The sequence below is a fragment of the Pseudoclavibacter sp. Z016 genome, assembly GCF_002931215.1.
Lineage (GTDB): Bacteria > Actinomycetota > Actinomycetes > Actinomycetales > Microbacteriaceae > Pseudoclavibacter.
Genome location: NZ_PSTU01000024.1, coordinates 1 through 51,896 on the forward strand (window position 1 = coordinate 1; position 51,896 = coordinate 51,896).

The following is a 51,896-nucleotide window of genomic DNA, read 5'->3' on the forward strand; positions in this document are numbered from 1 at the left end:
AACCCACGCGGACCCGACCGACCCCCGCGGCCCCCGCGAGCAGTCTCCGGGTGGGTTCCACGCTTCGGGATGGCTTGCACCCCATCCCGAAGCGTCAAAGCCATCCCGAACACGGCAGGAGAGCGCACGCAGCGCGAGCCCGCCCGCCGGAACCCACGCGGACCCGACCGACCCCCGCGGCCCCCGCGAGCAGTCTCCGGGTGGGTTCCACGCTTCGGGATGGCTTGCACCCCATCCCGAAGCGTCAAACCCATCCCGAACACGGTAGGAGAGCGGACGAGACGCTCGCCCGCCGACAACTACCGAACCGCAACCGGCTCCGAAACCGCCGACGGAGCCGCCGCTGGCTTGAGCCGCTCCCGGCGCCGCTTGAGCGCGATCGACAGGGTGGTGAGCGCGAGGGCGGCGACGAGCCAGACGGTGAGCATCCCGTATGCCTCGCCGATGCCGATCGACCCGCCGGCCACGAGTGAGCGGAACGCCGTGACGGCGTAGTTCAGCGGCAGCCAGGAGTGGATCAGCTGGAAGAACGCGGGCGCCGTCTCGACCGGGTAGGTGCCGCCGGCCGAAGAGAGCTGGAGCACGATCATGACGAGCGCGAGGAATCGACCGGGAGGGCCGAGCAGCGCGTTGAAGGCCTGGTTGACGGCGACGAACGTGACGCTCGTGAGCAGCGCGAGCGCGACGAGCCCGAGCATGTTCGCCGGCTCGAGGCCGAGACCGAACCGCACGATCGTGAGCATGAGGAGGCTCTGGGCCGCGCCGAGCATCGCACCGGGTGCGAAGCTGCGCAGCGCCACGACGATCGCCGGCTGGCGGCCGAGCACGAGCCGCTCCCGCAGCGGCGGGAACATCAGGTAGAAGGCGAGCGCGCCGACCCAGAGGCCGAGCGTCATGAAGTACGGCGCGAGACCGTAGCCGTATGCCGGCACCTCGTTGAGGCGGGTCTTCGTGATCTCCACGGGCGTCGACGTGACCCCGGCGAGGTGGTCGGCCTGCGCATCCGTGTAGCTGGGGATGTCGGAGACCCCGTCGTCGAGGCCGTCGGCGAGGGTCTTGCTGCCGTCCGCGAGCTGCGTGATGCCGTCGTTCAGCTCGGTGCCGCCCGACTCCGCGTCGGCCGTCCCGTCGGCGAGCGTCGTCGCGCCCTGCTCGAGCTGCGTCGCGCCGGAGGCAAGCTGCGGCGTCGACTGCGCGAGGGTGGATGCACCAGCCGAGAGCGTCTGCGTTCCCGTCGAAAGCGTGGATGCGCCATCGGCGAGGGACTGCGTGCCCGTCGCCAAAGTGGCTGCGCCGTCGGCGAGGGACTGCGTGCCCGTCGCGAGGGTCGACGCGCCGGTTGAGAGCTGCGAAGCGCCAGCCGCGAGTTCTGCGGACTTCGTCGAAGCCGTCGAGATAGCCGCGACGAGCTCGTCGGCCTTGCCGCTGAGCGGCGCGACGGATTCGGAGAGCTGGGTTGCACCGGCCGCGAGGTCTGCCGACTTCGACTGGAGGAAGCTGAGCCCCGTACCGGCCGCCGCGTCGCCGACCAGGCCCGTCATGCCGGCGCTGAGCCCCGCGGCTTGCGTGTCGGCGGCTTGTGCGGATTCGGAGAGCTGCGTGATCTGCTCCTTGCGCTGCTCGTCCGAGAGCGTGTCCCAGCTCGAGAGCAGCGAGTCGACGTCACCCGAGAGCTCGCTGGTGCTCGACGCCAGCTGCGACGCCCCGCCGTTGAGTGTCTCGGCTCCGGTCAAGGCGGTGTCCACTCCGCCAGCAAGAGCTGTCGCCCCTGTGTCGAGCGCCGTGGCACCGGATGTGAGGGCGGTGACGTTCCCTGGCAGGTCGGTGGCGGCCGTGGACAGCTCTGCGAGTCCATCGCTGAGGAGCTGCGCGCCGGAGCTCGCCGTGCCCAGCCCCGTGCTGAGCTCCTGCGCGCCGCCGTTCGCGCTGGCCGCGCCCGCGCTGAGCTGCTGCGCGCCCGTGTTCGCGTCCGCGGCGCCGGAGCTGAGCTGCTGGGCACCCGAGCTGGCGGTGACGAGGCCGGTGTTGAGCTGCTGCACCCCCGCATCCACCTGGGTCGCCCCATCGGCGAGGGTCGCGCTGCCGTCGGCAAGTGCGATGCCGCCTTCCCGTAGCTGCCCGAGGCCGACCACCAGCTCACCGGACCCCGAGCGCGCCTGCTCGGCGCCGTCGTTGAGCTCGGTCGCCCCGTCGGCAGCCTCCGAGACGCTCTCGTGGATGTCGGTGAAGCCCACGTAGACGTTGCGGAGGTACTCGTCGGAGACCTCGGCGGCGAGCTCGTCTGCGACCGTGGTGCCGACCGTCGACGCGATGTTGCCGACGATGATGTTCGCGCCGTCGTTGGTGGTGATGGAGAGGCGGGCGATCGCCGCATCGAGCGGGTCGTCGCCGCCCGCCGAGACAGCTGCCGCCGAGAAGCCCGCCGGAATGTCGAGCACGGCGAGCACCTGGCCGGACTCGAGCGCGCTCTGCGCCTCGTCCGCCGACATCTCGTGCCAGCTGAAGTTGTTCGACTCGGTGCTGTCGACGAGCTTCTCGGTGAGCGTCGCGCCGAGGTCGACGGGCTCGGCGGGCTCGCCGTCGGTCGTCGTTGCGGGCGTCGCAGCCTGGTCGCTGTTCACGATCGCCGCGTTGATGTGGTCGAGGCGGTGCGTCGGGTCCTCGTTCGACCAGATCAGCGAGCCCGCGTAGATGAGGGGGATGAGCATGATGCCGACGATGACGACGAGCGTCCGCCGGTGCGTGCGCACGAAGTCGGGGAGGGAAAAGGAACGCATGGGCGTGGGGAGTCCTATGAGCGAGCGTGCTCGACGCGGAGGGCGTCAAGCTCGGCGACAGTCGCGCCGGAGGATGCGAGAAGCAGGGAGGAGAGGCGTTCGACGAGCTCGTCGATGGATGCGCGTGCATCCGCTGCCGTGCCGGCTGCCGTGGCCGCCTCGGCCGGGGTCGCGACCTCAGCGGCGGCGAAGAGCCACCTCGTGACGTGCCACATCGCGCCGGCCGCGAGGAACTCGGCGCGATCCTGCGGGGTGTCGGGACCGCGGCGGCGGCGGATGACGGGGCCGAGCGGCGACGAGTCGAGCAGGCGCGTCGCGAGGTAGGCGATGATGTCGCCCGTGAGGAGACCGAAGCTGCTCTCGAGCGCCGCCCGGTAGAAGGGCGCGTCGGCGGCGAGCTCGCCGAGCAGGGCGCGCAGCGTGCCCCGCACGAAGGTCGGCCACGAGGGGTCGTCGCCGACGCTCGGGATGCGGTCGAAAGCCGACTGCAGACGCCGCAGCGCGGCCTCGCGGATGAGGGCGGCGGTGTCGTCGAAGTGCTTGTAGAAGGTGGGGCGGCTCACTCCTGCGCGACCGACGATGTCGGTGATGCTGAGCTGCGCCGCATCCGTCCCCTCATCCAGCAGTTCGACGACGGCTGCGACGAGCGCCGCCCGCGAACGGACGAACCTCGCATCTTCCTGGCTCACGGCACTCCTCGATCAGATCTAATTTACAAATGTAAATTAGCACGATCGAGTGAGAACGCAAGGGCCAGACCGGAGATGGCCAGGGTAAGGCCAGGCCAGGCCAGAGCGGACCGGGGTCGAACCAGGGACGGACGCCAGATGCCCGCAAGCCCTGACCAACATCAGTGCAGAAACCTGCAGATTCGGGCGCGGGGCCGCGAAACGAAGCCGAATTGCACTGAAGTTGGTCAGGCGTCGCGGCGAGCGGCCCCCGGCGCACCGCCAGCGCGCGGGCCGCCGCGCTACCGCAGCACGCGCCGCGTGAAGTCGTTCGCGAAGACGCCGCTGGGGTCGTAGCGTTCGACGAGCTTCCGGAAGTCGGCGAAGCGCGGGTACAGTTCCGAGGCCCTCACGCGCTCGTCGAACACCTTGCCCCAGTGGGGGCGCCCTCCGAGCGGCGCGAAGATCTCGTCGAGCAGGGGCAGCAGCTCGGCGACCTCCGGGTCCTGCTTCCACGTGAAGTGCAGGCCGACGACGTCGTTGCCGTGCATGGGGCTCAGCCACAGCGAGTCGCGCGCGACCGTCCGCACCTCGTTGACCAGCAGGTGGGGGCGGATGCGGTCGGCGATGCCCGCAAGCGCGAGCAGCGCATCCTGCGCCCGAAGCCGTGGGATGAGGTACTCGCTCTGCAGCTCGGCGCCGTTGGAGGGCTGGAACTCGAGCTTGAAGTGCGGCAGGCGCTCGTACCAGGGGCCGGCGACGCCGAACTGCTCGCTGCAGGCCACGGCGGAGACGCCGCGGATGGGGTGCATCGCCTCGGTGGCGGGTGTTGCGCCGAAGAAGTCGCCAGGTGCCACCTCGCTCGCGAGCTGTTTCACCCACACCTGGTCGATGAGCTCGGGCTCCGCCCACGTCGTGAAGGCGCTCACGCTGTACCCGGCACCCGTGATCTCGTCGAAGTTCTCGAGCAGCGCCGCGAACGGCAGGTTCTCGAAGACGCGCTGCCGCACCTCGAAGTGGGGCACGACGTCGAGGCGGATGCGCGTGACGACGCCGAGAGCGCCAAGCGACACGACGGCCCCGTCGAACCCCTCGTCTCCCCGCTCGAGCACGACGACATCCCCATCGCCGGCGACGAACTCGATGGCGGCGACGGCTGCCGCGAGGCTCCGGTTGGTGTTGCCGGAGCCGTGCGTTCCCGTGGCGACCGCACCCGCGATGGAGATGTGCGGGAGGGAGGCGAGGTTCGCGAGCGCCAGGCCGTGTTCGGCGAGGTCGATCGCGAGCTCGCCGTAGCGGGTGCCCGCTCCGATGGACACCCACCGCCGGTCCTCGTCGATGCGGAGCGGGCTGCGCAGGCCGCGCGTCGAGACCTGCACGCCGCCCGTGTCCGCTATGCGGTTGAACGAGTGCCCACTGCCGAGCGCGCGCACCGAGTGCCCGCCGGCCACCGCAGCCCGCACCACCTCGCTGACCTCGGCCGTGCTCGTGGGGGTGGCGATCTGCTCCGCCTCGAAGGTGATGTTCCCGGCCCAGTTGGAGGTCACTGCGGTCCTGCTTTCTGCGACGTTGCGAAGTGGATGCACCCGGCGGAGCCAGGCCAGAGAGTCAGGCCCGAAGCTCCACCGCCGACCACCATACGGGGGCAAGGCGGGTTGATCAGTCGCTGGCCGACTTCCGCGACCAAACCCGCACGTCCGACTCGGGCAGCACGCTGGCCCGCCTGACCAACATGAGTGCGATTTCGCGCCGAACCGCCGCAGGACACCGGCAACGCGCTGTCTTCGCACTGATGTTGGCCAGCCGAGCGCGAGCTCGCGGACCCGCCCCCTGGCGGTGAAGCCGCGCACCACCTAGGCTCGCCTGCCATGCGGATCGTCGTGTCGGGAACCCACGCAAGCGGCAAGAGCACGCTCATCGGCGACTTCGTGGCCGCGCATCCGGAGTACCGCGTCCTCCCCGACCCCTTCGAGGAGCTCCTCGACGACCGCTTCGACGACCTCGACGCGGCCCTCTTCAGCCGCCAGCTCGACATCGCCGCCCACCGGCTTGCCGAGCTGCCGGAAGGCTCGGACGTCATCGCGGAGCGCGGCCCTCTCGACTTCCTCGCCTACCTGCACGCGCTCGAGGCGCTCGGCAGGCCCGGGCGCTCGCGCGCAGCGATCCGGCGCGGTGCAGCGCTCACCCGGCACGCGGCCGAGCGGGTGGATCTCCTGGTGCTGCTCCCCCTCGCCTACCGCGACCAGATCTCGGTGAGCGATGACGAGGACCTCGAACTCCGGGATGCCATGAACGACGCGCTCCTGGACCTCGCCGCCGAGCCGGAGCTCAGCGGCCCACGCGTCGTGGAGCTCACGGGCGACCGAGCCGAGCGCCTCGCGGGGCTCGAGGCGGCCGGCCTGGAGCGCTGACCAGCCTCCGTGACAAGACCCCCAGCTCCGGGGCTTCAAGGCCGGGAGGTGGGGGTCTCGTCACGGAAGTCGGTCAGGCGGCGTCGGTGGCCGCAAACCGGCCGTCGCCCTAGTACTGCTTGCCGGGGATCCAGCTCGTGCCGGCGAGCGGCACGTTCGCCATCGCGGCCGACTCGACGGTCAGCGCGACGAGGTCCTCCGGCTCGAGGTTGCGGATGTGCGACTTGCCGCACGCGCGGGCGATGGTCTGCGCCTCCATGGTGAGCACGCGCAGGTAGTTCGCGAGGCGACGCCCTCCCTCGACGGGGTTGAGGCGGGAGGCGAGCTCCGGGTCCTGCGTCGAGATGCCGGCCGGGTCGCGCCCGTCCTGGAAGTCGTCGTAGAAGCCGGCGGCCGAGCCGATGTCGGCGTACTCCTGCTGGTAGCGGGGGTCGTTGTCGCCGAGCGCGATGAGCGCGGCCGTGCCGATCGCGACGGCGTCGGCGCCGAGCGCCATGGCCTTCGCGACGTCGGCTCCCGTGCGGATGCCGCCGGACACGATGAGCTGCACCTTGCGGTGCATGCCGAGCTCCTGGAGCGCCGCGACGGCCTGCGGGATCGCGGCGAGCGTCGGGATGCCGACGTTCTCGATGAACACCTGCTGCGTCGCAGCCGTGCCTCCCTGCATGCCGTCGAGCACCACCACGTCGGCACCGGCCTTCACGGCGAGCGCCGTGTCGTAGTAGGGGCGGGATGCCCCGATCTTCACGTAGATCGGCTTCTCCCAGCCGGTGATCTCGCGAAGCTCGGCGATCTTGATGGTCAGGTCGTCCGGGCCCGTCCAGTCGGGGTGGCGGCTCGCGGATCGCTGGTCGATGCCGATCGGCAGGGTCCGCATCCCGGCGACGCGCTCGGTGATCTTCTGCCCGAGCAGCATGCCGCCGCCGCCAGGCTTCGCGCCCTGGCCGAGGACGATCTCGATCGCATCCGCCTTGCGCAGATCGTCGGGGTTCATGCCGTACCGGGAGGGCAGGTACTGGTAGACGAGGTGCTTCGACTGTCCACGCTCCTCCGGCGTCATGCCGCCGTCGCCCGTCGTCGTCGAGGTGCCGACCTCGGAGGCGCCGCGCCCGAGGGCCTCCTTGGCGTTCGCGGAGAGAGCGCCGAAGCTCATCCCGGCGATCGTGACCGGAATGTCGAGGTGCAGGGGCTTCGAGGCGAAGCGATCGCCGAGCACGACGTCGGTGCCGCAGCGCTCGCGGTACCCCTCGAGCGGGTAGCGCGACATGGATGCGCCGAGGAACAGCAGGTCGTCGAAGTGCGGCAGCTGCCGCTTCGCGCCCCACCCGCGGATGTCGTAGATGCCCGTGCGGGCGGCGCGCTGGATGTCGGAGATCGTCGCGCGGTCGAACGTCGCGGACTCGCGGAGGCCGAGCTCGGCGAGGCGAGCGGGTGACTGCGGTGCGCCGACGGTGGACGTGGGCTGGTCGATGAGAGTCATGATTGGCGCTTCCTGCTCGGCCTAGTAGGCGTTGTCGACGTTGAAGTGGTAGAGCTTGCGGGCCGAGCCGTAGCGCTTGAACGCGGCCGGGTCGTCGTCGCGGCCGGCTGCGATGAGCAGCTCGGCGAGCTCGGCGAGGTGCTCCTCGCGCATGGGCTTCTCGATGCAGTCGGCGCCGAGCGATTCGACGGCACCCTGCACGTAGATGCGGGTCTCGTAGATGGAGTCGCCGAGCGCCTCCCCGGCGTCGCCGCACACGACGAGGCGTCCGGCCTGCGCCATGAACGCCGACATGTGCCCGATGCTGCCACCCACGACGATGTCGACGCCCTTCATGGAGATGCCGCAGCGGGCTCCGGCGTTGCCGTCGATGACGACGAGGCCGCCGTGGCCGGTCGCGGCGGCGGACTGGGAGGCGTCGCCCGTGACGTGCACGCTGCCGCTCATGATGTTCTCGGCGAGCCCGACTCCGGCGTTGCCGTTGATGGTGACGGCGCCCCGCTGGTGCATTCCGGCGGCGTAGTAGCCGACGTGCCCGTCGATCGTGACGTCGATGGCCGAGCTGATGCCGACGGCCACGTTGTGCTTGCCGGCGGGGTGCTGGATGCTCCACCTGGTTCCGTCTTCCGCCGCCTGGACGGCTGCGTTCACGACTCGCACATCCTGGCCGGCGAGGTCGATCGTGGTGGGGCTGGCCGCAGCCGTGGCGGACGACGAGGGGGCCGCCGCGGGAGCAGCGGCGCGAGGAGCTGCGGGGGCGGGTGCGGGGGCTGCCGCGTACTGGGTGCTGTCTAGAGTGACCACGTGTAGACCTTTCCGGGGACTGGTTCGAAGATGTCGGCGGACTCGATGCCGGGGAGCTGCGCGAGGGCGCGGTACTCGGAGGCCATGGCCACGTAGTCGTCGGTGACGGCCACGATGGCGGGCTTGCAGGCGATGGGGTCGCGCACGATGGCCATGCTGTCGGCGGTCGTGACGACAAGCGTGTAGAAGCCGTCGAAGACGTCGCCGAGGTTGATGAGCGCCTCCTCGAGGGTGTCGCCCTGCTCGAGGCGGGAGGCGATGTAGCGCGCACCGACCTCGGTGTCGTTCTCGGAGTCGAACTGCACGCCCGTGCGCTTCAGCTCGCGACGGATGGAGGCGTGGTTCGAGAAGGACCCGTTGTGCACGAGGCAGAGGTCGTCGGCGACGGCGAAGGGGTGCGTGCCGCCCGCGGTCACGGCCGATTCGGTGGCCATGCGGGTGTGCGAGACGCCCTGGCTCCCCGACATGGACTCGAGGCCGTGGTTGGAGGCGACGTCCATGGGATTGCCGACGCTCTTCATGACGGCGAGGTGGCCGCCGCGGCCGATGATCGTGGCGGTGGGGAGGGCCGCGCTGACCGCATCCGCGAGGATGCTCGTCGACAGCTCGCCGCTCACGAGCGTCGTGTCGCCCACGACGGACACCTTCGGCGCCGCCCCGGCTGGGAGGGTGCGCTCGAGTTCGGCGGTGAGCTCCTCCACGGTGAGCAGCTGCGTGCCGCCGAGGAGGCTGAGCGTCGACGCGGCGCTACCCGTGAGGTCGGGGTTGTCGTACACGGCGAGGCCCGCGGAGTCGGGTCCGCGGTCGACCATCTCGCAGAGCATGGTCTGGAGCAGGTCGCCCATCTGCGGCCTGAGCTGGGGGTTGCGCAACTGCAGCGCGGCGATTCCACACACGGGCGTGGTCCTTTCGGGGTGGTCTTGTCTGGTCTCTGGATGCGGGTGGGTCAGAAGGCGGTGAGGTAGGTGTCGAGCTCCCAGTCGCTGACCTGCGCGTGCCAGGTGAGGAACTCGGTCTCCTTCGCGTCGGCGAAGTAGCGGCCGGTGGCCTCGTCGCCGCTGAGGCTGGCGAGGATCACGGGATCGCGGCGCAGCGCCTCGACGGCGTGGAGGAGCGTCGCGGGCAGCACGGCCGCGCCTTCGGGCGCCTGGCCTGGGCCGGAGGGGTTGCCTGGGTCGATGCTGTTGTCGATGCCATCGAGGCCGGCCATGATCGAGGTCGCGACCGCCAGGTAGGGGTTCGCTGCACCGTCCCCCGAGCGGAGCTCGACGCGCTTGTTGTCCGGGACCCGCACCATGTGCGTGCGGTCGTTGCCACCGTACGACGCCTTTCGCGGCGACCAGGTCGCGCCCGAGCTGGACGTGGCCGTGCCGATCCGCTTGTACGAGTTCACCGAGGGAGCGAGGAACGCCTGCAGGGCGGGCGCGTGCTCGAGGAGCCCCGCCACGAAGCCGTACGCGACGGGCGAGAGGCCGAGGCCCCGCGCATCCGGTGCCGACTCGCTCGCGGCGTCATCGGTGGATGCGGCGGATGCGGCGGCGCCGCTCGCGCTCGGGCCCGCCGGGAAGAGCGGCTCGTCCTGCTCGCTCCATAGCGACAGGTGGAGGTGCAGGCCCGTGCCCGTGCGGTTCGTGAAGGGCTTCGGCATGAACGTCGCCGTCATGCCGCGCTCTTCGGCGAGCACGTTGAGGATGTAGCGGAGCGTGATGACGCGGTCGGCGGTCGTGAGCGCGTCGGCGTAGTCGAAGTTCTGCTCGAATTGGCCGGCGCCGTCTTCGTGGTCGTTGGCGTAGTTGCCCCAGCCGAGCGAGTTGATGGCGGTCGAGACGGAGGCGAGGTGGTCGTACATGCGAGTCACGCCGCGGGCGTCGTAGCAGGGGCGAGGGCCGTTGTCGCGCTTGTCGGCGGGGGCGAGGGTGCCGTCTTCGGCGCGGTCGACGAGGAAGTACTCCACCTCGGCGCCGACCTTGGCGGTCATGCCGCGCGTTGCGAGCTCGGCGATGGCGCGCTTCAGGATGTTGCGGGGCGCGTACGGCCACGGCTCCCCGTTGACGTGCGGGTCGCAGTGCACGAGCGCGAGGCCCTCGCGGACGAACGGCAGAGGGGTGAACGAGTCGAGGTCGGGGATCGCGATGAGGTCGGGGTCGTGCTGCTCCTGGCCGATGAGGCCGGCGGCGAAGCCCGCGAAGCCGAGGGCGCCCGCCTCGAGCTCGTCGGCGGCCGAGGTCGGCACGAGCTTCGCGCACGGCTTGCCGTTGAGGTCGACGAACGTGGCGAGGATGAACTGCACGCCGTGCGCCTGGGCGAGGTCGCGGAGCGTGATGCGGTCGCCTGCCGCGAGCTCTCCTTCGACCAGCTTGGGGGCTAGTTGTGTCATGGTCGTCTCCCGCATGGTGTTGATGTTACCTGACATGAAACCTTGTTCGCCAATAGTAGACAGACGGATGTTTCCACAGCGTTCGCCCCTGTAAACACTGGGTTACGGGAAGCGGGGTGAGGGTGAGGGCGCATCCGCATCCGCAGACCTCGCGCATCCGCAGACCTCGCGCATGCGCACCCCTGCGCACCGCCAGACGTGCGCAACCCCCAAGTCTCGCGAAGCCCCACCCGCAGACCCCGCACTTGCGCACCCCCGCACACCCAAAGACGTACACAACCCCCAGGTCTCGCAAAGCCGCGTCCGCAGACCCCGCGCATGCGCAGACCCCGCACTTGCGCACCCCCGCACACCAAAAGGCGTGCACAACCCCCAGGTCTCGCCAAGCCCCACCCGCAGACCCCGCACTTGCGCAGACCCCGCACTTGCGCACCCCAGCACACCCAAAGACGTACACAACCCCCAGGTCTCGCAAAGCCCCACCCGCAGACCTCGCGCATCCGCACCCCTCCGCACCAACAGACGTGCACAACCCCCAGGTCTCGCAAAGCCCCATCCGCAGACCCCGCGCATGCTCAGACCTCGCACTTGCGCACCCCTGCGCCCGGAAAGGCGTGCACAACCCCCAGGTGTAGCGAAGCCGCATCCGCAGCCCCCACGCATCCGCAGACCTCGCACTTGCGCACCCCAGCTGGCACCTCCTGGTGCCCTAGCCCCAGGTCTGGCGAAGCCGCATCCGCAGACCTCGCGCCTGCGCACCCCTGCGCCCGGAAAGGCGTGCACAACCCCCAGGTGTAGCGAAACCGCATCCGCAGCCCCCACGCATCCGCAGACCTCGCGCCTGCGCACCTCAGCTGGCGCCTTCCGGTGCCCTAGCCCCAGGTCTGCAGCCGACAGGCCAGGCCACAGGGCGCGGGGCAGGGCAGGGCGCAGCGCAGGCCAGGGCGCAGGGCAGGGCAGGGCGCGAAGCAGGGGGCACTGCCAGGGCCTCCCTGGTGTCGGTGGTGCGACATACGCTCCTGGCATGGAGTACACGAACCTCGGCCGCACCGGCCTCCGCGTCAGCCGCCTCGCACTCGGCTGCATGAGCTTCGGCGACCCGACACGCGGCCTGCACAGCTGGACCCTCGACGACGACGCGGCAGCACCGCTGCTCCGCCAGGCGGTCGAGCTCGGCATCACCTTCTGGGACACGGCGAACGTGTACCAGCAGGGCACGAGCGAGGAGATCATCGGGCGCGCGATGCGTCGCTTCAGCCGCCGGGAGGAGATCGTGCTCGCGACGAAGCTCTCCGGCAAGATGCACGACGGCCCCGGCGGCTCCGGCCTGTCCCGCACGGCGATCCTCGAACAGGCGAACGCGTCCCTCGAGCGACTCGGCACCGACCACATCGACGTGCTCTACATCCACCGCTTCGACGACAGCACCCCCGTGGAGGAGACCATGCAGGCCCTCGACGACCTCGTGCGCTCCGGCAAGGTGCGCTATCTCGGCGCATCGTCGATGTACGCGTGGCAGTTCGCGAAGCTGCAGCAGGCCGCGGCGGTGGGCGGATGGACCCCGTTCGTCGCCATGCAGGACCAGTACAACCTGCTGAAGCGCGAGGAGGAGCGGGAGATGATCCCCATGTGCGCCGACATGGGCGTCGGCCTCGTCCCGTACTCGCCGAACGGCAAGGGGCGCCTGACCCGGCCGCGCGGCGAATCGACGGCACGCGCCGAACTTGACTCTGTCGCGAAGGCGTTCGATGCCGAGGCCGACGGCCCCATCATCGACGTCGTCGAGCAGATCGCGGCCGAGCGCGAGGTCCCGATGGCACGAGTCGCACTGGCGTGGGTGCTGCGCAACCCGACGGTCGCAGCGCCCATCGTCGGGGCGACCAAGGCGAAGCACCTCGATGACGCCGTCGCGGCCCTCGAGCTGACGCTCACCGAGGACGAGGTCGCGCGACTCGAGGCGCCGTACGTGACCCAGCCTCCATTCTGGTGGTGACCCGACGCCCCTGGCGGTGATCGAGCGGCGGGCGTAAACACTGCGTTAAGAGCGGTCGCAGGCAGGTTTCCGGAGGGGCATCGCGCCCTTCCGGGGCGATGGAATGGGCGCATCCACCCCATTCGCGAAAGGCGCACCATGCCAGCTGCTCCCCTGTTCGACCTCTCCGACACTCGCGTCGTCGTCACCGGCGGCACGAAGGGCATCGGCTTCGGCATCGCCAGCGTGTTCGCGCAGGCGGGCGCGCGGGTCGCGGTCGCTGGTCGCTCGCAGGCGGGGGTGGATACGGCCGTCGCCGCGCTCTCGCTCGTCGCCGACGCGGACGCGAACGCGGACACTCGAGCCCAGATCTCGGGGTTCACGGTTGACGTCACCGACCCCGAGTCGTGCCGCGCGCTTGCGGCGTCGACCGCGGCGGCGTTCGGCGGCATCGACGTGCTCTGCGCCAACGCGGGGATCTTCCCGCAGGCGGACCTCGCGACGATGACGCCGGCACAGCTCGACGAAGTGCTCGACACGAACGTGAAGGGCACCATCTACGCCGTGCAGGCCTGCCTGCCAGCCCTACAGGAATCAGGCCGCGGCCGGGTCGTGCTGACCTCATCCATCACGGGCCCGACGACCGGCTACCCGGGCTGGTCGCACTACGGGGCCTCCAAGGCCGCGCAGCTGGGCTTCATGCGCACGGCCGCGATCGAGCTCGCGAAGCACGCCATCACCGTGAACGCAGTCCTGCCCGGCAATGTCGAATCCGCTGGACTCGACGAGATGGGCGAGGACTACCTCGCGTCGATGACCTCCGCAGTCCCGCTGCGGAGACTTGGCCGCGCCGAGGAGATCGGCTACGCCGCGGCGTTCCTCGCCAGCCGCGAGGCGGGATACATCACGGGTCAGACGATCGTCGTCGACGGCGGCCAGACGCTCCCCGAGTCTCCGGATGCACTGGGCTGACCCGAGCAGCACCGCGTCCAGCGAACCCTGTGCCGACTCTCAGGATTAGCTAGCTAACCTAACTATCCGATCATCCACTCTTGAACCGAGGAACCCCATGAGCCTGCTCGAGATCCCCCGCGAGTCCACGACCCGAGCGGTCGTCGATTCCGCTCCTCGACAGCTCCGCTGGCTCTCCCCCGCGAACGGACTCTGGGTCGCGATGCGGGAGACGGCCTCCGGCGACGACTTCGCCGGGTTCGTGGAGCTCGTGCACGGAGAGTTTCGCGCACACGACGGGCAGGGCACCTTCCTCGGCGCCTTCGCGACCCGCGAGGCCGGGCGAGACGCCATCGAGGGCGCAGTCCGCAGCTGAACAGGCGCACCGGGCGGCCGGAGGCCGGAACCGACCAGCTGGTAAAGTTGGGTTCACCAGACACCAACGACCAGCGACGCTTCCGTCGCCGGCCGTCGCGCGCCAGGGCTGAGCCCGCGCGAAGCGGTCCGCCGAGGACGCTGCTGGCCTACCGCGAGATTGGATCCCATCCCGCATGCCTCTCCTCACCATCCTCATCGGTGCCGCCCTCGTCGTGACGGGCGCGGTCGCCTATTTCGTCAGCGACACCGGCAGCCTCACGGCCCTCATCCCGGCCGCCGTCGGCCTCCTGCTCGTCATCGCCGGCCTCATCGCCCGCAACCCGAAGCTCCGCAAGCACGCCATCCACGGCGCGCTCGCCGTCGCGCTCCTCGGCGCGCTCGGGTCGCTCATGAACGTCGCCCAGCTGGGGGACCTCTTCGCCGGCACCGCCGAGCGCCCCGGCGCGGTCATCAGCAGCACCGTCATGCTGGTCCTGCTCGTCGCCCTCATCACGGCCGGCGTGCGCTCGTTCATCGCCGCCCGCCGCAGCCGCCAGACGTCAGCCGTCACGAGCTAGCTGGCAGCTCTCCGCCCCAGGCTCGCCTGGAAGCGGATCAAGTACCCGTCGGGGTCCGTCACAAGGAATTGGCGGACCCCGACTTCGTCCCCACCCGCCCGGTACCACTTCGTCTCTGGCGGCATGAAGAGCTCCCGACCGGTCGCGAGGACAGCCGCCGCGACCTCGTCAGCATCGGCCACGGAGATCTGGAAGTTGATGCCCCTCCCGAGCGGCGGCTCGAGCGGCCCGGTTACCCAGTTCCGGCCGACGCCGCGCTGTTCGAGCATGAGATGAGCGTTGCCACGGGTCAGATACGCGAACCCCTCCTCGAGTCGGTCATACTTCACCTCGAAACCGCATCCATCGACCCAGAACGCAAGGCTGATTCGGACGTCGGTGACGAGCAGCTCGGGTACGAGGTCGGGCAGATACTCGGATGGGGCGAGAGCACTCATGTCCGCATCGTCGCACGTCGATGCAGCCATGTTCCCGTCGTGTCGCCGAGCTACGGCGTGACCCGCATCCGCCGCCCGCTTCCACTGACCCGACGCCCAGTCTCGCGACGTACCGTCGATCGATGATCGGACTCAACCCAATGCACACCGTCGTGATGGTCGCCTACTTCGCGGTCATCCTTGCGATCCTGGTCCTCACCATCTGGGCACTGATCCTCGCCATCAAAGCCCTTCGCAAGTACCTGCGCACCCCGGATGCGCAGCAGCGGCTGCAGCCGCCAGCTCCGCCCGAGATCGACTGAGATCGACTGAACCCGGACTCGGGACTCCGACCTGCCCCGAGGTCCCGCGCGTCGAGGCCTAGACCCGGGTGAGCACGCGGAGCCCGGCGATCGCGCAGTCGGTGCTCCCGTAGCCGTCGAGGTCGCGCACCGAATCTCCCGGCGCGAGCCGCGATTCGGTGGATGCGAGCACGCGCTGGGCTGCGTTCACGACGCTCACGTCGCCGAACTCACGCAGCGCCGGGAGCAGCTCTCGTTCGACGTCGTCGACGAGGAGGTCCATGGCGACGACGCCGAGGAATCGCCGCCCGTTCCAGACGGGCATGCTGACGGTGAGCGTGTACTCGTCGCTGCACAGGTAGTCGACGTGCGGGCCCGCGACATGACCCTCGCCGGTCTCCCGGGGCACGCGGAACCATTCGAATCCGCTGTAGTCGATGTGCTCTCGGCTTGGCGTCTGCGCTGCGAGCCGCAGCTGCGAGCGCATCGGGCCCTGCCACCAGGACAGGTGGCCGCGGGACGGGCCGCGAAGGTCGAGGGATGCGACGAATCCGGCCCCGAACGCGGCCGGCCAGGTACGAGTGAAGACCGCGAGCGCGAGCGGCTCGACCAGCTCGTCGAGGCGACGGTCGCTGAGTTCGCCCCGCGACTCGAGGTCGCCGAGCACGGCACCGAGGTCGCGGCTGAGCGTTTCGAGCACGTTGAGTGTCGATCGGAAGTAGTCGTCGAGGAGCGCAGCTGGGCCGCGTCGAACTGCGGTGGCGTCGATCGTCATGGAGCGGCTCCTCTGCCTCGGTGTTGGCCGATGGTACACAGCGGAGGGCCGCTTTCACTGGGTCGACCGGCGAAGATCGGCGAGAGCCCGTTCCGCGTCACCAGGCGAGCGGCGACATGCGACCATTCAACAGCACCCGCAGCGCCGCGTGCACCTCGAGCGCGTTCCTTCGGTGGTCGTCGGGTGCGACGTCCCGCGCCGCACGGAGGCACACTCCCTCGAGGTCTCGTTCCGTGACCCCGTCGGGGAGGCACAGCATCCACTGCACCGCCCGCGGGGGCGCCGGCACCCCAGCATCTGCGAGGTACTGGACCATGTCGTCGTGGATCCCGCTGATGTCCTCCTCACTTGAGAAGGTACCGTCGGCTGGCCCGCCGACACGCTGGCCACCGCCGTCCGTCTCGACGACGGGGTCGTACCGCGCCGGCTCCTGATACACCCAGCTGGGGCCGGCGAGGTAGGCGATGAGCGCCAGCCACCCGTTCGGCTCCAGCCTCATGAGGTTGGTGGTCTGCATCACGTTCTCCGTGAAGTCGCTCCAAGACCAGTTCGGCAGCCCCGCGAGTGCGGCGATCCTCACCTCGTTGTCGTTGATCGGCATACGTTGGCCCCCCAGCCATAGTCGTTCCCCGGCACCCGGCACCATCACGGCGCCGGCGCGCCTACCGCTCGAGCAGCGACCTGCGCTTTGCCTCGAGCCGTTCGACGACGTCGCTCACCGTCGCGCGCAGAGTCTCGCGCGCGCCAGCGGTGTCCCCCCGAGCGACATCATCGACGAGTCCAAGTATCTCGCCTCGCTGCGCCTCCCGCTCGGCGTCGTCCACAGCGAGCAGCCCGAGCAGCGGGGAGAGCTCGGATTGCACGCGCATCTGCTCCTTGGTGAGCCGCACCGACTGCCCGAGTGCGCACAGTTCGACGACGATGTCGTCGGCGACGTGTCGCCAGAGCGCGGGCGTCGGCTGAGCCTGCCGCCCGGAGATCGCGGCGTCGCCGAACGCCGTGAGCCGAGCGCGGATCGCGTCGACCTCGCTCGGCGCAGCCCTGGAGGCTGCGAGTTCGAGGCAGCCAGCGGTGACGGCGAAGTAATGGGCGGCGAGGTCACGCAGCGCCGTGCGGGAGATGGATGCGAGCTCGGCGGCGGCGTGTGAGGCAGGGTCGGCGCCCGCGGTGACGAAGCTGCCGCCTCCGCGTCCTCGTTTCGTCGTGACGAGGCCGCGTTGCCGCAGGAGGACCAGCGCTTCGCGAACGGTGACCGGCGAGACCCCGAGCGACTTGGCGAGCTCGCTCTCCGGGGGCAGCCGCTCCCCTGCCTGCAGAACGCCGCGGTTGATGGCGACGCTCAGGCGACGCTCGACGAGCGCGGCCTTGCCCTGGTCGGCGACGGACCGAAACACCGCGTTGCGCAGGCGCGACGGCACCCCGGCTTCGGGGTTTGTCCGCTGCGGCGTTGGCACCCCGCCATTGTCGCCCATCCGCCCCTGTACTGGCAGGGTGCAGATGAGACGCGGCGGGCGCGGCGGCCCCTGTCCAACATGAGTGCAGAATCGGCCCCTGAATCGCCAGTGACGTCCAGAGGCGACGAGTCTGCACTGAAGATGGTCAGCCCCGCAGGCGCGGACTGAAGAACGGCAGCGCGATGGGGGCGAACACCACTCCGCGCGAGGCCTTCACGCTGCCCACGATCGAGAACACGATGTGCGTCACGGAGACGGCGAACCAGAGCGTGATGGGGATGCCGATGGGGAAGAACGACCCCGAGTAGGTGTCGTCGAGGACGAAGAGGAACGCGATGTGCAGGGCGATGAGGATGATCGAGGAGAGCAGGTAGGTGAGCCCCCAGTTGGCGGCGTTGGTGCGGTTTCGCTCGCCTTCCTCGGTGGCGGGCGCGCGCGACCGGCCGGCCGCGATCATCACGATGCCTGCCGTGATGGCGGTCACGAACGGGAACGGGATGACCGCGATCAGCCCGAGGCTCCACTGTGTCGCGCCGTTCGCCAGCGGCCGCGTCAGGAAGACCGGCGAAGCCGACGCACCGGTGGGCGGGGCGAACTGCGGTGCGTTCGGGCTCGTCGGCGGGGCGCTCTGGGAGGGCAGGCTCGTCGCAGGGATATTCGGCGCCGCCTGGACCGGTGCCGCCTGGGCCGGCGGCTGCGGCTCTCCGGACGGCTCGAAGTAGAGGTTGCTCGCCCACGCCCCGGAGCCCGTCAGCTCCTGCAGCCGCTCCGGCGGCAGCTCGAGTGCTGTGCGGATGAGCGCGTCCACGTGCTGCTCGGTGTCGCAGACCATCCCCTGCGCCTCCCGGAGCATCTCGGGGTGCGGGTTCTCGTCGTCCGTGGCGCTGAGCGCGTGGATCTCCGCGACCTCGAGCAGCAGGTAGCGTCCACGGTTCGCGGGGTCGCGCAGCACGCTGCGCGCCTCGGCGATCTGCCGCTGCGTCTCCTGGTCCTGCGGGAGCCGAGCGAAGAGGCGCTCGAGGTTGGCGACGCCCTGGTCGTAGTCGCCGAGGATCGCTGCCGCCGGCGCATCCCAGATCGTCGACGGCACCAGCCGACCAGACCCCGAGACGAGCAGCTCGTGCACGAGCGGCACATCCCAGTTCCACTCCGACAGCCCGGAGACACGAGTGAGCGGAGCCCCCTGCCCCGGAACCTCGTCGACAACGTAGAGATAGCTGCGGTTCGCCATCACGCGAGCCTAACGGGAGACGCCCGCACGCCGAGATCGCTCGCGGCGATCCGGGGTGCGGGCGTCGAGATCGACCCGGTCAGTCTTCGTCCTCATCCTCCAGCTCGGCCTTCTTCTCCACCTTCGGGAGGCAGTTGAAGAGGGCGTAGCCGATGAGGCCGACGACGATGGCCGAGATGATGGCCGGATGGAGGAGCGTCTCCGAGGCTCCCTCGATGAGCCAGGGCTGCGCGAAGATGAGCCCGATGACCTGGGCGAAGACGAGCACGAACGCCAGCAGCAGGAAGACGATCATCGCGATGCCGAAGAGCGGATGCAGGATGCGGTGCAGTGAGGTGCGCATGATTTCAGACTCCTATCCGCCGGGGACCGGGACGATCCCGAGCGCGATCAGGACGCCGAGCGCGAAGAACGGCACGACGTAGTAGATGATGAGCGGCACGAACGTGGACTCCGGTTTGGCTCCCGTGAGGCCGCTCGCGACGAAGATGGCGCCGGAGGCGGGCGGGGAGGCGCCCTCCGTCGAGGCGAACACGAGGATCGCGATGACGGCGAGCAGCGGGTCGATGCCCGCGGCGATGAGCGTGAACAGCGACACCTGACCGACGGCGGTGAGGGTTGCCGTCGACGACAGCGGGCCCGCAACCAGCACGATCAGCAGCCCGATGAACGTCACGAGCAGCCACAGCGGGATGTCGACGCCGCTCAGCAGGTTGTCGACGTCCTCCGCGAGGCCGAGCTCGGCGAGCACCTCGCTCGCGACGACGGCGAAGAAGAGGAGCGCGACGATCGTGTAGAACTTCGGCGCCCCGCTCGTGATGAGCTCCCACCATCCGCGCGGCGAGCGCGGCAGGTCCTTCCAGGCGACGAGCGCGGCGAAGAACATGATGAGGACCGGGATCCACACGATGAGCGAGATCGATCCCATGGCTTCGGAGAGCACCGGCGACGCCTTGAGGGCGTCGGCGAGGGGCCCGACCGAGATCGCGATCGGGATGATCGCGCCAAGGAAGATGAGGGTCGACGTTCCGCCGCGCTTCATCGCGCTGCGCCACGGCAGGATCTCGGGTCCCGAGGCTGCCGTGATCTTGTCGCGCTTCACGAACCAGCCGATGAGGCCCATCCGGAACACGAACTGGTAGATGCCGGCGACGAGCAGCGCCAGGTAGACCTCGCTGGTCGTCACGAGCGTGCCGGCGAATCCGATCATGATGACCATGGACGCGCTCGGAGGAAGCGCGGTGCCGAGGCCCGCGTTGCCGGCGATGACGGTCGCGGCGCGCGAGCGCTTCCATCCGGTGCGCACCATCCACGGACCGGTGATCGCTCCGGAGGAGGCCGCGTTGCCCGTGTTGGAGCCGCCCGCGACGGCTCCCATGGCACCGGATGCGAGCGTGTCGACGATCGCGGGGCCGCCCGGCAGCTTGCCGAAGAGCGAGGAGAGGATGGCGATGAGGCGATCGATGACGCCGGTGCGCTCGACGAAGTGCGTCATGAAGACGAACGCGACGGCGGCGTAGAGGACCTGGTTCTCGGATGCTTCGACGACGGCGGTCACGGCGTACTCGGGGGCGTTGAACCCGGCGAAGGCGAGCGTGACGAGGAAGCCGAGGATCATGGCTTCCGCCATGTTGCGCTTGACGACGACGTTCCAGGTGACGATCGTCGCGATGAAGGCGACGAGGGCGATCAGTGCGACAGGCATGACCCTCCCCTACGTCGGCGGGGCGGGTGCCCCTGGTCGGTGATGCTCATGGCAGCTCCTTTGCTGTCTATGGTCTGGTGCGCCGGATCAGGCGCTGGGATTCGCTTCGGCGCGCTGGCGCAGGATCTCGACACGGCGGCCCGCCTCATCGGCGAGCACCGCCCGGCCTGCCCTGAGCGCGGCAACCGCGCGGTCGATCGGGAGGACGAGCACGCCATCCTCGTCGGCGACCACGTAGTCGCCGGTCGAGCAGATGGCGCCTCCGAGCGAGATGGTCTCGCCGACCCGCCCGGGGCCGGACTTGTAGGGGCCCGCCGGGGAGACTGCGACAGCCCAGACGGGTAGTCCGATCTCGGCGATGGCGGAGACGTCGCGCACTGCGCCGTCGACGATGATGCCGCGCACCCCCGCGTTGACCGCGCGCTCCGCGATGAGCTCGCCGAGCAGCGCACGCTCGGCGTACCCGCCACCCGCGATGACGAGCACCTCGCCGGGCCGGACCACCTTGAGCGCCTCGTGCAGGGCCCGGTTGTCGCCTGGATTGACGAGCACGGTGCGTGCGCGTCCGGCGATCGGGCCGGAGGGCCAGATGGGCTTGATGCTCGAGTGCGCGAATCCGAGCCGGTCCCCGCCATCGCCGAGCGCCGCCGTCGGCACCGACTCGAGTTCCGCCGCGAAGTCGGGCTTCGCCTCGAAGGCGAGGTCGACGTGTCGGCGCCTGGCGCCTTCGGTGACGGGCCAGTTCCCCGGAAGCGCGCTCAGCAGCTCCAGACTGTCGCCGAGCTCGTGGCTTCGCCGGTCTGCGTGGATGCGCGTGCCCTCGTCGAGACGCGTGACGGCGGCCTCTCCGTCGACCAGGGTCTCGACGATCTGGGCGCGCATCCACGCTTCCTCGCCAGCAGCACGGCCGGCGGACATGGCCTCGCTGATGAGCGCGCCGAGTCCCTTCATGTACACGCTGCGCAGGAGCTTGCGGCCGGATGCGTCCCCGATGGTGTCGCTGACGACGTCCGCAGTGGCGCCGATGGAGCGCAGTACGTCGGCGGCCGAGTCCGCGTCGGGGCCGGAGAGGATGACGCGCACCTGCGCGCCGAACTTCTTCACCGAGCCGATCACGGCCCCGTCGACGACCTTGGCGCGTTCGCCGATCTCGTCGGCGACGGCCCGCTTCAGCTGCGGGGATCCGGCGTTGAGGTCGAGGAACACCGCGGTCGGCTCGAGGTGCGGTACCGCGTCTCGCGCTGCCCCTGCGGCGTGGGCCGCCGTGGTGAGGCCGAGCACCGCGTCGGCGCCGGCGACCGCCTCGGCGATCGAGGTGGCGCTGGTCATTCCGGGGATCTCGACGCTCCTGGGGTCGAAGCCGACGACCTCCCAGGAGGCTTCGACGAACGCCTTCGCGTACATGCTTCCGGCTTCACCGAGGCCGAGGACAGCGATTCTCATGAACGACTCCGTTGTCATCAGGCAGAGTTTTCTATCACCCTGCGCAAGTTGATTTCGCGTAACGATAGCAGGCGTCCACGTTCGCGGCCAGGGACGGGACCAAGCAGGGTCTCGTTGCACCCGGTGGTACGTTGAGGAATCACCTGGCACGGAGGGGAAAACGCAGTGAGCGTTGAGCGCGTCAATCAAGGCCGGACGCTCGAACGAGCGCTCGACGTCATCGAGTGCGTCGAGGCATCACGGACGCCGCTGAAGCTGACGCAGATCTCCAAGGCCACCGGCCTGCACATCACGACCACGCAGCGCATCACCACGACCCTCGCGCGGCGCGGGTACCTCAACTCGACCGAGGCCGGCTACACGCTCGGTCCCGTCGTCCTCGCGCACGCGCACGCGTTCATGCTCCAGGATCGGCTCGCCTCCGTCTCGCATCCGGTGCTGCAGAACCTCACCGAGACGACCGGATTCACGTCGTCCGTCTACGTGCGCTCGGGCTGGTCGCGCATCCTCGTCGCGCGCGTCGAGCCACCCGAGTCGCTCCGCTACCGGTTCCCGATCGGGCAGCGCCTCGACCTCGACGTCGGTGGCGGCAAGGTGCTGCTCGCGGCCGTCGCACCGGAAGAACTCGACGAGTTCCTGAAGGACTACTCGGGGCTCGCACTCGCCAGCGGACGGCATCAGACCGCCGACTCGCTTCGATCTGAGCTCGCCGAAGCCGCGGCGACGGGCACCTACGAGAGCCATTCAGAGCGCTACCCGGGAACCGTGAGCCTCACGGCCGCCATCACGGACTCGCGCGGCACCGTCATCGGCGTCGTGAATCTCGTGACGACGGAAGAGACGATCAGCGAGGACGGGCTCGCGAGGTTCAGGTCCCGCGTCATCCAGGCAGCTCGCGTCATCGGCGAGCAGCTCTGACGGATCAGGCTCCCAGCGCCGGCCCTTCTCCCGGGTGCGCCAAGGCGTGCATCACTTGCCGAACAGGTCTCCGAGGCCGGGGATGTCGAAGCCGAAGTTGCCTGCCTGCTCCTCGACGCCGCCGAGGAACTGGTCGCCCGCGCCCGTGAGCTGGTCGCCGGCGCCCGCGAACTGGTCGCCGAATCCGCTGACCTGGTCGCCGAGCCCCGAGACGGCCTCACCGATCCCGCCGAACTCGCCGAGGTCGGCCGTGAGCCCCTCGAAGCCCTCGATCCCGGACGCGGCGATGCCGTCGAAGTCGATTCCGGATGCCATCGCGTCGCCGATCAGCGGAAGCGCGACGGAGCTGGCGACGGCACCGCCGACGACGCCGAGCGCGATGCCGCCGAGCGCACCAGCCCCGACACCCGCCGCAGCTGCACCGGCGACGCCCGCGCCACGGCCGAAGCGAGCGGACCCGCCACGACTCGAGCCGGGCGTGAAGTTGGAGCCACCGCGGGAGCCCGCGATGCGCTTGCCCGCCCCGAGCACCTTCGCCATGAACCCGGGTCGCTGCACCTCGCCGCGCGTCGCCGCACGTGCCAGGTCGTCAGGGGAGCTCGACTGCGGGCGGTCGTACGGACCGGACTCCGCGCTCAGGCGCTCACGCACCTGGTCGCGCTGCTCCGGCGTGAGTCGCTGGAACGCCTCACGGTGCGCCTGCTCGAGCTGGTCAGGCGCCGCGGTCTTGAGGAGGTAGTCGTACTTCGCAATGGCCGCCTTGTCCGCGGCAGTCCCTGAGCTCGGATTAGAGGCCGGGCGCGAGCCATAGCTCGGAGCGCTCGGCGGCTGCTGCCCGTACCGTGGGCCGGAGTCGCGGGCGGTGTACTGGTCAGACTGCTGGTACTGGTCGCGCTGCTGGTGCTGGTCACGCTGCTGCGCGGCGTCCCGGGCGGGGTAGCCCTGCTGGCCGCGTGGCTGCTGCCCATCCCCCGTCACCTGATCGGCGACCTTGCGGACCATGTCCTTCCAGTCCCCGGAGCCGCTCTTGCCGCCCCGGTTGCCCCCGGAATTGCCGGAGTTGCCGAGGGCCTTCGAGGCCGCGCCGAGGATCTTGTTGAAGTCAACCATGCGCCTATCGTCACCTATCGATCTATGGAGAACGTATGGAGCGCGTGCGCGTCCGCTCAGAGCGTCTTAGGCAGCATCCGGCAGAGTCCGACAACCGACCTCTTCTGCCCGACGCCCGCAGGCCGTATCGTTCGCAGAGCGGCGCCCCCACGCCGCAGACCGGAGCATCATGCCTTCCTTCCTCCCCTCGAGCCACACGACCGCAGAACGGCCTGCGCCTGGCCGCCCGTCCCGCCGAGCACTGCTCTCGACCGCGGCCTGGACCACCCCCGTCTTCGCCGCCGCCCTGGCAACTCCCCTCGCCGCCGCATCCACGGCCCTCTCCACGATCGAAGGCAACTTCACGCCCTTCGACACCGAGCTGGCAGTCGGCCAGAGCACGGAGGCGGTCATCGCCTTCATCGAGACCTCCGGCGTCGACTACACGGGCACCGTGTCGATCCTCATCTCCCCCTCCCGCGAGACGGATACGGTGATCGCCACCCTCTCCGCGTTCGGCCCGATCACCACCGACCCGGAGACGACCGGACAATGGAGCTACGCGCAGGAGGGCACCAAGCTGCGCGTCACCTACTCGGGCTACATGGAGGGCTCCGTCGGCATCCGCGGCTACCTGCAGTCGGACACGAATTCCGGGATCACGGTCGACACCGGCGGACAGTACCTGCTCACGGAGACCAGCCACACCATCGAGGTCGAGTCGGCGAAAGCCGTCGCCGACAACGTGCAGACGGTGTGGACGATGACCTACGGCACTGACGGCATCGGCGCCCCCTGATCTGGTGCGGGTAGCGTGACGCCATGAAGTTCACCGTCGAACCTGCATCCGTTCCCCGCCGATGAGCACGCGTGCTGTGCAGGCCGGTGCGGCCGCGGAGGTGCTCGGCCCGTATCTGGAGCGGCTCCGCACCGAGCTCGAGATCCCGGCCGACTACCCAGCCGACGCGCGAGCCGAGGCCGAGGTAGCCGCAGCCCACGAGTTCGGCTCGGACTCCGGGCGGCACGATCTCCGCGAGCTGCCGTTCGTGACCCTCGACCCTGTCGGCTCGCGTGACCTCGACCAGGCGTTCTTCCTTCGCCGCGTCGAGGCCACCGGCGAGGACGCTGACGGTTTCGAGGTGTTCTACGCGATCGCGGACGTCGCATCCTTCGTCGAGCCCGGTGGGGCGCTGGACGCGGAGACGCACCGCCGCGCCCTCACCGTCTACGGGCCGGACGGCCGATTCGGCCTGCACCCGGCCGTGCTCAGCGAGGGCGCCGCGAGCCTGCTCCCCGGGGTCGATCGGCCCGCCGTCGTGTGGCGGATGCGTCTCGACAGCTCGGGCGCGCTGCTCGATGACATCGAGGTGCGTCGATCCATGGTGCGTTCCCGGGCGCAACTCGACTACCCCTCGGTTCAGGCACGGCTCGACGCCGGAACCGCCGACGAGCTGCTCGGGCTGCTGGCGGAGATCGGCCGGCTGCGCATCGACGCCCAGTTCGCGCGCGGCGGCGCGACGCTCGAGGTGCCCGACCAGGAGATCGAGCGCAGCGACGACGACAAGCGCTACCGGCTCGTGCTGCGGGAGCCGCTCGCCTGCGAGGAGTTCAACGCGCAGCTGTCGCTGCTCACGGGAATCGCAGCCGCGACCCTGCAGCGACGGGCGGGAGTGGGAATCTGGCGCACCTTGGATCCCGCCCGCGACGAGGACGTCGAGCGCCTGCGTCGCGTCGCCGCCTCCCTCGGCTTCGACTGGGCACCGGAGGTCTCGTACGCCCAGTTCGTCAGGACCATCGACGTGGCCCGGCCCGAGTACGCGGCGTTCGCGACCGAAGCCACCCGCCTGTTCCGCGGAGCCGGGTACGCGGCCTTCGGCACGCCCGAGCATCCGGACGTGCCGAGCGCCGCATCCCACAGCGCCATCGCCGCCGAGTACGCGCACGTGACCGCCCCGCTGCGGCGCCTCGTCGACCGCTACGGCACCGAGATCGCGCTGGCGTTCTGCGCCGGAGAACCCGTGCCGTCGTGGGTCGTGGATGCGCTCGAGGCGCTGCCCGGCGAGATGGCCGAGGGCTCACGCCGTGCGAACGCGTACGAGCGGGCGGCGGTCGATCTGCTCGAGGCGGTCCTGCTCGCGCCCCGTGTGGGCGAGGAGCTCGACGGGATCGTCGTCGATTCGTCGCCCACCGGGCCCGCCGATGCGGGTCAGGCGAAGGCGACCGTGCTGTTGCGCGACCCCGCAGTGCGGGCGAGGGTCGTCGGCGGCGCCGCGGCCCTGGAGCTGGGCGCCGCCATACGAGTCCGCGTCGACTCGGCTGATCCGGAGAAGCGCGCCGTCACGCTGAGCGTCGCATGATCCGCCCCTGCCGCCGAGTAGGGCGCTTTCAGCCCGTCGCGGGGGCCCAGGTGGGGCGAAAGTGACCCGCTTGAGCCGCGCGAGCTCGCCTGAACCGCGCGACGCCGCGCTGCCACCCCCGCCGCCGCCTCCAAGTAGGCCACCTTCAGCCCATCCCGGGAGCCCAAGTGGGACGAAAGTGGCCCATCTGGACCGGATGAGCCCGCCTGGCCTGCGCGAGCCCGCCGAACCGCGCAGCGCCGCGGGCGCCGCGCTACCGCCGCCAAGAAGGCCACTTTCAGCCCATCCCGGCAGCCCAAGTGGGGCGAAAGTGGCCCGCCTGGCCCGCGCGACGCCGCTGCCGCCGCCGCCAAGTAGGCCACTTTCAGCCCATCCCGGCAGCCCGAGTGGGGCGAAAGTGACCCGCCTGAGCCGCATGAGCCCGCCTGGCCTGCGCGAGCCCGCTGAACCGCGCAGCGCCGCGGGCGCCGCGCTGCCGCTGCCGCTGCCGCTGCCGCTGCCGCTGCCGCTGCCAAGAAGGCCACTTTCAGCCCATCTCGGGAGCCCAGGTGGGGCGAAAGTGGCCCATCTGAACCGCGTGAGCCCGCTCTACCTGCGCGACGCCGCGGCGCCGCCCCTTACACCGCTGCCGCTGCCGGCGCCGAGTAGGCCACTTTCATCCCGTTGCGGGGCCCGGGTGGGGCGAAAGTGACCCGCTTGAGCCGCGTGAGCTTGCCGGATCCGCTTGAGCCCGGCTGAGCCGCATGAGCCCGCTTGAACCGCGCGACGCCGCGCCGCGTATCCGCCGCCGCCGAGTAGGCCACTTTCTGCCCGCTCCGGGAGCCCGGGTGGGGCGAAAGTGACCTTCTTGCCGCAGATGCGTTGCCCGGCGGTGCGCAGGCGACGCGCGCAGAAGGCGCGGTCAGGAGAAGCCGACCAGGGCGAACCAATCAGGCCAAACCGGTCAGGACAGAGCTATCAGGACGAACCAATCAGGCCGAACGGAGCATCCACGACCTCGCCGGAGACGCCTTAGAGCGAGGTCCAGGTGAACGAGTAGCCGTTGCCGTTGCGGTGGCAGGCCTCGGTGATCTTGGTCCACGAGCTGATGTAGGTGCGCTGCACGGCCTGGCAGTCGGCGAGCGATCCGCCGGTCCAGTACGACTGCGTGGTGCCGGCGCTTGCTATAGCGGGTGCTGAGACGGCGATGCCGACGGCGAAGAGGGCTGCGGTGACGGTCGAGACGATGCGACGCATGTTGACTCCTTCGACAGGCCCGGCTGGTCCGGGGTGTCGGCGAGCGTAGTCCCGCGGATTGGGGCGGGCTGGTGGATTCGCGCTCCGAGATGGGGCGGGGAGAACTCCCCTCCCCCGAACCGGCGGGCGAAGCGGCGCAGAGCTGGGCGTTTCCTTGGCGATCTCGCCGGGTCTTGGAGCAGAGAGTGCTATCCACCCGGAGGAGAAACAGGATCAGCCGGACCATGTGAGCAGTTCAGCAGGGCCCGCCTCCATTTGCCGGTCGAGGAAGCGCCATGTCCGGATCCCGCTCGGCACCGCGGTCGGCCAAGGCGAAGTCATCTCGGGTCAAGACGAGCAGCCGTTCGCTCTCGCGGCGGCTCAGCTCGTGGAATCCCAGACGCTCCGCGAGCCTGAGCGATCCGGTGTTGCGCGAATGCACGACCGCGAGGACCATCCGGGCATGCACAGCCTCGAATGCGAACTGGATGACGGCCTCCGCCGCCTCCCGCGCGTATCCATTGCCCTGAGCATCGGGATGCAGCACCCACCCGATCTCGACGCTGCGCACTTCGCTGGCAACGGCCCGCAGCTGCAGGGAGATATCACCGATGAGCCGCCCCTCGAGTTCGACGGCCAGCGCCATGAAGTCCTCGGCCCTGCAGAGCCTCGTGGACTGCGTGCGGACACGGAGGTGGCGCAGTGCCTGGCCGCGACTCCTCGGTGGCCAGTTCAGGAACTCGCGAACTCGCGCTTCCTCGTGGAGGAGGAACCACTCCTCAGCGCTCGCCAGAGTGTGGGCGCGCAGAAGGAGACGTCGAGTCTCGAGCGTCGGAGCGGAGACCGCTTCGCCGATGCCTTTCCCCCGGAGTCGCCCCACGCTCGCCCTCAGGAAAGCGCGGAAGCTCATGCTTTCCCATCACCTGATCCCGTCTCCCTCTGCCGGAATGCCGACCGCCGGCCGACGAAGGTCAGCAGCAACGCCACCGCCCCGAGCAGCATCATGGCAGCGGGCAGGATAAGGCCATCGAAGACTTCGAGGAGCCCTGCGCCGAGAATGCCGGCGCCGAAGATCGCGAGATTGAACGCGACGGGAAGGAATGAGTTCGCGACGTCCGAATTCTCGCCCCCGGCTCGCGTGAGCGCGTTCTGCAGCTGCGGCGAAGCCCCTCCGAAGCTCACACCCCACAGCGCCGCCGCCGCCAGGAGCGCGACGGGCGAGCCCTGCCCTGCCAGCAGCACGACCGCAGCGACGATGAAGGCCAGCACGCTGAGGTGGAGCAGCAGGCTCGGATACCTATCGAGGAGCAGGCCGGTCACCGCCACGCCGAGTAGAGAAGCGATCCCGTAGGCGAGCAGCATCAGGTCCGGGGTTATCGCGGTGCCCGTCTCACGGAGGTAGGGCGCGACGTACGTGTAGATCGTGCTGTGCGCGAGCATCCAGACGAAGATCACCGCGAGCACGACGGGGACCCCTCGCAGGCGGAGCACCCGCGCCATGGGCAGGCCCGCGAGCGCGGGACGGCCTGGCGCGTCCGGGACGACAAGTACAACCGCTATGGCGACCAGTGCTGCGAGCGCGGAGAGACCGGCGAACGACCATCTCCAGTCGGACACGGCTCCGATCCAAGCCCCAAGTGGCGTCCCGAACGCGAACCCGAGGGGCGCGCCGATCGCGACGATCGCGATCGCGGCCCCCAGCCGCGAGGGCGGACTGATTCGCACGGCGTAGGGCGCGAGCATCCCCCAGATCACTCCAGAGAATGCCCCGGCGATGAACCTCGTGACGAGTGACAGCGCGATGTCAGACGAGAACGCGGTCACGGTGTTGGCCGCAACCAACCCCGCGATGCTGACGAGCAGCAGGGGCTTTCGACGGAGGCGGCGCGTTAGCGAGATGGCGGGAATCGTGACGATGACCGTGCCAAGTGCGTAGGCGCTGACGAAGAGCCCCACGGTGCCCTCCGCGGCTTTCAGCCCGTCGGCGATCTCCGGCAGAAGACCGGCGGGCATGGTCTCCATCGCGACCAGGATGAATCCCATGAGTGCGAGGACGATGAGCGGTGCGAGGCGCAGCTGCGGAGCCCTCGCGCCTCCAGTGGACGCCGGCGCTTCGGATGTGCGCGATGAGGGTGAGGTCATTCGGCGGACACCGTTCCAGTCGCAGGCACAGCAGCACGCACTGACTCGACGTCTTCGAACGTGCCAATCGGGATGATCCCGGGGAAGTGACCGACGGAGTCGTAGTAGAGGACGAGCCCCTCATTGGGTGCGTAGTAGCCGATCGTCCCCGCTTCGGCGGCGCTTCCGGACGGCATGCCCTCGAGGGAGAGCGCCCTGGGGAGGGTCGCGATCTTCTCCTGACCGCCGAAGTCCTCGAACGACAGCTCGAGGGGCAGCTGCGTGAGGAGATCGGCGGAGGTCGCGGACTGGTTCAGCACGCCGCGGACGGTGACGTCCCCCATGCTGATCGTGATGTTCGTCGTGGTGGGCATCAGGTCTTCGCCCTCCGTTTCGCTCGCCGCCGATGGTGGTGTCGAGCTCGTGGCGCCAGTAGCGTGCGGTGCCGCCTCGCTCGCGCTCTCTCCGGAGGCATCCACACCCGTGCAGCCCGCCAGCAGGAGTCCTGCCGCGAGCAGGCCCGCGGCGGCAGCGCGCACCTTCCCTGCGCAGTCGATTGCGATGCTGCTCATGTTGTCCTCTCCGAGGGAGCGGTCGTCGTCCCTGTGTCGTCCAGCAGTCAACGCCTCACGCGAGGTGGGAGGGAGAGTCCCGCTGAAGGGGTTCCAGCAGAGGCACCCCAGAAGGCGGGCACTGGTCGTACCGTGGATCCATGGACAACCGGGGCGAAGTGCGAGCATTCATCAGCTCCCGCAGAGGCAGGCTGACCCCAGAGCAGGCGGGGATCGACCCGGGCACGACTCGACGGCGTGTGACCGGCCTCCGACGGGATGAGGTGGCACGGCTCGCGGGGGTGAGCGTGGAGTACTACACCCGCGTGGACCGGGGCAACCTGACGGGTGTCTCCGAGAACGTGCTCGATGCTGTGGCTCGGGCACTGCAGCTCACCCAGGCGGAGCACGACCACCTGAGGGATCTCGCTCGGACGGCCAACCTGGGCGCGAAGGTCCGCTCTCCCAAGCCGCGGGCGTCCGGGCTGCGCCCGACCGCGCAGCATCTGCTCGACTCGATCACGGGCGGTGCCGCGATCATCGGGAACAACCGCATGGATATCGTGGCCGCGAACGAGCTCGGCTTCGCGCTCTATTCGGAGATGTACCGGGGCACTGCGTGGCCCGCGAACCACTCCCGATTCATCTTCCTCGACCCTCGTGCGCGCGACTTCTACCCTGACTGGGAGCGGGCAGCCAACGTCAACGTCGAGATCCTCCGGCGGGAGGCCGGCCGTTCGCCATTCGACAGGCAGCTCACGGACCTGGTCGGAGAGCTGTCTGTGCGCAGCGACGAGTTCCGCATCCGATGGGCAGCCCACGATGTCCGCCGACATTACTCCGGCGCGAAGCATTTCCGACACTCGACGGTCGGCGCACTCGAGCTGGTGTACCACGCGATGGACCTCGAAGACGACCCCGGCCACACCATGACGGTCTACACCGCCGTGCCAGGCAGCTCTTCCGAGGAAGGCCTGCGTCTGCTCTCGTCCTGGGCCGCCACGGAGAACATCGCGGGCATCGCCCGCGAAGGAGCGGCGCGGAGCATCGGGCAGGCTGACCGCGCTGACGTATAGCAGCGTCGCGTCGGTCGAGGGCTACCTGCCGGGTCCGTCGAGCTCATACTACGATCGATCGCGTGCATTTCTCGAGCTCCCTTAAGCAGGCAGGCGCCGTCACGCAGTCGAGGTCGATCCGATGAGGCTCGCCGTCATCGGTGCCGGCCAGATCGTCGCAGACTTCCTGCCGCACGTCGTGAACGTACCCGGGCTGGAGCTGGCGGCGATCTACGGTCGCCCGCCGCGTCTCCAGCACCTGGAGGAACTGCAGGAGCGGTTCGGCATCGAGCGCGTCTTCACCGACCTCGACGAGTGCCTCGCCGACCCGAGCGTCGACACGGTCTGGGTCGCCGTCCCGAACTCGCTGCATTTCGAGGTGTCGCGCAAGGCGCTCGAGGCGGGGAAGCACGTCATCTGCGAGAAGCCGTTCGTGCTCCAAGAACGGGAGCTGCAGGAGCTGCGCAGACTCGCGACGGCGCGTGAGCTGATCCTCATCGAGGCGATCACGACGCAGTACCTCGCGAACTACCGGTGGATCAAGGAGCATCTCGACCTCGTCGGCAGGATCAAGGTCGTCCAGTCGGACTACTCCCAGTACTCGTCCCGCTACGACGCCTTCCGCGAGGGCACGGTGCTGCCGGCGTTCGACCCCGCGCAGGGCGGCGGTGCGCTCATGGACCTCGGCATCTACGCCATCCACTTCGTCGTGGGGTTGCTCGGCCGGCCGAAGCGGGTCAGCTACACCGCGAACGTGCAGCGCGGCGTCGACACGTCCGGCGTCCTGATCCTCGACTACGGCGAGACCACGGCGGTCTGCGTGTGCGCGAAGGACTCGGATGGCCCCATCCGCAGCAAGATCCAGGGAGAGGACGGGTGGATCGTGGCCGACGGCTCCCCGAACGTCCTGCCATCGCTGAGCTACGCGACCCGCGGCGGCGAGGCCGAGCAGCTCGACCTCACGAAGTACCCGCACCGCATGGTGGAGGAGTTCCGCGAGTTCGAGCGCATCATCCGCGAGCACGACACCAACGAACGCGACCGGCGCCTCGACCACAGCGCCGACGTGCTCTCCGTCCTGACCATCGCCCGAGAGGGGCTCGCATGACCACACCACTCATCCTCGTCGCGAACGCAGGCGAAGGCTCGATCTCGGTCTTCCGCTTCGACGGCGCCTCCCTCGAGCGGACCTCGGTCGCGACGGACCTGCAGGGATGCTCGAACTTCGTCGTCGACGCCAGCCGCGACCTCGTCTACGCCGCCGTCAAGGGCAGCCCCGCGGCGATCGTCACGCTGCGCCTCGACCGCGAAGCGGGCGAGCTCACCCCGATCTCGCGTCGCGAGACGCCCCGCGGCGGTCTGAACTACGTCGCGCTCACACGGGACGGATCCGCGCTGCTCGGCGCGGCCTACTCCGCCAGCTACGGCCTCATCGCGCCGATCGACGAGGGCACGGTCGGCGAGCCGACGACGATCGTGGAGCATCTGCACCTGCACTCCGTCGTGGCGAGCAAGGACGGCCGTTTCGCGTACTTCGTGTCGCTCGGCGACGATCTCGTCGGGCAGTACGCCATCACCGATGACCTCGAGCTCGAGGCGCTCCACCCGGTGGGTGCGACCGCGCCGACCGGCAGCGGCCCGCGCCACATCGTGCTCAACGGTGCCCAGACGCAGGCCTACGTGATCACCGAGTTCAGCGGCGAGGTGCTGCGCTTCGAACGCGACACGAGCACCGGTGTGCTCTCGCTCCTCGATTCGGCGAGCTACGCGGACGCGCTGCAGGGCCTGCAGCGCGGAACCCTCGGCGCGAATCCGCTGGAGCCCCGCTCGATCTGGGGTGCCGACGTGCACTGGGGCGCGGATGAGCGGTTCCTGTGGACCTCGGAGCGCACGACGAGCACCCTCGCGCCGCTCGACGTCGCCGAGGACGGCTCCCTCGAGGATGCGCGGTCGTTCACCGTCACCCAGCAGCATCCCCGCGGGTTCGCGCTCAGCCCCGACGGCCGCTTCCTCGTCGCCGCGGGCGAAGGCGGGGCGCAGGTGTCGCTCTACGAAGTGCGCGGCGACCACCTCGCCGAGTTGCAGCAGGTCGAGACCGGCGCCGGCGCGAACTGGGTGCGGTGGGCGTGACGCCCGGCCTGGCTGTGAGCGTCGTGCCGTGACCGAGCCGATCATCCGCCCCGCCGTTCCCTCCGATGTCCCGCAGATCCTCGACCTCATCCGCGGCCTCGCCGTGTACGAGCGCGAACCGGATGCGGTGAAGACGACCGAGGCGCAGCTGCACAGGAGCTTCTTCGGCGAGCGGCCTGCGGTGTTCGCGACCGTCGCCGAGGCGGCGGGAGCGAGCACGAGCGAGTCCGGTGCCCCTCGCCTCGACGGCATGGCGCTCTGGTTCCTGAGCTACTCGACGTGGGAGGGCGAGCACGGCATCTGGCTCGAAGATCTCTACGTGCGCGAGGCTACGCGCGGCGGCGGCCTCGGGACGGCACTCCTCCGCTCGCTCGCGCAGGAGTGCGTCGCGGAGGGCTACCGGCGCCTCGAGTGGTCGGTCCTCAAGTGGAACGAGCCGTCCATCGGCTTCTACAGGAGCCTCGGCGCGTTCCCCATGGACGAGTGGGACACGTTCCGGCTCACGGGCGATCCGCTGCAGGCGCTGGGCGGCTGAGCAGGATCTCGCCGAGCCAGGCGGCGGCCGGTGGTGCGGCGCCCCGACGGGTGACGTACGACACGTGCCGCTCCCCCAGGTCCTGCACGGCGGGCCGAAGCACGACGTCGAAGTCGTGGTCGATGGCGGCGTCCGTCGAGAGGGCGAAGCCGAGCCCCTCGGCGACGAGGCCGTGGATCATGTAGAGGTCGTCCGTGCGCATGAGCTCACGCACCGGGTAGCCGAGCGATTGGCCGACGCGGCGCAGCACGCGGTCTGAGGCCTCGTCGTTGCTGCGGCTGAAGACCCACGGCACCTCCCGCAGGTCGGCGAAGTCGATGCTGTCGCGGCTCGCCCATTCGCTGTCGCGGGCGACCATCACGCCGTATGGCTCGGTGAGGAGACGCTGCAGCATGAGGTCCGGGACGGCGAAGGCGGGCTCGACGGACACGTCGAAGATGAGCCCCGCGTGCACCTCGCCGCTCCTGAGCATCCGCACGATCTCCGTCGGCTCCCCTTCGACCACCTCGACCCGCACCGACGTGCGCTTCTGCAGGCTGGCGATCGCTGAGGGAAGCAGGCGTGAGCCCATCGAGGCGAACGTGCCCACGCGCAGGGTGACGACGCCCGCGTCGCGCTGATCGGCGACCAGCTGCTCGGCCCGGTCGATACGCGTGATCGCCTGCTCGATCTCGGCGGCGAACGACACTCCGAGCGGGGTCAGCGACGTGCCCCGCCGCCCGCGGTCGACGAGGCGGGCGCCGAGGTGCGACTCGAGGCTGCGCAGATGGTGCGTCACCGTCGGCACCCCGTACTGCAGCGCCTTCGCAGCCCCCGTGAGGCTTCCGTGCTCCTGGACGGCGAGGAGCACGCGGAACTGCTGGAGGTTCATCACCCCTAGAACGTATGTCACTGACGGCAGGATCCTGCTATATCGCCGTCGTCAGTTCGTTCCTAACCTGAACGCATGTCCATCCTCCACGCACCCGTCCCGAGCAGCGCAGCTCAGGTCGACGGCATCACGACCCCCGCCGGGCACCGCATCCCGCGAGCGCAGTTCGAGACCCCGTACGCCGACGCTCTCCGCTCCCTCGCCACCCACGACTGGCAGCGGATGCACGTGCCGGCACATCACGCGAAGGCGGTGAATGCGCCCGGCGTCGCGAGCATCGTCGGGGCCGACGCGCTGAGCCTCGACTTCCCGATGCTGTTCAGCGGCGTCGACCAGGACACGTGGCGCCTCACGACGCCGGGCCGAGTCACCCCGCTCATGCGGGCGCAGGACCTCGCCGCCGATGCGTGGGGAGCGAGCCGCGTCTGGTTCACGACCAACGGAGCCTCCGGCGGCAACCACGTCGCGACGACCGTCGTGCGTGGCCTCGGCACCGAGTTCGCGGTGCAGCGCAGCGTGCACTCGAGCGTCATCGACGGCATCACGCACGCCAACCTGACCCCGCACTTCGTGCACGGCGCCGTCGACTCCGGCCTGGGTGCCGCGCACGGGGTGACTGCGGAGCAGGTCGCGGCGACCCTCGCCGAGCATCCCCGGTCCGCTGCCGTCTACATCGTCTCGCCGAGCTACTTCGGGGCGGTGGCCGATGTCGCGGCGATCGCGGCCGTCGCCCACGGGCACGGGGTGCCGCTCATCGTCGACGAGGCGTGGGGTTCGCACTTCGGGATGCACCCGGCGCTCCCCACGAACGCGGCACGCCTCGGCGCAGACCTCGTCATCTCCAGCACCCACAAGGGCGCGGGCTCGCTCACGCAGTCGGCCATGCTGCAACTCGGCCACGGGCCCCACGCCCGGCACCTGGAGTCGCTCGTCGACCGGGTCGTCCGCTCCTACCAGTCGACGAGCTGCAGCGCCCTGTTGCTCGCCTCGCTCGACGAGGCGAGGAGGCATCTCGTGACGCGGCCAGACGCGGTCGAAGAGGCCCTGGCATCCGCCCAGCGCATCCGCCGACTCGTGCACGACGACCGCAGGTACCGCGACGCGACTCCCGACATCCTCGCCAGCCCCGATGCCATCGCGAACGACCCCTTCAAGATCGCCATCGACACTCGAGGCGCCGGCATCACCGGCACGGATGCGCACTACCAGCTGCTCCGCGACCATCGTGTCTACTGCGAGCTGTCGACCCCCTCCGCGTTGCTGGTGCTGGTCGGCGCGACGGCTCGGGTGGATGTCGAGCGCCTGTGGGGCGCACTGCAGGCGCTCCCCGAGGCGGAGGTCGAGCCGATCCGCCCCGTCTCGCTCCCCGCGAGCTGCGAGCGCGCGATGGGCCTCTCGGACGCGTTCTTCAGCCCCGTCGAGACGGTGCCGCACACGGAGGCGGTCGGCCGCATCTCCGCCGACTCACTCGCCGCCTACCCGCCAGGTGTGCCCAACGTGCTGCCAGGCGAGGTGCTCAGCCAGGAGGTCGTCGACTTCCTGCGGCACACGGGCGCAGCGCCGTCCGGCTACGTGCGCGGCGCGAACGACCCGGCGCTCTCCACGTTCCGCGTCGTCGCCTGAACCTCGATCCTGCCAACGACCACCAGCGCGCACACAGCGCCCCGCCTCAGCACCACGACATCAGCACAAGGGAGTGTCATGTCCACGACAACCACCGCACATCCGCCTCAAGGCGAGATGCAGCGCGGCCTCAAGAACCGCCACCTGCAGCTCATCGCCATCGGCGGCGCCATCGGAACGGGGCTGTTCCTCGGCTCCGGCAAGCTCATCAGCGTCTCCGGGCCGTCGATCATCTTCGTCTACATGGTGATCGGGTTCTTCGTCTTCTTCATCATGCGCGCCCTCGGCGAGCTGCTGCTCTCGAACCTGCACTACAAGACCTTCGGCGACATCGCGAAGGACATGCTCGGGCCGTGGGCGGGCTTCTTCGTCTCCTGGAACTACTGGTTCTCGTGGGTGATCGCGTGCGTCGCCGACATCGTCGCCATCACCGCCTACGTGCAGTGGTTCAACGCCGACATCCCCAACTGGCTGCCCGCGCTCATCGCCGTCGTCGTGCTCACCGTCCTGAACCTCCAGCCCGTGAAGTGGTTCGGGGAGACCGAGTTCTGGTTCGCGATCATCAAGATCGTCGCCATCCTCGGCCTCATCGCCGTGGGCATCTTGCTCATCCTCACCCGGTTCCAGAGCCCAGACGGTGACACCGCCACGCTCGCGAACCTCTGGGAGCACGGCGGGATGTTCCCCATGGGCGCGAGCGGGTTCGTGCTCGGCTTCCAGATGGGCATCTTCTCGTTCATCGGCGTCGAGCTCGTCGGCACGGCCGCCGCAGAGACCGAGAACCCGCGCAAGACGCTGCCGAAGGCCATCAACTCGATCGTCGCTCGCATCCTCATCTTCTACGTGGGCGCCCTCATCGTCATCATGAGCGTCACGCCGTGGGACAAGATCGAGCCGGGCAAGAGCCCGTTCGTGTCGACCCTCGCGATCGCCGGGTTCGGCCTCGCCGCGTTCGCGATCCAGCTGGTGGTGCTCAGCTCGGCCGCGTCGAGCGCCAACTCCGGCCTGTACTCGGGCACGCGGATGCTGTTCGGGCTCTCGAAGGACGGCCACGCCCCGAAGGCGTTCGCGATGACCAGCAGCCAGGGCGTGCCGACGAAGGCCGTCTTCTTCACCTGCGTCTTCCTGTTCTCCGCCATCCCGCTGCTCTTCGCGGGCGACGAGGTCATCGCCGCCTTCACGTTCGTCTCCTCGATGTGCGCGACCCTCATCCTCTTCACCTGGGGCTCCATCGTGGTGAGCTACATCGTGTACCTGCGCCGCTTCCCCGAGAAGCACCGAGCATCGAAGTTCAAGATGCCGATGGCGCGCGTCGCACCCTGGCTCGTGCTCGCCTTCTTCGTCTTCATCGCGGGCACGCTGCTGTACGGCGACGACACCCGGCTGCCGTTCCTCGCGGCCCCGGTCTGGTTCGTCATCCTCACCGTCCTGTGGCGGCTGCGGAAGCGGAAGCTGCAGCGGGAGGGTCGTCCGCTGACCGCCCCGATCCCGACCATCCCGCATCCGCTCGACGAGCGGGACTGACCGGGTGGAGGTGCGGCATGCGCGTCGCACCTCCACCCTCCGCCCAGGACGGCCGGGCATGCTCTGCGCATGAGGAAGCTGATGCTGAACACGTACATGTGGGTGGCGGTCGCCTTCTACGTCATCGCCCTCGCCGATCTCGCGAACGACGGCAGCATCTGGATCGTCTGGTTCGCCCTCGGCGTGGTGTTCACGATCGTCGCCTTCCGGAGGCCGAAGGCCGAGCCTCACCCCGAGACCGCCGAGCAGGAGGAGAGACCGTGACCGCAGATCTGAGCAAGGGCGACCGCGTGAGCTGGAACACCCCGCAGGGCCGCACGCAGGGCGAGGTCGTCGAGAAGAAGACGAAGGACTTCCAGTTCGACAAGCAGAAGTTCACCGCCTCAGAAGACGAGCCGGCGTACATCATCGAGTCGGAGAAGTCTGGGGCGAGGGCCGCGCACAAGGGATCAGCGCTGCGCAAGCTCTCGTAGGCTGGAGCGCATGGCAGATACCGTTCTCGAGACCGCCGACCGCCACTACGAGTCCTCGCTCGAGGGCAACGACGTGCGCCTCGTCGTCGCCGACATGGACGGCACGCTGCTGCTCGACGACCACACGGTCCCCGACGCGTTCTGGGCTCTCCTGCAGCGGATGCGCGAGGCCGGCGTCGAGTTCACCCCCGCGAGCGGCCGACAGTACGCGACCCTCGCGAAGCTCTTCGAACGCGACTCCGACGGCATGTCGTTCATCGCCGAGAACGGCACGTTCGTGGTCCGAGATGGCCAGGAGGTCAGCTCGCTGACGCTCGATGAGTCGTTCATCCGGCAGGCGATCGCGCTGCTGCGCGGACTCATCGAGAGAGGTCACGACCTCGGGGTCGTGCTGTGCGGCAAGAAGTCTGCGTACATTGAGCGCGGCGACGACGTGTTCATCGCCGAGGCCCGCAACTACTACGAGGCGCTCACGGTCGTCGACGACATGCTCGACACCGATGACGAGTACGTGAAGATCGCCGTCTACGACTTCGCCGAGGTCGAGACCGGGGCGGCCGCCGAGGTGGACGAGCTGCGCGAGTCCCACCGGGTCGTCGTGTCGGGCCACCACTGGATGGACATCATGCCGCCTGAGGCCAACAAGGGCCTCGCGGTGCGACAGCTGCAGGAGCGCCTCGGAGTGACTGCGGCGCAGACAGCGGTCTTCGGCGACTTCTTCAACGACGTCGAGATGTTCGCCGAGGCCGAGCGCTCCTACGCGATGGCTGGCGCGCATCCCGAGGTCAAGGAACTCGCGAAGTACCTCGCCCCCTCCAACCAGGAGCAGGGCGTCGTCACCGTCGTGAGCGCGCTCCTCGACGCGCAGGCGTAGCGCTCCGGACCAGTTGTTCCCGCGCCCCGGGATGCGACCGTGATGGGTTTCGGCGACCGTGATGGGTTTTCGCGCGGCCTCGTGATGGGTTTTCGTGACCGTGATGGGTTTTCGCGCGGCCTCGTGATGGGTTTTCGCGACTGGTGATGGGTTAATTCCCATCACGGTCACCGAAACCCATCACGGCCACCGCTCGGGGCACCGGCAGAGCACCCAGGGCCCGCGCGAGGGGCTCCACAGGCAAGGTCGGCGCCACAGACAGTTGTGGGCTGACGCTGCCGCGGACAGTTGTGGCCTGGTGCTGTTCCACGGAGAGGGAACGACATCAGGCCACAACTCTGCCGCGGAGGAGTGGGCCGGGGCTGTCGCGCAGAGTCGTGGGCCGGCAGTGTCGCGCGGAGTGGTGGGCTGGCACTGCCGCGGAGCAGTGGGCCGACGCTGCCGCGGACAGTTGTGGGCCGACGCTGTTCCACGGAGAGGGAACGGCACCAGGCCACAACTCTGCCGCGGAGTGGTGGGCTGGCACTGCCGCGGACAGTTGTGGGCTGACGCTGTTCCACGGAGAGGGAACGGCACCAGGCCACAACTCTGCCGCGGAGGAGTAGGCCGAGGCTGTCGCGCGGAGTGGTGGGCTGACAGTGTCGCGCGGAGTGGTGGGCTGACGCTGCCGCGCGGGCCGACGCTGCCGCAGACAGTTGTGGCCTAGTGCTGTTCCACGGAGAGGGAACGACACCAGGCCACAACTCTGCCGCGTGGATGCGCGCGGCCGGCGGGCGCATCCGCCGGCCGCGCGAGACCCCGCCAGCCTCAGCCCTCGCGGGCGCGAGCACGCGAGGCCTGACCGGGCGGACTCGCGCGGGCTACACGCGGTCGGGGGCCGCTTCGATGAACGTCGTCGGCACGTAGCGCTTCAACTGCGTGACGTGCGACGGGTTCAGCTCCTCGAGGGAGTGCGCACCGAGCAGCTTCATGGTGCGGATGATCTCGTCGGAGAGGATCGCGATGGTGCGGTCGACACCCTCGCGCCCGCCGGCCATGAGGCCGTACAGGTAGGCGCGGCCGATCATCGTGAAGTTCGCGCCGAGTGCGACGGACGCGACGATGTCGGCGCCGTTCATGATGCCCGTGTCGACGCCGATCTCGAGATCTTTGCCGACCTCGCGTGCAACGGCGGGGAGCAGGTGGAAGGGGATCGGAGCCCGATCCAGCTGCCGCCCGCCGTGGTTGGAGAGGACGATGCCGTCGACGCCGAGGTCGGCGAACGTCTTGGAGTCCTCCAGGTTCTGGACGCCCTTGATGACGATCTTGCCCGGCCACATCTCGCGGATGACCTTGAGGTCCTCGAAGTTGATCGTCGGGTCCATCGCCGAGTCGAGCAGCTCGCCGACCGTGCCGCCCGTCGTCGCGAGCGACGCGAACTCGAGCTTCGGGGTCGTGAGGAAGTCGATCCACCACCAGGGGCGCGGGATGGCGTTGATGATCGTGCCGACGGTCAGCTGCGGCGGGATCGAGAAGCCGTTGCGCTTGTCGCGCAGGCGGGCGCCGGCGACGGGGGTGTCGACCGTGAAGTGCAGCGTGTCGAAGCCCGCCTTCGCGGCGCGCTCCACGAGGCCGTAGGAGATCGAGCGGTCCTTCATGACGTACAGCTGGAACCAGTTGCGGCCGTTCGGGTTGACCTTCGCGACCTCTTCGATCGTCGTCGTGCCGAGCGTCGACAGGGTGAAGGGGATGCCCGCGGCGGCGGCGGCGCCGGCACCGGCGGTCTCGCCCTCGGTCTGCATGAGGCGTGTGAACCCGGTCGGGGCGATCGCGAACGGCATCGCCATCGGCCCGCCGAGCACAGTGCTCGACGTGTCGACGTTCGCGACGTCGCGCAGCACGGACGGGTTGAACTCCACATCCCGGAACGCGGTGCGCGCGCGACGCAGCGACAGCTCTCCCTCGGCGGCGCCGTCGGTGTAGTCGAACGCCGCCTTCGGGGTGCGGCGCTTCGCGATGCGCCGCAGGTCCTCGATCGTGAGCGCCGAGTTGAGGCGGCGGCGACGGCCGTTGAGGTCGGGCTTCTTGAACTGCATGAGCTCGAGCAGCTCGAGGGGCTTGGGGGCTTGACGTTTCACCATGGGGCAGCTGCCTTTGCTTCTATCGGGTGATCTTCGGGTCGTAGCGGATGATCTGCGTCGATCTGGCGACGATGGAGCGGATCTCAGAGAGACTGTCGGGGATCCAGCCGTGCGCGCGCGCCTGCACAAGCAGGTTACCCATCGCGGTCGCCTCGACGGGGCCGGCGAGCACGGGCATCCCGGATCGGTCGGCCGTCGCCTGGCAGAGGAGCGCGTTCTGCGATCCGCCGCCGACGATGTGGATGACGCTCACCGGATGCTCGGCGAGGGCCGCGGCTGTCGTGACGGCCTCGGCGAATGCCTGCGCGAGGCTCTCCACGATCGAGCGGACGATGCCGGCTGGTGTCGTCGGCGCCTCGAGGCCGCGCTGGGTGAGCCAGTCGGCGATGCGCCCTGGGATGTCGCCTGGCGCCATGAAGACGGGGTCGTTCACGTCGAAGATCGGCACGTCGCCGCCCACCTGGGCGGCGTCGGCGAGCAGCTGCTGGAGGGTGCTCGAGCGCTGCGCGTCCGTCGCCGCCGGCTCCCAGTGACGCTGCGATTCCGACAGCAGCCAGAGGCCCATGACGTTGTGCAGGAATCGCACGCGGCCGTCGACGCCGCCCTCGTTCGTGAAGTTCGCCTCGCGGGCGGCGTCGGTGACGACCGCCTCGTCGAGCTCGAGGCCCACGAGACCCCACGTGCCGCACGAGATGTACGCGAAGTCGCGCCCCTCGTTGGGGATGGCGACGATCGCGGAGGCCGTGTCGTGGGAGCCGACCGCGACGACGTCGATGTCACGCCCGACGATGCGGGCCGCCTCGCCCTCGAGCGAGCCGAGCACGGCACCAGGGTCGACGAGGTGCGGCAGGATGCGGGCGGGAACCCCCACGCGCTCGGCGAGCTCCGCATCCCACTCACGCGTGTCGGCGCGAAGCAGACCCGTCGTGGAGGCGTTGGTGCGCTCGGCGACCTGCGCCCCCGTCAGCCAGTAGGCGAGCAGGTCGGGCAGGAGCAGCAGCTGGTCGGCAAGGCCCAGCAGCTCACCGTCGGTCGCGAGCTGGAAGACCGTGTTGAAGGGCAGGTGCTGGAGGCCGTTGCGGCGGTAGAGCTCCTCGGCGGAGGCGATGGCGTGCACGGCTTCGACGCCCCTGGCGGTCCGCTCGTCGCGGTACGCGTAGGGGACCCCGAGGACGCGCCCCTCGCGCAGCAGCGCGTAGTCGACCGCCCATGAGTCGATGCCGATGCTCGCGATCTGGCCAGGCGCGTCCCGCTCCGCAGCGGCCAGCCCGTCGAGGACGTGCTGGTAGAGGCCGAGGAGGTTCCAGTGCAGCCCGTCGCGTGTGCGGACGGGGTTGTTCGGGAAGCGCGCCTCGTGGCGCATCGTGAGCACGCCGTCCGTGATCGTGCCCGTGATGACGCGACCGCTCGTGGCTCCGAGGTCGACCGCCGCGACCGTGCGGGGCGCATCCGCCCCGCCCCGGCCCGCGGCGCCCGATCCCTGCGCAGCAGACTCGGTCATCGCAGGAAGGCCGCCGCGACGCCCGAGTCGACGGGGATGTGCAGGCCGGTCGTGCGCGTGAGCTCCGGGCCCGTGAGCACGTACACCGCGTCGGCGACGTTCTCCGGCACGACCTCGCGCTTGAGGATGGTGCGGTTCGCGTAGTACTGGCCGAGGTCCTCTTCCTTGACGCCGTAGGTCGCGGCGCGGTTGGCGCCCCAGCCTGCCGCGAAGATGCCGGAGCCGCGGACGACGCCGTCGGGGTTGATGCCGTTGACGCGGATGCCGTGCTCGCCGAGCTCGACCGCGAGGAGGCGGACCTGGTGGGCCTGGTCGGCCTTCGTCGCCGAGTACGCGATGTTGTTCGGGCCAGCGAAGACGGAGTTCTTCGAGGAGATGTAGATGACGTCGCCGCCGAGCTTCTGCTCGATGAGCGCCTTGGCGGCGGCCTTCGACACGAGGAAGGAGCCCTTCGCCATGACGTCGTGCTGCAGGTCCCAGTCCTTCTCGGTCGTCTCGAGGAGCGGCTTCGAGAGGGAGAGGCCCGCGTTGTTGACGACGAGGTCGATGCCGCCGAACGCGAGGAGGGTCGCGTCGATGGCGGCCTGCACGCCGGCGGCGTCCGCGACGTTCGCTGCGACGCCGATCGCGACGTCGGTGCCACCGAGCTCGGCGGCGGCGGCCTGTGCCTTCTCGAGGTCGAGGTCGGCGACGACGACGCACGCGCCTTCGGCTGCGAGGCGGGTCGCGATGGCCTTGCCGATACCGGATGCGGCACCCGTGACGAAGGCGATGCGGCCCTGGTGCGTCTTGGGCTTCGGCATGCGCTGCAGCTTCGCCTCCTCGAGCGCCCAGTACTCGATGCGGAACTTCTCCTCGTCGGAGATCGGGGAGTAGCTCGAGAGCGCCTCCGCACCGCGCATCACGTTGATCGCGTTCAAGTAGAACTCACCGGCGACGCGGGCGGTCTGCTTGTTCTTGCCGAAGGAGAACATGCCGACGCCGGGGACGAGCACGATGAGCGGGTCGGCGCCACGGATGGCGGGCGACTCGGCCGTCGCGAACTTGTCGTAGTAGGCCTTGTAGTCGGCGCGGTACGCCGCGTGCAGCTCCTCGAGGCGAGCGCGCAGCTCCTCGACGGATGCCGTGGTCGGCAGGTCGAGCACGAGCGGCTTGACCTTGGTGCGCAGGAAGTGGTCGGGGCAGCTCGTGCCGAGGGCGGCGAGCTCGGTGAGCTTCTCGCTCGCGAGGAAGTCGAGCACGCGCTCATCGTCGGTGAAGTGACCGATCATGGGGGCGTCGTGCGAGGCGACGGCGCGGATCGACGGCGCGAGGGCCGCCGCGCGTGCACGGCGCTCGTCGGCGGGGAGCGCCTCGAAGCCGCTCACGACGCCGCCGAAGGGGTCGGCCTTGCCGTGTGCATCGATGTACGCCGATGCGGTCTCGATGATCCAGAGCGAGTTGCGCTCCGACTCCTCGGAGGTGTCGCCCCACGCGGTGATGCCGTGCCCGCCGAGGATGCAGCCGATGGCCTGCGGGTTCTCGTCCTTGATGTTGGCGATGTCGAGGCCGAGCTGGAAGCCGGGGCGGCGCCAGGGCACCCAGACGACCTTGTCGCCGAAGATCTTCGCCGTCAGCTCCTCGCCGTCGGCCGCTGTCGCGATCGCGATGCCCGAGTCGGGGTGCAGGTGGTCGACGTGCGCCGCATCCACGAGACCGTGCATGGCCGTGTCGATCGACGGGGCCGCGCCTCCCTTGCCGTGCAGGCAGAAGTCGAAGGCCGCGACCATCTCGTCCTCGCGCTCGACGCCCGGGTAGACGTTCGTGAGCGCGCGGAAGCGGTCGAGGCGGAGCACGGCGAGGCCCTGCTCGGTGAGCGTTCCGAGGTCTCCCCCGGAGCCCTTCACCCAGAGCAGCTCGACGGGCTCGCCCGTCACGGGGTCGGTCTCGGTGCCCTTCGCGGAGGTGTTCCCACCCGCGTAGTTCGTGTTCTTCGGGTCTTCGCCGAGGCGGTTGCTGCGCGAGATGAGATCGGCTGCTGCTGGGTTCGTCATGTCAGTTCCTTCGAAGCTCGTGAGGTCGGTGAGGGGTGACGCTTACGCGCCCCAGCTGGCCTGGACGCCGCCGACGCGCTCCTCGGCGACCTGCTGCTCGTACCCGGATGCGCGGAACGCGGCGAGCGGGTTCGCGGGCAGGCCGCGCGACTCGCGCCACTCGGCGAGGGCGGGGCGCACGTCGGTCGAGAACGCGTCCATGTAGATCTCGTGCGCGACGAGCACGTCGCCGGACTTCTGCGCCGCAGTGAGGGCGTCCTTGTCGATGAGCAGCGCGCGGGCCGTCATCTCCTGCACGTTGAGGACGGAGCGCATCTGGCCCTGGATCTTCGACTCCACGTTGTGGCACTGGTCGAGCATGAAGGCCACGTCGGGGTTGTTGAGCCCACCGCCGCGGATGACCTCAGCGAGGATGCGGAACAGCTGGAACGGGTCGGCCGAGCCGACGATGAGGTCGTCGTCGGCGTAGAAGCGCGAGTTGAAGTCGAAGGAGCCGAGGCGTCCGAGGCGCAGCAGCTGCATGACGATGAACTCGATGTTCGTGCCGGGCGCGTGGTGGCCGGTGTCGAGGCAGACCATGGCCTTGTCGCCGAGGGCCGCGACCTGCACGTAGCTCGTGCCCCAGTCCGGAACGTCGGTGTGGTAGAACGCCGGCTCGAAGAACTTGTACTCGAGCACGAGGCGCTGGTCGTCGCCGATGCGGGCGTAGATCTCCTGCAGCGAGTCGTGCAGGCGGTCCTGACGGCCGCGCAGATCGGCCTGGCCGGGGTAGTTGGAGCCCTCGGCGAGCCAGATCTTCAGGTCGCGCGATCCGGTCTCGTCCATGACGTCGATGCAGCGGAGGTGGTGGTCGATGGCCTTGCGGCGCACCGCTGCGTCCTCGTGCGTGAGGGCGCCGAACTTGTAGTCGTCGTCCTGGAACGTGTTGGAGTTGATCGTGCCGAGCTCGACGCCGAGGTCTTCGGCGTGCTTGCGGAGCGCGCCGAAGTCGTCGACGACGTCCCACGGGATGTGCAGGGCCACGCTCGGGGCGAGCGCGGTGTACGTGTTGACCTGGGCTGCGTCGGAGATCTTCTCGAACGGGTCGCGCGGCGTGCCTGCCGTCTGGAACACCTTGAATCGGGTGCCTGAGTTGCCGAACGCCCAGGACGGGAGCTCGATGCCCTGTCCTTCGAGCGCTGCAAGCTGGTCTGCGGAGAGGATGCTCACGGTTCGTCGCCTTCGTTGGTCGGTTGCGGATGCGCTCCCGGGCCGAACGACGTCGTCCACGGCTTCGGGAACTCGATTCACGGTGTGCGGGCGAGAGCGGATGCCTGTTCGCGCCGAACCGTATTGAATCGTTTCAGTGATCTCAGATTACGAGCCGGAGTGAATCGTGTCAAGCACGTGCGGCGGTTCACGTCCGCCCACCGGGGTGAGCCGGGCGGGACATCCGCGTGAACACGGGCGAAACCCGCATCCACTACCCTCGGAAAGCGCATTCCAGGACACCGCACGAGCAGGGACCATCGCACGCACATGACACGAACCCACCCGATGGCCGAGCTGCCACACCCCCGCCGCCTCTTCGACCTCGGCCCCCACAACGGCGCCCACCGTGTCGCGATCCGCGCCGGCATCTCCGTGGGCGTCCCCCTCCTGATCCTGTGGAGCATCGGGCACGTCGAGCTCGCGCTCTACTCGACCTTCGGCGCCTTCGTCTCGTTCTACGGGCGCAGCCACTCGCACGTGATCCGCGCTCGCCTGCAGAGCGGCGTGGCCATCGGCATGGTCGGCGCTGTCAGCGTCGGCGCCGCAGTGAGCCTCTCCGAGCAGCGCGAGTGGCTCGTCCTCCCGGCGACCGCCGCCTACGCGGCGGTCATCACGGGCGCCGCCCAGCGGTTCGGATGGAAGCCGACTGGCGCGCTCTTTCCCGTCTTCGCGCTCTCCGCGACGGCCTCCATCCCGGGAGGCGAGGCGGATGCGCTCCTCGCGGCCGGCACGGCGGCCGCGTCGGCGGCCTTCGCCCTGATCGTCTGCCTCTCGGGCCTGGTCCGCCCAGCCGCCCGCGAGTTCGAGCGCCGGGCACGAGCATCCGCCGCCCCGACCAGACCCGAGAGACTGCGCATCAGCGCGGCAGTGGGGGCCGGCCTCGTCGTCGGCGTCGCGGGGCTCATCCCCACATCTCTCGGGCTCGACTACCCCTACTGGGCCATGGTCGCGGCCGCCGCCGCGCTCGCGACCTCGGGCCCCGACGAGCAGCTGGTGCGGGCCGGCCACCGCCTCACGGGGACCATCGCCGGAGTGGGCGTCGCGTGGCTGATCATGGCCGTCGACCTGCCTCCGCTGGTGACGATCGCCATCATCTGCGTGCTGCAGATGTGCGCGGAGCTGTTCGTCGTGCGCAACTACGGACTCGCCCTCGTCTTCGTCACCCCGCTGGCGCTGGTCATGCTCGACTTCGCGCACCCGCAGCCCAATCTCACCCTGCTCCTGGCCAGGATCCTGGAGACGGCCATCGGCGTCGCCGTCGTGATCGCGGCCGCCCTGGCCTGGCGCTGGACGGAGCGCTCGCGGGAGCCGACGGCGGGTTGAGACCTTCGTCGCGATCTCGCTTGACACGTTTCAGAGCGAGTGGCAAAGTGGAAAGCGCTTACCCGCTCCGAGTGGGATATCGACCACGGTCAAAGATGACGAGGATTTTCAATGACGAGAACACAGAGTGACACTGGTGCGGTGTCACAGGAGAACGAGGGCAAGACGCCCCGCAAGGCCGCGCTCAGCGGATGGATCGGCAGCGTCCTCGAGTACTACGACTTCACGCTCTACTCGCAGGCGGCGGCGCTGGTCTTCCCCGTCGTCTTCTTCCCGACCGGCGACCCCACCGTCGCCCTCATCTCCTCGCTCGCGACCTACGCCGTCGGCTACGTCGCGCGCCCCATCGGCGCCATCGTGCTCGGCAACTGGGGAGACAAGCACGGCCGCAAGAACGTGCTCGTCATCGCGATGCTCCTCATGGGCCTCTCGACGCTCGCCGTCGGGTTCCTCCCCACCTACGACCAGATCGGCCTCTGGGCGCCCCTGATCCTCGTGTTCCTGCGCCTCATCCAAGGCTTCGCCGTCGCCGGCGAGCTCGGCGGTGCGAGCGCCATGATCGTCGAGCACGCCCCAGCAGGCAGACGAGGGTTCTTCGCGAGCTTCGGCCTGCAGGGCACCCAGGCCGGCTCGATCATCGCGACCGCAGTCTTCATCCCCCTCACCGCGGTCCTCACGGACGAAGCCTTCATCGAGTGGGGCTGGCGCATCCCGTTCATGCTGAGTGCCGTCGTCGTCCTCGCCGGCTTCCTCATCCGCAAGCACGTCGAAGAGCCGCCGGCCTACACCCGCTCGCTCGCGGTCCAGCAGGCCCAGGAACGCCAGGCGCCCGTCATCGAGCTCTTCAAGAACAACGGCTGGACGGTCTTCCGCGCCATCCTCATGACCCTCGCCAACGTCGCCGGCGTCACGACCCTCGTCTTCGGAACGAGCTTCGCGACGCAGGAGGCCTACGGCGTCGCGATGCCCGCCTCCACGTTCCTGTGGGTGCCGCTCATCGCCAACGTGGCGGCCGTCATCGTCATCCCCGTCTTCGGCATGCTCTCCGACAAGATCGGACGCCGCACGCTCATGATCGTCGGTTCCTTCGGCTCCGGGCTCGTCGCGATCGGCTACCTCACCGCCATCCAGTCCGGCAACCTCGTGCTCACGATCGTGCTCGCGATCCTCATGATGGGCGTGCTCTTCCAGATGTGGAACGCCACCTTCGCGACGTTCTTCCAGGAGCTGTTCCCGACGCAGACTCGAGTGACCGGCTTCGCGATCTCCCAGAACGTCGGCCTCATGATCGTGGCCTTCCTGCCATCGATCTTCACGTTCGTGGCCCCTCCGGGCTCGGACAACGTGCCGCTCGTCGTCGGTGGCCTCACCCTCGCAATCGCCACCGTCTCAGCCCTCGCGACCCTCCTCACCCCGGAGACGCGCGGCAAGGACATCGAGAACCACGACTGAAGCGACCCGAACGGGCGTTGACCGAGGCCGTCCCCGCGCGGGGGCGGCCTCGACCGGCATCGAGGACACCGCACGCGTCGACATCGGCGAGACTGCATCACGACGGAACGAGGACACCATGACGAGAATGCGAGCAGCCATCGTGGGCACCGGCGACGTCGCTCGACTGCACGCCGAGGCGATCGCGGCCAGGGACGACGCGGAGGTCGTGGTCGCCGTGGACGTCGACGCGGACCGGGCAGCCGCCTTCGCCCAGAAGTACGGCATCCCGCGCTCCGCGACCTCGCTGCCAGACGGGCACCTCGACGTCGTGCACCTCTGCACCCCTCCGGCAGGCCACGCGGCCCAGGCCGAAGAAGCCTTCGCGCGCGGAGCTCACGTCGTCGTCGAGAAGCCACCGGCGCTCACCCTCCACGACGTCGACCGGATGGTCGCAGCCGGCGAGGCCGCAGGCAGGCACCTCGCCGTGGTCTTCCAGCAGCGCACCGGCACCGCGACGGCGCACGTCAAGCGCCTCCTCGACGACGGCCACCTCGGGCGCCCGCTCCTCGCCCGCTGCGACACCTTCTGGTTCAGGGACGACACGTACTTCGCCGCGCCCTGGCGAGGCACGTGGGCGAACGAAGGCGGCGGGACGACCCTCGGCCACGGCATCCACCAGCTCGACCTGCTCGCCTACCTCCTCGGCGAGGTGGATGAGGTGCACGGCCAGACCTGGCGCCTCGCGCGCGACATCGAGACGGAGGACGTCTCGACGGCGGTGCTGCGCTTCGAGTCCGGCGTCGTCGCGACGGCGATGACCAGCGCCGTCTCGCCTAGGCAGGCGAGCTCCATCCGCATCGACACCGAGCTCGCGACGGTCGAGCTCGAGCACCTCTACGGGCACGGGCACGCCAACTGGCGCATCACCCCACGCCCGGGGGCGGATGCGCCGAGCAGCTGGGCGTTCCCCGCGGCCGAGCGGGCGAGCGGGCACGACGCCTACATCGACGCCGTCTACCCCGCCCTCGCGGCAGGTGCCGCGCTGCCGGACATCGCCTCCGCGCCCGCCAGGTCCATGGAGATCGTGGCCGCCCTCTACGCGTCGAGCGAGCGCTCGGCCGCCGTCGCCCTCCGTGAGGTCAGGGAGTCGGGCGAGCTGCGCGGACAGATGTCCGCGCGGGTGCGCGACGAGCGCCGGTCATGAGCTCCACCTCCCGCGAAGAGCTGCCCTTCGGCCTCGGCACGGTCGTGCACCGCGACCCGAGCGCGCTGCCGATCGAGTCGCCCCGCCCCTACGTGCATCCGCTGCGCACCCCCGCGGGCGCCGTCGTGAGCGACTTCCGGCCCGCCGACCACACCTGGCACTGGGGCCTCTCCGTGACCGTCGCGAACATCCGCATCGACGACGCCGCTTACGACGTCAACCTGTGGGGCGGCGTGACCTGGGTGGCTGGTCGAGGCTACGTGCAGCTCGACAACAACGGCTCGCAGACGGTCGACGAGACGCAGCCGGCCGACGGCACGCGGCTCACGTGGCGCGAGGCCGACGGCTCCGCGTTCCTGCGGGAAGAGCGGATGCTCGACGCGAGCATCCGCGACGACGACGGGCGCAGCATCGGCGTCCTCGATGTCAGCAGCCGCTGGACGAACCTCCGCGACGTCGAGCTCGCGTTCGGCTCACCCACGACCGCCGGACGCCCGGACGCCGGCTACGGCGGACTGTTCCTTCGACTGCACCCCAGCTTCTCGGGCGCGCGCCCGCTGTCGCCGCTGCTGCCCGCCGACCCGGACGCCACCCTGCACGGCGCGGAAGCCGCCTGGCTGGGTCTCGAGAGCGGACTCGCGACCGTCGTCATGGGCGCGCATCCGGCGAACCCGGTCTCCCCCACCCCGTGGTTCATGCGGAACGACACCACCCCCATGCTCTGCGCGGCCCCGTTCTTCCACGAGGAGTGGAGGCTGGGGCCCGGCGAGAGCGCGACGTGGCGCTGGCGCATCCTCCTCTCCGACTCGCCGCTCCGCGCCGAACGCATCACCCACCTGCTCGACGAGGCCTGAGCGGCGAGCCTCCGTGGCCTTCGGAGTTGCCGCCCACGAGCGAGGCACCCGCCCCGCAGACCCCGCGTGCCCTAGCATCGCTGTACACCGAAGGAGGCCCATGGCAGTCAGCGTGCGCGACGTCGCGACACTCGCAGGCGTCTCCGTTGGCACGGTCTCGAACGTGCTGAACCACCCAGAGAAGGTCTCGAAGGCCACCGTCGACAAGGTGCAGTCGGCCATCGAGGAGCTCGGCTTCGTGCGCAACGACGCCGCCAGGCAGCTGCGCGCAGGCGAGAGCCGCACCGTCGGCCTCATCGTCCTCGACCTCCGCAACCCGTTCTTCACCGAGGTCGCGCGAGGCGCCGAAGAGCGCGCCGCGGAGCTCGGCTTCTCCGTCCTCGTCGCCAACAGCGACGAGCAGGAGGAACGCGAGCGCACCCACCTCGGCCTCTTCGAGGAGCAGCGGGTCTTCGGCGTGCTCGTCACCCCCATGGCCGCCAACATGCCCCAGCTCGAGCGGCTCCACAAGCGCGGAACCCCCGTCGTGCTCGTCGACCGTGAGAGCGCCGACGAACGCTACCCGTCCGTCGCCGTGGACGACCGCACCGGCGGCCGCATCGCCGTCGAGCATCTCCTCGAGACAGGGCACCGCCGCGTCGCGTTCCTCGGCGGGCCGATGGAGATCCAGCAGGTCACCGACCGCTTCGAGGGCGCCCGCGACGCGGTGCGCGAGGTCCCGGACGCGACGCTCGAGGTACTGACGACGGATGCGCTCTCCATGTCCGAGGGCAGGCGGGCGGGGCTGCTCCTCGCCGAGCGCGACGGCGCCGATCTCCCCGACGCGGTCTTCGCGGCCAACGACATGCTCGCGCTCGGGCTCCTGCAGAGCCTCCAGGGCACCAGCCACGCGACGGTGCCCGAGAGCATCGCGCTCATCGGCTACGACGACATCGACTTCGCGGCTTTCGCCTCGACCTCGCTCAGCTCCATCCACCAGCCGGCGCACCTCATCGGCTCGAAGGCCATGGACCTGCTCGTCGCCGCGGCCCGGGACCCGAAGTCGACCCCCGAGCACATCCGCTTCACCCCCGAGCTCGTCGCCCGCGCCTCGACCGCACCCCGCGCCGGACCGACCGGTGGTCCTCGCCGCGCTCGGC

48 protein-coding genes are annotated in these 51,896 nt (G+C 69.7%); 23 read left to right on the plus strand and 25 right to left on the minus strand.

All coding sequences use genetic code 11. The features are described 5' to 3' along the window. Nucleotides 1-299: 299 nt before the first annotated feature. The 3 genes from C5B99_RS18345 to C5B99_RS18355 form a co-directional block, all read right to left on the minus strand. A complete protein-coding gene (locus C5B99_RS18345) occupies nucleotides 300-2,777 on the minus strand; it encodes a YhgE/Pip domain-containing protein (RefSeq protein ID WP_104244788.1) in 2,478 nt (825 codons plus the stop codon). Between the two features lie 14 nt (nucleotides 2,778-2,791). After that, nucleotides 2,792-3,466, minus strand: a complete 675-nt coding sequence (locus C5B99_RS18350; protein WP_104244790.1) for a TetR/AcrR family transcriptional regulator — start codon at nucleotides 3,464-3,466, stop codon at nucleotides 2,792-2,794. A 281-nt stretch (nucleotides 3,467-3,747) separates the two neighbouring features. Next, on the minus strand, nucleotides 3,748-4,992 hold the full coding sequence (locus tag C5B99_RS18355) for an FAD-binding protein (RefSeq protein WP_219819680.1): 1,245 nt from the start codon (nucleotides 4,990-4,992) through the stop codon (nucleotides 3,748-3,750). Nucleotides 4,993-5,313: 321 nt separating this feature from the next. Between C5B99_RS18355 and C5B99_RS18360 the strand changes: the two genes are divergently transcribed. After that, nucleotides 5,314-5,856: an AAA family ATPase gene (locus C5B99_RS18360; protein ID WP_104244794.1), complete on the plus strand. Its 543-nt coding sequence runs from the start codon at nucleotides 5,314-5,316 to the stop codon at nucleotides 5,854-5,856. A 109-nt stretch (nucleotides 5,857-5,965) separates the two neighbouring features. Here the strand turns inward: C5B99_RS18360 and C5B99_RS18365 are convergent, their stop codons facing one another. Genes C5B99_RS18365 through glnT form a run of 4 tightly spaced genes read right to left on the minus strand, consistent with a single transcriptional unit; the run spans nucleotide 5,966 to nucleotide 10,553 of the window. After that, a complete protein-coding gene (locus C5B99_RS18365) occupies nucleotides 5,966-7,336 on the minus strand; it encodes an FMN-binding glutamate synthase family protein (RefSeq protein WP_201297698.1) in 1,371 nt (456 codons plus the stop codon). 21 nt (nucleotides 7,337-7,357) lie between these two features. After that, nucleotides 7,358-8,140 (minus strand): protein glxC, encoded by a 783-nt coding sequence (locus tag C5B99_RS18370; RefSeq protein WP_104244796.1) that lies wholly within the window; start codon nucleotides 8,138-8,140, stop codon nucleotides 7,358-7,360. Then, complete coding sequence (locus C5B99_RS18375) at nucleotides 8,128-9,036, minus strand: glutamine amidotransferase (protein ID WP_104244798.1); 909 nt, start codon at nucleotides 9,034-9,036, stop codon at nucleotides 8,128-8,130. Before C5B99_RS18375 ends, C5B99_RS18370 begins: the two co-directional genes overlap by 13 nt. Before the next feature lie 50 nt (nucleotides 9,037-9,086). Further along, on the minus strand, nucleotides 9,087-10,553 hold the full coding sequence (gene glnT, locus C5B99_RS18380) for a type III glutamate--ammonia ligase (RefSeq protein ID WP_258063561.1): 1,467 nt from the start codon (nucleotides 10,551-10,553) through the stop codon (nucleotides 9,087-9,089). 988 nt (nucleotides 10,554-11,541) lie between these two features. On the opposite strand from glnT, the gene C5B99_RS18385 reads away from it, so the two are divergent. The 4 genes from C5B99_RS18385 (at nucleotide 11,542) to C5B99_RS18400 (ending at nucleotide 14,375) form a co-directional block, all read left to right on the plus strand. Next, entirely contained in the window at nucleotides 11,542-12,510 is a 969-nt protein-coding gene (locus C5B99_RS18385; RefSeq protein ID WP_104244800.1) for an aldo/keto reductase, read from the plus strand. A gap of 138 nt (nucleotides 12,511-12,648) precedes the next feature. After that, nucleotides 12,649-13,461 carry a 3-oxoacyl-ACP reductase FabG gene (gene fabG / locus C5B99_RS18390; protein ID WP_219819681.1) on the plus strand — a complete coding sequence of 271 codons (813 nt, stop codon included), beginning with the start codon at nucleotides 12,649-12,651 and terminating at the stop codon, nucleotides 13,459-13,461. Between the two features lie 97 nt (nucleotides 13,462-13,558). Continuing rightward, a complete protein-coding gene (locus C5B99_RS18395) occupies nucleotides 13,559-13,816 on the plus strand; it encodes a hypothetical protein (protein WP_104244802.1) in 258 nt (85 codons plus the stop codon). Nucleotides 13,817-13,991: 175 nt separating this feature from the next. Continuing rightward, nucleotides 13,992-14,375 (plus strand): hypothetical protein, encoded by a 384-nt coding sequence (locus C5B99_RS18400; RefSeq protein ID WP_104244804.1) that lies wholly within the window; start codon nucleotides 13,992-13,994, stop codon nucleotides 14,373-14,375. Here the strand turns inward: C5B99_RS18400 and C5B99_RS18405 are convergent. After that, nucleotides 14,372-14,812 (minus strand): VOC family protein, encoded by a 441-nt coding sequence (locus C5B99_RS18405; protein WP_104244876.1) that lies wholly within the window; start codon nucleotides 14,810-14,812, stop codon nucleotides 14,372-14,374. The genes C5B99_RS18400 and C5B99_RS18405 overlap by 4 nt on opposite strands. A gap of 122 nt (nucleotides 14,813-14,934) precedes the next feature. Between C5B99_RS18405 and C5B99_RS18410 the strand changes: the two genes are divergently transcribed. Beyond that, nucleotides 14,935-15,114 carry a hypothetical protein gene (locus C5B99_RS18410; protein ID WP_104244806.1) on the plus strand — a complete coding sequence of 60 codons (180 nt, stop codon included), beginning with the start codon at nucleotides 14,935-14,937 and terminating at the stop codon, nucleotides 15,112-15,114. A gap of 58 nt (nucleotides 15,115-15,172) precedes the next feature. Here the strand turns inward: C5B99_RS18410 and C5B99_RS18415 are convergent, their stop codons facing one another. From C5B99_RS18415 to C5B99_RS18445, 7 genes are all read right to left on the minus strand, one after another. Then, nucleotides 15,173-15,868: a cache domain-containing protein gene (locus C5B99_RS18415; protein WP_104244808.1), complete on the minus strand. Its 696-nt coding sequence runs from the start codon at nucleotides 15,866-15,868 to the stop codon at nucleotides 15,173-15,175. 97 nt (nucleotides 15,869-15,965) lie between these two features. Beyond that, nucleotides 15,966-16,469: a DUF5956 family protein gene (locus tag C5B99_RS18420; RefSeq protein WP_104244810.1), complete on the minus strand. Its 504-nt coding sequence runs from the start codon at nucleotides 16,467-16,469 to the stop codon at nucleotides 15,966-15,968. Nucleotides 16,470-16,530: 61 nt separating this feature from the next. Then, nucleotides 16,531-17,322, minus strand: coding sequence for a FadR/GntR family transcriptional regulator (locus C5B99_RS18425; RefSeq protein WP_181062847.1), 792 nt, complete (start codon nucleotides 17,320-17,322; stop codon nucleotides 16,531-16,533). 145 nt (nucleotides 17,323-17,467) lie between these two features. Next, nucleotides 17,468-18,553: a DUF4870 domain-containing protein gene (locus C5B99_RS18430; RefSeq protein ID WP_104244814.1), complete on the minus strand. Its 1,086-nt coding sequence runs from the start codon at nucleotides 18,551-18,553 to the stop codon at nucleotides 17,468-17,470. Between the two features lie 79 nt (nucleotides 18,554-18,632). After that, complete coding sequence (locus C5B99_RS18435; protein WP_104244816.1) at nucleotides 18,633-18,896, minus strand: hypothetical protein; 264 nt, start codon at nucleotides 18,894-18,896, stop codon at nucleotides 18,633-18,635. Between the two features lie 12 nt (nucleotides 18,897-18,908). Continuing rightward, nucleotides 18,909-20,258 carry a TRAP transporter large permease subunit gene (locus tag C5B99_RS18440; protein WP_104244818.1) on the minus strand — a complete coding sequence of 450 codons (1,350 nt, stop codon included), beginning with the start codon at nucleotides 20,256-20,258 and terminating at the stop codon, nucleotides 18,909-18,911. Between the two features lie 87 nt (nucleotides 20,259-20,345). Then, the gene (locus tag C5B99_RS18445; protein ID WP_104244878.1) at nucleotides 20,346-21,701 is read right to left on the minus strand and encodes an NAD(P)-binding domain-containing protein; all 1,356 of its coding nucleotides are present in this window, start codon (nucleotides 21,699-21,701) and stop codon (nucleotides 20,346-20,348) included. 165 nt (nucleotides 21,702-21,866) lie between these two features. Here C5B99_RS18445 and C5B99_RS18450 point away from each other — a divergent pair, with 165 nt between their 5' ends. Next, a complete protein-coding gene (locus tag C5B99_RS18450) occupies nucleotides 21,867-22,619 on the plus strand; it encodes an IclR family transcriptional regulator (RefSeq protein WP_219819551.1) in 753 nt (250 codons plus the stop codon). A 51-nt stretch (nucleotides 22,620-22,670) separates the two neighbouring features. On the opposite strand, the gene C5B99_RS18455 is transcribed toward C5B99_RS18450, so the two are convergent. After that, on the minus strand, nucleotides 22,671-23,729 hold the full coding sequence (locus C5B99_RS18455; RefSeq protein WP_181065058.1) for a cation-transporting ATPase: 1,059 nt from the start codon (nucleotides 23,727-23,729) through the stop codon (nucleotides 22,671-22,673). Between the two features lie 169 nt (nucleotides 23,730-23,898). Between C5B99_RS18455 and C5B99_RS18460 the strand changes: the two genes are divergently transcribed. Together C5B99_RS18460 and C5B99_RS18465 are read left to right on the plus strand one after the other, a co-directional pair. Further along, nucleotides 23,899-24,507 carry a hypothetical protein gene (locus tag C5B99_RS18460; RefSeq protein WP_104244822.1) on the plus strand — a complete coding sequence of 203 codons (609 nt, stop codon included), beginning with the start codon at nucleotides 23,899-23,901 and terminating at the stop codon, nucleotides 24,505-24,507. A 61-nt stretch (nucleotides 24,508-24,568) separates the two neighbouring features. Continuing rightward, the gene (locus C5B99_RS18465; RefSeq protein WP_104244824.1) at nucleotides 24,569-26,065 is read left to right on the plus strand and encodes an RNB domain-containing ribonuclease; all 1,497 of its coding nucleotides are present in this window, start codon (nucleotides 24,569-24,571) and stop codon (nucleotides 26,063-26,065) included. A gap of 1,011 nt (nucleotides 26,066-27,076) precedes the next feature. Here the strand turns inward: C5B99_RS18465 and C5B99_RS18470 are convergent. From C5B99_RS18470 to C5B99_RS18485, 4 genes are all read right to left on the minus strand, one after another. Continuing rightward, nucleotides 27,077-27,301, minus strand: a complete 225-nt coding sequence (locus C5B99_RS18470; protein WP_104244826.1) for a hypothetical protein — start codon at nucleotides 27,299-27,301, stop codon at nucleotides 27,077-27,079. A 235-nt stretch (nucleotides 27,302-27,536) separates the two neighbouring features. Next, entirely contained in the window at nucleotides 27,537-28,190 is a 654-nt protein-coding gene (locus tag C5B99_RS18475; protein WP_104244828.1) for a GNAT family N-acetyltransferase, read from the minus strand. Continuing rightward, on the minus strand, nucleotides 28,187-29,422 hold the full coding sequence (locus C5B99_RS18480) for an MFS transporter (RefSeq protein WP_181065059.1): 1,236 nt from the start codon (nucleotides 29,420-29,422) through the stop codon (nucleotides 28,187-28,189). The genes C5B99_RS18475 and C5B99_RS18480 overlap by 4 nt, the downstream gene beginning before the upstream one ends. Further along, nucleotides 29,419-29,973: a cyclophilin-like fold protein gene (locus tag C5B99_RS18485; RefSeq protein WP_104244830.1), complete on the minus strand. Its 555-nt coding sequence runs from the start codon at nucleotides 29,971-29,973 to the stop codon at nucleotides 29,419-29,421. Before C5B99_RS18485 ends, C5B99_RS18480 begins: the two co-directional genes overlap by 4 nt. A 140-nt stretch (nucleotides 29,974-30,113) precedes the next feature. Here C5B99_RS18485 and C5B99_RS18490 point away from each other — a divergent pair, with 140 nt between their 5' ends. The 4 genes from C5B99_RS18490 (at nucleotide 30,114) to C5B99_RS18505 (ending at nucleotide 33,672) form a co-directional block, all read left to right on the plus strand. Further along, on the plus strand, nucleotides 30,114-31,028 hold the full coding sequence (locus tag C5B99_RS18490) for a helix-turn-helix transcriptional regulator (protein WP_104244832.1): 915 nt from the start codon (nucleotides 30,114-30,116) through the stop codon (nucleotides 31,026-31,028). A 121-nt stretch (nucleotides 31,029-31,149) separates the two neighbouring features. After that, on the plus strand, nucleotides 31,150-32,115 hold the full coding sequence (locus C5B99_RS18495; RefSeq protein WP_104244834.1) for a Gfo/Idh/MocA family protein: 966 nt from the start codon (nucleotides 31,150-31,152) through the stop codon (nucleotides 32,113-32,115). Beyond that, nucleotides 32,112-33,137 (plus strand): beta-propeller fold lactonase family protein, encoded by a 1,026-nt coding sequence (locus tag C5B99_RS18500; RefSeq protein WP_104244836.1) that lies wholly within the window; start codon nucleotides 32,112-32,114, stop codon nucleotides 33,135-33,137. Before C5B99_RS18495 ends, C5B99_RS18500 begins: the two co-directional genes overlap by 4 nt. A gap of 28 nt (nucleotides 33,138-33,165) precedes the next feature. Next, nucleotides 33,166-33,672: a GNAT family N-acetyltransferase gene (locus C5B99_RS18505; RefSeq protein ID WP_104244838.1), complete on the plus strand. Its 507-nt coding sequence runs from the start codon at nucleotides 33,166-33,168 to the stop codon at nucleotides 33,670-33,672. On the opposite strand, the gene C5B99_RS18510 is transcribed toward C5B99_RS18505, so the two are convergent. Further along, nucleotides 33,638-34,543 (minus strand): LysR family transcriptional regulator, encoded by a 906-nt coding sequence (locus tag C5B99_RS18510; RefSeq protein ID WP_104244840.1) that lies wholly within the window; start codon nucleotides 34,541-34,543, stop codon nucleotides 33,638-33,640. The two genes, C5B99_RS18505 and C5B99_RS18510, sit on opposite strands and share 35 nt — an antisense overlap. Nucleotides 34,544-34,618: 75 nt before the next feature. On the opposite strand from C5B99_RS18510, the gene C5B99_RS18515 reads away from it, so the two are divergent. The 5 genes from C5B99_RS18515 to C5B99_RS18535 all read left to right on the plus strand — a co-directional run bounded on the left by C5B99_RS18515 (nucleotide 34,619) and on the right by C5B99_RS18535 (nucleotide 39,037). Beyond that, nucleotides 34,619-36,166, plus strand: coding sequence for an aminotransferase class I/II-fold pyridoxal phosphate-dependent enzyme (locus tag C5B99_RS18515; RefSeq protein WP_104244842.1), 1,548 nt, complete (start codon nucleotides 34,619-34,621; stop codon nucleotides 36,164-36,166). Between the two features lie 78 nt (nucleotides 36,167-36,244). Further along, nucleotides 36,245-37,690, plus strand: a complete 1,446-nt coding sequence (locus C5B99_RS18520; protein WP_104244844.1) for an amino acid permease — start codon at nucleotides 36,245-36,247, stop codon at nucleotides 37,688-37,690. Nucleotides 37,691-37,759: 69 nt separating this feature from the next. After that, a complete protein-coding gene (locus C5B99_RS18525; protein ID WP_146082064.1) occupies nucleotides 37,760-37,954 on the plus strand; it encodes a hypothetical protein in 195 nt (64 codons plus the stop codon). Beyond that, complete coding sequence (locus C5B99_RS18530; RefSeq protein WP_104244848.1) at nucleotides 37,951-38,163, plus strand: DUF2945 domain-containing protein; 213 nt, start codon at nucleotides 37,951-37,953, stop codon at nucleotides 38,161-38,163. Before C5B99_RS18525 ends, C5B99_RS18530 begins: the two co-directional genes overlap by 4 nt. A gap of 10 nt (nucleotides 38,164-38,173) precedes the next feature. Next, nucleotides 38,174-39,037: a Cof-type HAD-IIB family hydrolase gene (locus C5B99_RS18535; protein WP_104244850.1), complete on the plus strand. Its 864-nt coding sequence runs from the start codon at nucleotides 38,174-38,176 to the stop codon at nucleotides 39,035-39,037. Nucleotides 39,038-39,897: 860 nt separating this feature from the next. On the opposite strand, the gene C5B99_RS18540 is transcribed toward C5B99_RS18535, so the two are convergent. The 4 genes from C5B99_RS18540 to rhaI are packed head-to-tail and all read right to left on the minus strand — an operon-like array spanning nucleotide 39,898 to nucleotide 45,900. Beyond that, nucleotides 39,898-41,157 carry an alpha-hydroxy acid oxidase gene (locus tag C5B99_RS18540; RefSeq protein WP_104244852.1) on the minus strand — a complete coding sequence of 420 codons (1,260 nt, stop codon included), beginning with the start codon at nucleotides 41,155-41,157 and terminating at the stop codon, nucleotides 39,898-39,900. Nucleotides 41,158-41,176: 19 nt separating this feature from the next. After that, nucleotides 41,177-42,658, minus strand: coding sequence for a rhamnulokinase family protein (locus C5B99_RS18545; RefSeq protein ID WP_104244854.1), 1,482 nt, complete (start codon nucleotides 42,656-42,658; stop codon nucleotides 41,177-41,179). Then, nucleotides 42,655-44,691 carry a bifunctional aldolase/short-chain dehydrogenase gene (locus tag C5B99_RS18550; RefSeq protein WP_104244856.1) on the minus strand — a complete coding sequence of 679 codons (2,037 nt, stop codon included), beginning with the start codon at nucleotides 44,689-44,691 and terminating at the stop codon, nucleotides 42,655-42,657. Before C5B99_RS18550 ends, C5B99_RS18545 begins: the two co-directional genes overlap by 4 nt. Before the next feature lie 42 nt (nucleotides 44,692-44,733). Then, nucleotides 44,734-45,900, minus strand: a complete 1,167-nt coding sequence (rhaI, locus tag C5B99_RS18555) for an L-rhamnose isomerase (RefSeq protein WP_104244858.1) — start codon at nucleotides 45,898-45,900, stop codon at nucleotides 44,734-44,736. A 309-nt stretch (nucleotides 45,901-46,209) separates the two neighbouring features. Here rhaI and C5B99_RS18560 point away from each other — a divergent pair, with 309 nt between their 5' ends. From C5B99_RS18560 to C5B99_RS18580, 5 genes are all read left to right on the plus strand, one after another. Continuing rightward, nucleotides 46,210-47,265 (plus strand): FUSC family protein, encoded by a 1,056-nt coding sequence (locus tag C5B99_RS18560; protein WP_146082065.1) that lies wholly within the window; start codon nucleotides 46,210-46,212, stop codon nucleotides 47,263-47,265. 111 nt (nucleotides 47,266-47,376) lie between these two features. Continuing rightward, nucleotides 47,377-48,717: an MFS transporter gene (locus tag C5B99_RS18565; protein WP_104244862.1), complete on the plus strand. Its 1,341-nt coding sequence runs from the start codon at nucleotides 47,377-47,379 to the stop codon at nucleotides 48,715-48,717. 118 nt (nucleotides 48,718-48,835) lie between these two features. Next, a complete protein-coding gene (locus C5B99_RS18570; protein WP_104244864.1) occupies nucleotides 48,836-49,903 on the plus strand; it encodes a Gfo/Idh/MocA family protein in 1,068 nt (355 codons plus the stop codon). After that, entirely contained in the window at nucleotides 49,900-50,757 is an 858-nt protein-coding gene (locus tag C5B99_RS18575) for a DUF6807 family protein (protein ID WP_104244866.1), read from the plus strand. The genes C5B99_RS18570 and C5B99_RS18575 overlap by 4 nt, the downstream gene beginning before the upstream one ends. Before the next feature lie 100 nt (nucleotides 50,758-50,857). Further along, on the plus strand, nucleotides 50,858-51,896 hold a 1,039-nt coding region (locus C5B99_RS18580; protein ID WP_104244868.1), incomplete at its 3' end, for a LacI family DNA-binding transcriptional regulator.

Excerpts from the sequence above, each read along its gene's own strand:
- C5B99_RS18475 (WP_104244828.1), bottom strand. The coding sequence starts at position 28,190 with ATGAGCTTCCGCGCTTTCCTGAGGGCGAGCGTGGGGCGACTCCGGGGG.
- C5B99_RS18410 (WP_104244806.1), top strand. The coding sequence starts at position 14,935 with ATGATCGGACTCAACCCAATGCACACCGTCGTGATGGTCGCCTACTTC.
- C5B99_RS18400 (WP_104244804.1), top strand. The coding sequence starts at position 13,992 with ATGCCTCTCCTCACCATCCTCATCGGTGCCGCCCTCGTCGTGACGGGC.
- C5B99_RS18460 (WP_104244822.1), top strand. The coding sequence starts at position 23,899 with ATGCCTTCCTTCCTCCCCTCGAGCCACACGACCGCAGAACGGCCTGCG.
- C5B99_RS18560 (WP_146082065.1), top strand. The coding sequence starts at position 46,210 with ATGACACGAACCCACCCGATGGCCGAGCTGCCACACCCCCGCCGCCTC.
- C5B99_RS18575 (WP_104244866.1), top strand. The coding sequence starts at position 49,900 with ATGAGCTCCACCTCCCGCGAAGAGCTGCCCTTCGGCCTCGGCACGGTC.
- C5B99_RS18550 (WP_104244856.1), bottom strand. The coding sequence starts at position 44,691 with ATGACGAACCCAGCAGCAGCCGATCTCATCTCGCGCAGCAACCGCCTC.
- C5B99_RS18525 (WP_146082064.1), top strand. The coding sequence starts at position 37,760 with ATGAGGAAGCTGATGCTGAACACGTACATGTGGGTGGCGGTCGCCTTC.
- C5B99_RS18395 (WP_104244802.1), top strand. The coding sequence starts at position 13,559 with ATGAGCCTGCTCGAGATCCCCCGCGAGTCCACGACCCGAGCGGTCGTC.
- C5B99_RS18520 (WP_104244844.1), top strand. The coding sequence starts at position 36,245 with ATGTCCACGACAACCACCGCACATCCGCCTCAAGGCGAGATGCAGCGC.
- C5B99_RS18465 (WP_104244824.1), top strand. The coding sequence starts at position 24,569 with ATGAGCACGCGTGCTGTGCAGGCCGGTGCGGCCGCGGAGGTGCTCGGC.
- C5B99_RS18515 (WP_104244842.1), top strand. The coding sequence starts at position 34,619 with ATGTCCATCCTCCACGCACCCGTCCCGAGCAGCGCAGCTCAGGTCGAC.
- C5B99_RS18420 (WP_104244810.1), bottom strand. The coding sequence starts at position 16,469 with ATGCCGATCAACGACAACGAGGTGAGGATCGCCGCACTCGCGGGGCTG.
- C5B99_RS18385 (WP_104244800.1), top strand. The coding sequence starts at position 11,542 with ATGGAGTACACGAACCTCGGCCGCACCGGCCTCCGCGTCAGCCGCCTC.
- C5B99_RS18490 (WP_104244832.1), top strand. The coding sequence starts at position 30,114 with ATGGACAACCGGGGCGAAGTGCGAGCATTCATCAGCTCCCGCAGAGGC.
- C5B99_RS18405 (WP_104244876.1), bottom strand. The coding sequence starts at position 14,812 with ATGAGTGCTCTCGCCCCATCCGAGTATCTGCCCGACCTCGTACCCGAG.
- C5B99_RS18360 (WP_104244794.1), top strand. The coding sequence starts at position 5,314 with ATGCGGATCGTCGTGTCGGGAACCCACGCAAGCGGCAAGAGCACGCTC.
- C5B99_RS18365 (WP_201297698.1), bottom strand. The coding sequence starts at position 7,336 with ATGACTCTCATCGACCAGCCCACGTCCACCGTCGGCGCACCGCAGTCA.
- C5B99_RS18435 (WP_104244816.1), bottom strand. The coding sequence starts at position 18,896 with ATGCGCACCTCACTGCACCGCATCCTGCATCCGCTCTTCGGCATCGCG.
- fabG (WP_219819681.1), top strand. The coding sequence starts at position 12,649 with ATGCCAGCTGCTCCCCTGTTCGACCTCTCCGACACTCGCGTCGTCGTC.
- C5B99_RS18345 (WP_104244788.1), bottom strand. The coding sequence starts at position 2,777 with ATGCGTTCCTTTTCCCTCCCCGACTTCGTGCGCACGCACCGGCGGACG.
- C5B99_RS18430 (WP_104244814.1), bottom strand. The coding sequence starts at position 18,553 with ATGGCGAACCGCAGCTATCTCTACGTTGTCGACGAGGTTCCGGGGCAG.
- glnT (WP_258063561.1), bottom strand. The coding sequence starts at position 10,553 with ATGTCAGGTAACATCAACACCATGCGGGAGACGACCATGACACAACTA.
- C5B99_RS18570 (WP_104244864.1), top strand. The coding sequence starts at position 48,836 with ATGACGAGAATGCGAGCAGCCATCGTGGGCACCGGCGACGTCGCTCGA.
- C5B99_RS18535 (WP_104244850.1), top strand. The coding sequence starts at position 38,174 with ATGGCAGATACCGTTCTCGAGACCGCCGACCGCCACTACGAGTCCTCG.
- C5B99_RS18480 (WP_181065059.1), bottom strand. The coding sequence starts at position 29,422 with ATGACCTCACCCTCATCGCGCACATCCGAAGCGCCGGCGTCCACTGGA.
- C5B99_RS18440 (WP_104244818.1), bottom strand. The coding sequence starts at position 20,258 with ATGCCTGTCGCACTGATCGCCCTCGTCGCCTTCATCGCGACGATCGTC.
- C5B99_RS18540 (WP_104244852.1), bottom strand. The coding sequence starts at position 41,157 with ATGGTGAAACGTCAAGCCCCCAAGCCCCTCGAGCTGCTCGAGCTCATG.
- C5B99_RS18455 (WP_181065058.1), bottom strand. The coding sequence starts at position 23,729 with ATGGTTGACTTCAACAAGATCCTCGGCGCGGCCTCGAAGGCCCTCGGC.
- C5B99_RS18415 (WP_104244808.1), bottom strand. The coding sequence starts at position 15,868 with ATGACGATCGACGCCACCGCAGTTCGACGCGGCCCAGCTGCGCTCCTC.
- C5B99_RS18500 (WP_104244836.1), top strand. The coding sequence starts at position 32,112 with ATGACCACACCACTCATCCTCGTCGCGAACGCAGGCGAAGGCTCGATC.
- C5B99_RS18565 (WP_104244862.1), top strand. The coding sequence starts at position 47,377 with ATGACGAGAACACAGAGTGACACTGGTGCGGTGTCACAGGAGAACGAG.
- C5B99_RS18445 (WP_104244878.1), bottom strand. The coding sequence starts at position 21,701 with ATGAGAATCGCTGTCCTCGGCCTCGGTGAAGCCGGAAGCATGTACGCG.
- C5B99_RS18495 (WP_104244834.1), top strand. The coding sequence starts at position 31,150 with ATGAGGCTCGCCGTCATCGGTGCCGGCCAGATCGTCGCAGACTTCCTG.
- C5B99_RS18485 (WP_104244830.1), bottom strand. The coding sequence starts at position 29,973 with ATGAGCAGCATCGCAATCGACTGCGCAGGGAAGGTGCGCGCTGCCGCC.
- C5B99_RS18545 (WP_104244854.1), bottom strand. The coding sequence starts at position 42,658 with ATGACCGAGTCTGCTGCGCAGGGATCGGGCGCCGCGGGCCGGGGCGGG.
- C5B99_RS18510 (WP_104244840.1), bottom strand. The coding sequence starts at position 34,543 with ATGAACCTCCAGCAGTTCCGCGTGCTCCTCGCCGTCCAGGAGCACGGA.
- C5B99_RS18470 (WP_104244826.1), bottom strand. The coding sequence starts at position 27,301 with ATGCGTCGCATCGTCTCGACCGTCACCGCAGCCCTCTTCGCCGTCGGC.